Genomic DNA, 57,671 nt, shown 5'->3' with positions numbered 1-57,671 from the left:
GCGAGTCCAAGGCTATACAGGGTTTGAATTGCTTGCTAGGCTTGAAGCGGAAGGGGTTTTCGCAGAACTAGCCGACCCATTCCAAGTGCTGCTCATTCTGCCGCTGCTGAAAAAGGGTAAAATATATCCATTCGGCGAAAGCGTCCAAAGAATTATGATTGCCGTTGCTGGCTTGCCGGCGAAGAAAGAGGAGCCAGCGCTTGAGAGGATAGCGACGGACGAAGGATTATCGACGCTGACCTATCTCCCGCAAGAACTTCATGGGAGAGAAACCGAATGGAGATTGATAGATGAAACAGTCGGGCACGTGGCGGCAGCTGCCGTTATTCCTTATCCGCCGGGCATACCGTTGCTCCTAGGCGGGGAAACAGTAACAGAGCGACATGTTGCGACGCTGTTCCAATACTTGCTAATGAGAGCGAAGTTTCAAGGCGCCATTCGGGCGAAGGATAGACAAATACAAGTGATCATCGATTGACGGAGGAATACTATGTTAAATAAAGGGATATTTATTACCTTTGAAGGTCCCGAAGGTGCAGGAAAAACGACTGTCATTGCAGAAATATATAAGAGACTGGCACAGGAAGGGAAGAAAGCTATTCTCACCCGAGAACCGGGCGGCATACGCATCTCGGAGAAAATCCGCCATATCATCCTCGACAACGAGCACCAGGAGATGGATGGCAGGACAGAAGCGCTTCTATACGCGGCAGCTCGCCGCCAACATCTCGTCGAAAGAATACTGCCGGCATTAAGCGAAGGGGAAATCGTCCTTTGTGACCGGTTCGTCGACAGCTCCCTCGCCTACCAAGGTCATGCACGAGGGCTCGGCATGGATGAAGTCATGTCCATCAACGCATTTGCGATAGGAAAGACAATGCCTGATCTGACCATTTACTTCGATGTTCCTCCGGAAGAGGGATTACGAAGGATATCCAAAAACGACGAACGGGAACAAAACCGGCTGGACAATGAAACATTGCAGTTCCACGAGAAGGTAAACGAAGGCTACCAATTACTGCTCAAACAGTTCCCAAACCGCATCATCAGTACAGACGCCAGCAAACCATTATCTGAAGTAACTGAAAATGTTTGGAAAATTATAAGATCTCAACTCATTACTAAAGAGAATTCATGATATAATGTAGGAGAGTGTTTATAACAACTCTTTTTGGAATGTAACTGCTTATTGTTAAGTATACTCCGTTGATTGGAACGGAAGGTGGCGACTCCTGCCAACACCGTTACGGAGAACGGCGTTTGCGAGCACAAGCGCAGCGTTGCGAGCAGGATGCATTAATTTCTGCAAAGAACGCAGAAATTAATGCAAATCGAACCCTTCGCTGTTCGATTGGCTGAAGCCATGCCGGCGGAAAGCGTCCACCTGAAGTGGAAATCAACAATACTAATTTATTTATAAAAGAAAAAGCTAAAAGGAGAGGGTACCGTGAAATTGATTGTCGCAGTTGTACAGGACCAAGATAGCAACCGCTTATCGGCGGCTTTAACGAAAAATGATTTTCGCGCTACGAAACTAGCCAGTACTGGAGGGTTTCTGCGGTCAGGTAACACAACCTTCCTCATCGGAACGGACGACAGCCTCGTACCGAAAGCTTTGGAATTAATTCGTGAAAATTGCCGTTCGCGCGATCAGATGGTCGCTCCCGTTTCACCAATGGGCGGCAACGCCGACTCCTATATTCCCTACCCAGTAGAAGTGGAAGTGGGCGGCGCCACAGTATTCGTCTTGCCGATTGAACAATTTCATCATTTTTGATGAAATGAGGTGATGTAGAAATGAAAGTGAATGGTGAATTCCGAACCGGGCCCGATAAATTCAGAAATGATCCTTTGCGTCCGGCGCAAGGGAACGCCCGGTTCGGCCAAATGGTTCTGCAACAGGAAGAACGCTTGCACGGGGAACAGATTACAAGACTTCTTGGAGATATTTCTTCGGCAGGGGACCGTCTAGCCCGTTCACGGAACTTACGGGATATGGTCAAGTTCAAAATGCTCGTCCGCCGCTTTTTGAAGGAATCAGTTGAATCCGGAATGGGATTGAAGCAATCTCATACGTGGAATCAATTCGGCGAAGGACGGCGCCTGAACATTGTCGAGACAATTGATGAGAAACTCATTGAATTGGCAGAAGCTTTATTGAATGATGAGGAGACATCTGTAGAATTACTCGGGAAAATCGGGGAAATCAAAGGACTTCTCATTAATATATATAGATGATCCGAGTTTTTTGGAGCAAGGAGGTACAAGCATGGAAAATGGCATTAAGCGAAGGCAAAAGGCCGTCATCGATAGACTGGAAGCAACGTTTCGGAACAACCGGATCGGCCATGCCTATCTATTTGATGGGGAGGCTGGCACTGGAAAAGAAGAAGCAGCCATCCATTTCGCGAAGCTCTTGCTTTGCGAGACGCCTGAAAATGCTGTTCCATGTGAAACATGTCGCAACTGCAAACGGGTTGCTTCGGGAAACCACCCAAATGTGACAAAGATTGAACCTGATGGACAAGACATTAAAAAAGAACAGATGTCGTCGTTGATTATGAAAATGACGCGAAAAGGGTATGAGCCGGGGCGTAAACTCTATATCATTTCCCGCGCGGACCGGATGAACACCTCGGCAGCCAATACGCTGCTAAAGTTCCTGGAAGAACCTGAAGGGGAAGTGACGGCGATTCTTCTGACCGATTCCTATCAGGCGATCCTTCCGACGATTCAATCAAGATGCCAACGCGTCAGCTTTCTTCCGCCACAGCGTGAAGAGATGATTGCGAAATTGACCGATGAAGGGATTACCGCATCGATGGCAGCGACGGTTACAATGATGACAGCGGATATCGGGCAAGCGAAACTGCTTGCGGAAAATGATCAATTTGCACACATACGAAAAACAGTGTTAAAATTGATTGAAGCATCAGATCGCAATGTAAACGAAGCGCTTCTATTCATCCAATCGGATTGGTTGCCGGCAATGAAAGAGAAGGAAGACGTCGAGCGTGGCCTTGACCTGCTTCTCTATGCATACCGTGATATCGTCTCGCTGAAAGCCGGAATGCAATCGGAATTGGCGTTTCCCGATCAACAGCAGATTTTCCGGAGCCTTTCAATGAAGATGACATATAGCCGTCTATCAGCCAATATGGAAGCCATTTTGCAAGCGAAGAAAAAGCTGTATGGCAATATGAACCGTACACTTTTAATGGAACAGCTGGTGCTCAATTTGCAGGAGGGGTTAACGCTTGTATAAAGTTGTAGGAGTCCGCTTTAAAAAAGCGGGTAAAATATATTATTTCGATCCTCTCGACTATCCGCTTACTGTCGGTGATTATGTCATCGTCGAAACAGCACGGGGTATCGAGTACGGAAAAGTCGCTAGTTCTGTGAGGGAAGTCGATGAGAATGACGTCGTCTTGCCACTTAAGAAAATTATTCGCAAGGCGCTAGTGGAAGACCAGATCCAAGTAGATGAAAACCGTGCGGATGCCGAGCAGGCATTCGGAAAATGTGTCGAGAAAATTCGGGAGCATGAGCTTGAAATGAAGCTTGTCGATGTGGAATATACATTTGATCGTAATAAGATCGTCTTTTATTTCACAGCGGAAGGACGGGTCGATTTTCGGAATCTCGTAAAAGATCTCGCTGCCATTTTCCGGACGCGCATCGAATTGCGCCAAATCGGCGTCCGTGATGAGGCTAAAATGCTTGGCGGAATCGGGCCATGCGGCAGAATGCTCTGCTGTTCCACATTCCTGGGCGACTTTGAACCGGTATCCATCAAGATGGCGAAGGATCAGAACCTGTCTCTCAACCCATCCAAAATCTCCGGATTATGCGGTCGTCTCATGTGTTGCCTGAAATATGAAAACGATGAATATGAAGAAGCAAAAGCCCTTATGCCTGATATCGGCGAGCGGGTTCAGACGCCTGAAGGGCCGGGGAAAGTGGTCGGCTTGAATTTGCTCGAACGGATTTTGCAAGTGAATCTGTCGGATCAGGAGCAAGTGTTGGAATATTCATGGGAAGAAATAGAGAGTCGAAAGAATTCAGTAGCTCAATTGACGAAATGATGGGGTGAAATAGTTGAAAGAAGGGAACTTTCTCGACAGAGTGATGGAGTTTGAGCAGCAGCTCGAAGCCATGCATGAGCAATTCCGGGAACTCATTGGATTTGTCGCGAAGATGACGGAAGAGAACCACTCACTTCAACTGGAAAACCATCATCTCCGGACGCGGCTTGAAGAATTGACTGACCAAACGCAGTTGATGAATAAAAAACGACCGCCTGAGAAGCCCCATAGAGTCGATATCGGCGAAGGGGTGGACAACCTGGCCAGGATATACAATGAAGGATACCACGTCTGCAATGTCCATTTCGGAAGCAGTCGTAAAGGGGAAGATTGTTTGTTCTGCCTATCCTTCCTGAGCAAACAGAATGCTTGAGATGAGCCGATCCTATAACCATGTAGGCATCGGCTCTTTTTTATTTATTGGAGGGTGACCGAATGGAGAATTTATTGAAAGATGATGAACGACTGGACTATCTACTGGCGGAAAACCTTCGAATCATTCAAAGTCCTTCCGTCTTTTCTTTTTCACTTGATGCAGTCCTGCTTGCGAAATTTGCATATGTACCGATCCGTTCGGGGAAGATTGTCGATTTATGCGCAGGAAACGGAGCGATTCCTCTTTTCCTAAGTGCCCGGACGAATGCAGATATCGTGGCGGTGGAGTTGCAGGAAAGGCTCGCGGATATGGCGCAGAGAAGCGTTGGCTATAATAAGTTGAATGAACAGATCACAATTATGAATGATGATGTGATCGGCATTGCTAAAAAGATCGGCTTTGAAAAATATGACACGGTCACTTGCAATCCACCTTATTTCCCCGCTATCGAAGCGAGTGAGAAAAACTTGAAAGAACATGTCGCCATTGCAAGGCATGAAATCCGCCTGACCCTAGAACAAGCCGTACAGTCCGCCAGTGAGCTGCTGAAGCAAGGCGGGAAAGCGGCATTCGTCCACCGCCCGGGCAGGCTGCTGGATATTGTGACAGCAATGCGGGCGAACAGGCTGGAACCGAAGAGGATCCGTTTCGTGTACCCGAAGGAAGGCAAAGAGGCGAATACGTTGCTAATTGAAGGGATTAAGGACGGCAAGCCCGATTTGAAAATATTGCCGCCCCTTTATGTATATGGCGATGACGGGGAGTATACGGAAGAAGTGAGGCTTTTATTATATGGACAAGATGAATGAGCATCTGTTCTATGTCCTTGAATGCAATGACGGGTCCTACTATGCAGGCTATACAAATGATTTGGAAAAGCGCATCCGTACCCATAATGAAGGAAGGGGCGCGAAATATACGCGTGCCAAGCTACCGGTCCGCCTCATTTACCGGGAAGGCTATGAAACGAAGCAAGAGGCGATGCGGGCTGAGTATCAATTCAAGCAATTGACACGTCCTGCTAAGGAACGATATATGAGAAAGGGGCAACATATCGATGAAATCACAGAAGAGCGCTGAAGCCGGTGTTGCAAAGCTATTTCTCGTCGGGACGCCGATCGGCAATTTGGAGGATATGACATTCCGCGCAATCAGAATTCTGCAGGAAGCTGATATGATCGCTGCGGAAGATACGAGGAATACAATCAGGCTTTGCAATCATTTCGAGATAAAAACGCCGCTTATGAGCTACCATGAGCACAATTTAGAAAAAGGCGGCGAGAAAATCCTGTCCCTACTGGCGGAAGGGAAGACGGTCGCCTTGGTCAGTGATGCGGGGATGCCTTGCATATCCGATCCGGGGAATGATATTGCTGCGAAAGCGATTGAAGAAGGATTTGATGTCGTTCCGGTCCCTGGAGCCAACGCAGCCATCAGTGCATTGGTCGCTTCCGGACTGCAGACACAGCCATTCTCCTTCTATGGCTTCCTGGCGCGGCAGAAAAAGGAGCGCAATGAACAGTTGCAAAAGCTGAAGCAAAAGGAGGAGACTATACTCCTGTATGAAGCGCCTCATCGATTGAAGGAAACGGTCAAGGCTTTGTCGGAAGCTTTCGGCGGTTTACGCCAAGTCGTCTTGGCAAGAGAATTGACGAAGCGATATGAGGAGTTCCTCCGTGGTACGCTTGAGGAGGCCGTTTCCTGGACCGAATCGAATGAGATAAGAGGAGAATTCTGTATTGCATTGGCAGGAAATGACAACGCAGAAGAAATTACAGAGGTGTGGTGGGAGGATCTGAGCATTCCGTCCCATGTAGATATGATGATGGAAAAGGAGAACATTTCATCTAAGGAAGCAATTAAACTTGTGGCAACGGAAAGAGGAATTTCCAAAAGGGATGTCTATCAAGAGTACCATGTGAACGGGAATGTATAATAAAAATCCAGAACGGGTACTTGTTCTGGATTCAAATCATTATTAATGGAATAATGTTATTTTATCTTTTCTTCGATCTCTTTAATGAGTTGTTTAGCGCCATCAGGGCTTAAAATCAGCTTTCCGTCAATAAGCTGCAAGTTATTGTCGGACACTTCTCCTGTGATTGAACAAGTCATGTTCGGCATGTATTTCTTTAAGATGATTTTGTCGTCATCGACGTAGATTTCTAAAGCATCTTTCTGCTCAATGCCAAGTGTGCGGCGAAGTTCAATTGGAATGACGACGCGTCCAAGCTCGTCGACTTTTCTAACGATTCCAGTAGATTTCATTAAAGGAATTCCTCCTAAAAGATTTAAATTTTCGGCAAGATTCGACATATTTCTCTTGTCTATCAAGTATCATACCAAGTCTTCCATTTAACGTCAATAAAACCCGCTTAATACTATGTATAGAATAATAGATTATTTGAGGGAAAAAGGACTTTGGATGTTTGTTTTTATACTAAAGACAAGGTATTTAGTAATCCGTCAGGTTTGTATGTAGGGAGATGGGAATAGTAGTTGGATTGAGCATTAATAAGTAAATTTAAAAACATGAAATTTTGCATTTATGCGCATTTGAAGCGGTTTATAAGCATTTATTGACAGTTATGCGTCGCTAGTCAAATTTATGAGTATTTCTTACGATTTCTGCTTATTTCGAGTGGTTTATGCGTGAAATGATGATTTAGTGCGTGTCTACATAGCACTTTTGTTGAAATTTAAGTAATATGGATAGTATAGATTGAAACACAGGAGGTATTTTGGTGGCAGAACAGCAGAAGACATTTTATATCACGACCCCCATTTATTATCCAAGTGGGAAGTTTCATATTGGAACAGCTTACACGACCGTCGCATCAGATGCGATGGCCCGCTATAAAAGATTGCGCGGTTTCGATGTGCATTTCCTCACGGGAATGGATGAGCACGGGCAGAAGATCCAGGAGAAAGCGGAAGAGGAAGGTCTTCCCCCTCAGCAATATGTAGACCAAATTGCTGATATTGCCATCGATCTTTGGAAACTGATGGACATCTCGTATGATGACCTCATCAGAACGACGGAGGAGCGGCATAAAGCGGCCGTCGAGAAGATCTTTAAAAAGTTCCTTGATAACGGAGATATTTACAAAGGTGAGTACGAGGGCTGGAAGTGTGTTCCTTGTGAATCTTACTTCACGGAGGCCCAGCTTGAGGACGGCAACTGTCCAGACTGTCATCGTCCGGTGGAAAGGGTTGCGGAGGAATCATACTTCTTCAATATGCAGAAGTATGCAGGCAGGCTCTTGAAATATTATGAGGACAACCCTCATTTCATCGAACCGGAATCCCGGAAAAATGAGATGATCAATAACTTCATCAAACCGGGCCTTGAAGACTTATCTGTCTCCCGTATGTCATTTGATTGGGGCATTAAAGTGCCAGGGGATCCAAAGCATGTCATTTACGTGTGGGTCGATGCATTGACGAATTACATTACGGCGCTCGGCTATGGGTCTGATGATGAAACGCTATTCAATAAGTATTGGCCGGCTGATGTACATGTCGTCGGGAAAGATATCGTACGTTTCCACACGATCTATTGGCCAATTTTCCTCATGGCGCTTGATTTGCCGTTGCCGAAAAAAGTGTTCGCCCACGGCTTCATAATGATGAAAGACGGAAAAATGTCGAAATCAAAAGGGAACGTCGTCTACCCTGAAATGCTCGTTGAGCGATATGGCTTGGATGCGACGCGCTATTTCCTTCTTCGGGAATTGCCGTTCGGACAAGACGGAACGTTCTCCCCTGAATCATTCGTGGAGCGCACGAACTATGATTTAGCCAATGACCTTGGAAACTTATTAAATCGGACAGTTTCCATGATCAATAAATATTTCGGCGGCGTCATTCCGACTGAAGGCCTTGAAGCGACCGAGTTCGACAGTGTGTTGCGTGACTTCACGACAAATGCAATCGAAAAATACGAAACTGCGATGGAGAAGATGCAATTCAGCGTCGTCCTTTCTGAGCTTTGGACAATCATTTCACGAACGAATAAATATGTAGATGAAACGTCTCCATGGGTACTTGCAAAAGACGAGGCGGATAAAGGGAAATTGGCATCTGTCATGGTCCATCTTGCTGAATCGCTCCGACAAATTGCAGTGCTCTTGCAGCCTTTCATGACGAAGGCGCCGATTCAGATCATCGAACAGCTTGGATTGGATGAAAAGATGTTGGCATGGGAGACACTGGGAGATTTCAAGGCGATTCCTGAAGGAACGAAAGTTGTGGAAAAAGGGGTGCCGATTTTCCCGCGTCTAGACCCTGAAGTTGAAATCGTCTATATCCGTGACCAGATGGCAATTACAGCTCCTCAGGAAAAGCAGGTGGAAGAGCCAGTGAAAATCGAAGAAGAAGCAGAAGAAATCACGATCGACGACTTCATGAAAGTCGATTTACGTGTCGCAACCGTGACCGCATGTGTAAAAATACCGAAAGCGGACAAGCTGCTGAAGCTTCAACTCGACTTGGGCTATGAACAGCGTCAAGTCGTCTCTGGCATAGCCGAACATTATGAACCGGAAGCATTGATTGGCGAGAAAGTCATCGTCGTCGCCAATTTAAAACCGGTGAAACTACGCGGCGAACTGTCACAAGGAATGATATTGGCCGGAAGTTCCGATGGGGTTCTAAAACTGGCTACAGTCGATCCTACATTGGAAAATGGTGCACAAGTGAAGTGAATAAAACAAGACGGCGTTTCCTATTAGAGGCGCCGTCTTTATCTTTTAACCATTTTGTTAACATATTGTAACGAAAGTCATAATCCATTGAAATAGAATGAAATCTGTGAGGAGAGACGCATACATGTATATCGATACTCATGTTCATTTAAATGCAGACCAATATAACGAAGACGTAAAAGTAGTGATTCAACGAGCACTTGACGCGGGGGTCAATAAAATGGTCGTCGTCGGCTTCGACAGGGTGACGATCGAGAAAGCGATGGAGCTTGCCGAGCAATACCCGTTCATTTACGCTGTCATCGGCTGGCATCCTGTAGATGCGGTTGATTGTACTGACAAGGATCTGGAGTGGATTGAATCTCTGGCGGCACATCCGAAAGTTGTCGGTATCGGGGAAACCGGTCTGGATTATTACTGGGACAAATCGCCGAGGGATATTCAGCAGGAATTGTTCCGAAAGCAGATCCGGCTTGCACAAAAGGTCAATCTTCCCGTCATTATCCATAATCGCGATGCGACCGGGGATGTCGTCAGGATCCTGAAGGAAGAGGAAGCTCAATTAACGGGTGGCATCATGCATTGCTTCGGGGGTAGCATTGAAACTGCGAAAGAATGCATAGATATGAATTTCCTCATATCGCTTGGCGGCCCTGTCACCTTCAAAAATGCAAAAATGCCGAAGCAAGTCGCAGCCGAGATCTCACTGGATCATTTATTAATTGAAACGGATGCTCCATACCTTGCACCTCACCCTCACCGAGGCAAACGGAATGAGCCGGCACTCGTCCCGCTTGTGGCGGAGGAGATTGCGCGTCTGAAGGAAATTCCAATTGAAGAAGTTGCAAAACGAACGACTGAAAATGCGTTGAAGATCTTCCGTATTCCGAAGTAATGCGAAGGGTGATTGTATAGCTTCCCGACTGTATTCAGCGATTCTCAATGGAAATTGTTGAATATCTAATAGGTTGACACGAAGATAGGGAAGCTATATAATTTGCCGAGTGATAAAGGAGGAGTTTTTTCATGACAAAAAGCACCATGAAAAATCTGTTCTCGATGTCATTGAGGAGTAAACAAATAGCGATTGTTACTTTTGTGTTTGCGCTATTCGTTTCAATCATTTCACTTGTTCTTCACGAAATATCCAAGAAATCGGTCACACTGCAAGTGAACGATGAGCAAATTGAAATAAAAACATCTGCACATACAGTTGGGCAACTTCTATCCAGTGAGGATATTAAAGTTGCCGAACACGATTTAGTAACACCCTCAGTGAATACCACGATCGAGAGAGGATTATCGATCAGGTGGGAACAGGCAAAGAAAGTAGAGATTCAATCAGACAAGGAAACAGAAACGATTTGGACGACGGATCAGAAAGTCGGCGATATTTTAGCCGAGGCTGACATTAACCTTACCGAGCATGACATGGTTACGCCAGATCTGAATGAAAACCTTGGGGAAGATCTACAGATCAATGTTCAAAAGGCGTTCCAATTGACGCTTATCGATGGCGGGAATGAGAAACAAATGTGGTCAACTTCGACTACGGTCGCTGACTTTTTAAAGAGAGAAAACATTCAATTGAATGAAAACGACAAGCTGAACCTGCAAGCGGACGAATTCTTGAAGCCGGGTGCAATAGTTGAAGTCGTACGCGTAGAAAAGGTCACCGATGTAGTGGAAGAACCAACAAACTTTGCGGTCGTAACGAAAAGCGATGCCAATTTGCTGAAGGGACGCGAAAAGATCGTCCAAGAAGGCAAGAAGGGATCCGTTGAACGCAAGTTTGAAATTGTCAAAGAGAATGGCAAGGAAGTATCTCGAACGTTATTGAGTGAAAGAGTCATTCAGGAACCGCAAAAGAAAGTTGTTGCGGTCGGTTCCAAAGTAGTAGTGGCAAGCGCCAGCACTAAAAAGTCCAATGTCGCTGTATCTCGGGGCAGTTCAGCAGCACCCTCCGACGGGAAAGAGTTTTATGTAACCGCCACAGCCTATACTGCGCACTGCAACGGCTGTACAGGGACCACGGCAACGGGCATCGATCTGAGGGCCAATCCGAATCTGAAAGTGATTGCGGTGGATCCTAGCGTCATACCGCTCGGCTCGAAAGTCTGGGTTGAAGGATACGGATATGCCATCGCAGGGGATACTGGCGGTGCAATAAAAGGGAAGAAGATCGACCTTCACGTCCCGACAAAGGCGGCAGCGTACAATTTCGGCCGTCGTACCGTGAAAGTTAAAGTGATCGACTAATTCCATAGTAATCATTTTATTTCCACATCGATCCGTGGGGCTTAACAAGTCCTACGGTTTTTTTTATTATTTTATATTATTTATAATTGATACGGAATTAGCGGATTGGAGTGGAAGGCGGCGACTCCTGCGGGAACAGCACGAGCTGAAAGCCCCGCAGGAACGCAGTGACGAGGAGATTGAAGCCGTGCCCGCGGAAAGCGCCCGCCTGGAACGGAAATCCAGTAGTTAGTGATATGTAAGGGAGTCACTGTACAACGCGCGCAAGAACACGTAAAATTAAACAATCGTAACCTAACGAAAAGAGGGTCACCGTGAACATTAAGGAAATTATCGTCGTCGAAGGAAAATCCGACACGATTGCCATCAAAAGGGCAACAGGCGCTGACACAATCGAAACGAACGGGTCTGCAATCGATGAAAAGACATTGGATAAAATCCGCCGCGCCCAGGAAACACGCGGAGTCATCGTATTTACCGATCCCGACTTTCCGGGCAGAAGAATCCGATCCGTCATCGAGGAACGGATTCCAGGCGTCAAACACGCCTTTCTGCAGAAATCGAAAACAATCGCCAAAAACGGGCGAGGGCTCGGCATCGAGCATGCGAAGGATGAGGACATCCAAAAAGCTCTTGAAGCGGTCTACTCCGTCGATGTCCAGCCCGTTGAGGAGATTCCTCTACGGTTCCTGTTGGATGAAAGGCTCGTAGGTCATCCCGATGCAAAAAAACGCCGTGATCGGCTAAGCGAAATACTGCAAATTGGACAAGTGAACGGTAAAGGTTTAAAAAAGAGACTTGAAATGTTCCGGATTGGGCAACATCAATTAATGGAGGCATTAAAAGTCCTGCACGAGGAGGATGGCCATGAATAGGGATATCGCAACGCCGATAAGAACAAAGGAAATTTTGGAGAAGCACGGGTTTTCATTTAAAAAAAGCTTAGGTCAAAACTTTTTAATAGACCCGAATATTTTACGCAACATCGTATCGCACGCCGGCTTGACAGACAAGACGGGTGTCATCGAGATTGGTCCCGGCATCGGGGCATTGACGGAGCACCTCGCGAGAACTGCGAAAAAGGTCGTTGCCTTTGAAATCGACGGCCGTCTGCTTCCTGTGTTGGAAGATACGTTATCGCCGTATGATAACGTCACCATCATCAACCAGGACGTCCTAGAGGCGGATTTGAATCAAGTGATTGAGGAGCAGTTCAGCGGATTTGACGATATTGTTGTCGTAGCAAACTTACCTTATTATGTGACGACGCCAATCATCATGAAATTTTTGCTAGGAAAAGTTCCGATACGCGGCATGGTGATCATGATGCAAAAAGAAGTTGCGGATCGCATTACGGCATCCCCTAGCACGAAAGCATATGGGTCGTTATCGATTGCTGTCCAATACTACATGGATGCCGAAGTAGCGATGATTGTGCCGAAAACGGTATTCATCCCGCAGCCGAATGTCGAATCTGCAGTCTTGAATCTGACAAAAAAAGCGGGCCCCCCAGTAGAAGTGAAAGACGAAGACTTCCTGTTCAAGGTGGCGAGAGGTTCATTTGTTCAACGGAGAAAAACACTGCTGAACAACCTGCAATCCTCCTTGCCAGACGGGAAGGCGAAGAAGGAGCAGATTCTTGAAGCATTTGAGCGGATTGGCATGGATCCGGGGAGAAGAGGCGAGACGCTATCCATTGAAGAGTTCGGAGAGTTATCGAACGCCTTGTATGCAGATTTCAAAAACCTATGATAACAGGGCATTTCTTAGCTTAATCAATTGAAAAAAGCAAAAAAAGAATTGACAATGACAACGTTTTACTGATAAAATTCTTCTTTTAATTGACAGAACTTTTTAAAAGTGTTATACTAGTATCCAGTGAGGTGTAAGCGACGTGCCAAAAACATTAGCGGACATTAAGAAGTCATTGGATGCTCATTTGGGGAAACGTTTGCACTTAAGAGCAAACGGCGGCCGTAAGAAAACAATCGAACGTGCCGGAGTTCTTCGTGAGACGTATCGGGCAGTTTTTGTTGTTGAACTGGACCAGGATGAGAATGCTTTTGAAAGGGTGTCTTACAGCTACGCGGATATTTTGACTGAAGCAGTCGAAATAACAGTTCTGGATGACGGAGACGCCACCGAGTTCATCGTCAAATAGTTTTTTATAGCAATCATGTATTGTTTTTTATTTAAAAACACCTATGCATCCCTTAACGGAGACGCATAGGTGTTTTTTTATTGCCATTGCCCATACTAAAGTTGTCAGTCGAAAAGGAGGAAAACCTAATGGCGAGAAGACGGAGTATAATGTCTGAGCACTTGAAGGAAGAGATTGCGAAAGAGCTTGGCTTTTACGATGTTGTTCAGCGGGAAGGTTGGGGAGGCATCAAGTCGCGTGACGCCGGTAATATGGTGAAGCATGCCATACAGATGGCCGAACGTGGAATGGCGGAAAGAAGGAACGACAGCTAAGTTCCACCCATCTCATGAACGACTGACAAAGAAGGAGCTGCATGGTTGTCGTTACAGACGCCGTGCAGCTCTTTTCTTTCAGCTGAAATCCCTGTTTAGGGGCAAAATAATGTTTTGAGATTTTCATTCGGAAATATATCGATCAAATCCCGACAGATATCGATCATTTGCCGGCATATATCAATCAATTCAAAGGAAATATCGATCATTTCCCGGTATATATCGATCATTTCCCAAGATTTATGGTCGTTTCGGGACCTTTGACTCAACCGTTTCAACAAGAATCCGGTTGCCTCTTAGCACCCACTCTCAGCTTTTGTAATTTTTCAAGGTGCAATCCAATCGCCCTATGGTAAAATAGGGAACAATGACAAGCTTGGAATGGAGGGGGCTGGATGTTATATGAGAAAGCACCTGCAAAAATCAACCTGACACTCGATGTCTTACATAAACGCCCCGACGGTTTTCATGAAGTTGAAATGATCATGACGACAGTCGACTTGGCTGACCGTGTCTGGCTTCGCCCTTCGAATGATGGGCATATCAATATGAGAGTCTCCGAGCGGTTTGTGCCGAATGACCGGAAAAATCTGGCCTATCAAGCCGCAGACCTGCTGAGACGGAAATACGGCATCCGCGACGGGGTTGAAATAACGCTCGACAAAAAAATCCCTGTTGCCGCAGGTCTAGCTGGAGGCAGTTCTGATGCTGCTGCAACATTGCGCGGATTAAACCGGCTATGGAAATTGCAGCTGAGCGCGGATGAGTTAGCGGAAATTGGTTCAAAGATCGGTTCGGACGTCTCTTTCTGCGTTCACGGAGGGACAGCGCTTGCGAAAGGGCGTGGTGAACAGATAGAGCATTTGCCGGCACCGCCCAACTGCTGGGTCATCCTTGCAAAGCCTTCCATCTCCGTCTCTACAGCGGACATCTACCGCAATCTCGATGTCAGTTCCATTAAGCATCCCGATACGGCTGGCATGCTCGAGGCGTTGCATTCAGAGGACTACGCAAAAATGTGTGCATCCCTGGGCAATGTTTTGGAACCTGTGACAATGAAATTGCATCCACAGGTCGTCGTCCTGAAAGAAAAAATGGAGCAGTTCGGGGCAGACGCGGTATTGATGAGCGGAAGCGGACCGACCGTATTTGGGTTTGTCAGGCAAGAGGCGAGAGTATCGAGAATTTACAATGGATTAAAAGGCTTCTGCAAGGAAGTCCATGCTGTCAGAATGACAGGGGAACGTTTTCTGCTTGATTAAAGGCGTACAATTATGATAATGTCGAATAAAACATTCGGGTTTAGGGGTTGTTACTCATGAAGTGGAAAAGGAGCGGAAGACTCGTTGATATGACGCGTCACCTATTGGATAATCCTCATACACTCATACCGCTTACTTTCTTCTCCGAACGTTATCAGGCTGCAAAGTCGTCCATCAGTGAGGACTTGGCAATTATTAAAGAGACGTTTGAAGAGAATGGTACAGGCAAGTTGATGACAGTATCGGGTGCTGCAGGTGGAGTGAAATACATTCCGCAAGTCTCCGAAACGGAAGTCCGTGAAGTGATGGCCCTCATAAAGGAAAACCTTGGCCGATCGGATCGGCTGTTGCCAGGCGGCTATTTATATATGACGGATTTTTTAGGGGATCCCAAAATAATGGACCGCATTGGAAAAGTCTTTGCATCCGCATTCGGAGATACGGAGATTGATGTAATCATGACGGTCGCTACGAAAGGCATATCTATCGCCCATGCGATAGCCCGCCATTTGAATGTTCCTGTCGTCATCGTCCGGAGGGACAGCAAAGTTACAGAAGGTTCTACGGTCAGCATCAATTATGTGTCCGGTTCCACGCGCCGCATCCAGACGATGGTATTGTCAAAAAGAAGCATGAAGAGCGGGAGAAGAGTATTGATCACCGACGACTTCATGAAAGCGGGCGGAACGATGGCAGGCATGAAGAATCTTCTCGAAGAATTCGACTGCGAACTTGCAGGAATTGCTGTCCTTGTTGAAGCGGAACATACGGAGGAAGTGCTCGTTGAAGACTATCTATCCTTGGTCAAGCTTCGTGCGGTAAATGAAAAGGATCGCACAATCGAACTTGAAGAAGGAAACTATTTCATGAAGGGTGGAAAAACGAAATGGACGGAATGAATTATGTAGCAACGGAAAATGCCCCGAAAGCAATCGGACCCTACGCACAAGCAGTGAAAGTAAATGGATTGGTGTACACATCCGGACAACTTCCGATGACACCGGACGGCCTGCTCGTCGAAGGAACGATTGAAGAGCAGACGAACCAAGTTTTCGCAAACTTGAAAGCTGTATTGGAAGAGGCAGGCTCTTCCCTTGATCAAGTCATCAAGGCGACAGTGTTCATCAAAGACATGAACCAATTTGCAGCATTGAACGACGTATATGCACAACATTTCGGATCACATACACCCGCACGTTCAACAGTGGAAGTGGCAAGATTACCGAAGGACGCATCAGTAGAAATTGAAGTCATCGCCCTCGCCGGCGAGTAAATAACAGTGGCGGCCCGCTCGTAAATAAGAGCAGGCCGTCGTTTTTTTGTGCCGTAAAAAGTTTTTTAGAAAAAGTTTGAAAAAATAAAAGGGAAAAGCTTACTTTTGTTGAATATAATCGTTGAGACAAATTCTAGACATAAACAACAAAGGGAGTGGGGAAATAATGGAAGTGACGGATGTAAGGCTGAGGAAGGTTGAGACGGAAGGTCGAATGAGGGCAATCGCTTCGATTACCTTGGACGGTGAATTTGTTGTACATGATATCCGTGTCATTGAGGGGAATGATGGGTTATTTGTTGCGATGCCAAGCAAACGTACGCCGGATGGAGAATTCCGCGACGTCGCACATCCCATCAATACATCAGCAAGGATGAAAGTCCAAGATGCAGTCCTCACTGCTTATCACGTGGTCGAGGAAAAAGGAATTTTAGAAGAAGCAGGAGCGTAAGTCTATGGAATGTAAAAAGAGCGCGGAACCATGAGATCCTCTCAGGTTTTGTGCTTTTTTGATTGGAATAAAAAAGAAAAGAACAATATTAAAAGAATTACATCGCGTTGTCAAGTGGGTATAGTTGAAATTTATACTATTTTCGGCTATAGTCAATAATGAAATAATGGATGGAGGCCAGCAAATGACGAATACATATGCCATCGTCCTAGCTGCAGGGCAAGGGACGCGGATGAAATCCGATTTATATAAAGTATTGCATCCTGTCTGTGGAAAACCGATGGTCGAACACGTTGTCGACCATATCCTCGGAATCGGCGCGGATAAAATCGTAACGATTGTCGGCCACGGCGCAGAAATGGTAGAAGAAACACTCGGTGCCAAGAGTGACTATGCCCTTCAGGCAGAACAGCTCGGTACAGCACATGCAGTTCAGCAAGCGGAAGACCGGCTAGGCGAACTCGAAGGGATTACGCTCGTCGTCTGCGGAGACACACCGCTCATCAAATCGGAAACGATGAAAGCACTGATCGCGCACCACTCCGACACGAAGGCGAAAGCGACAATCCTGACAGCGCATGCTGACGACCCAACAGGCTACGGCCGTATCATTCGGGACGAAGACGGAAACGTCCTTCGGAACGTCGAACATAAGGATGCATCGCCACAAGAGCGGGAAGTAACCGAAATCAATACGGGAACTTACTGTTTTGACAACCGCGCACTGTTCGATGCTTTGAAAAAAGTGAAGAACGAAAACGCACAGGGCGAATACTATCTTCCTGACGTCATCGGCATCCTGAAGGCTGAACAGGCATTGATTTCCGCTTATGTAACCGATGATTTCAGCGAAACGATCGGTATCAACGACAGGGTCATCCTCTCGGAAGCGGAAAAAGTGATGCGCCAAAGGATTGCGGAAACCCATATGCGAAACGGTGTTACAATCATCGATCCAGCCAGCACGTACATTAGTGCAGATGCAAAAATCGGCCGGGATGCAGTTCTTCAACCAGGCACGATGATCGAAGGACAGACGATCATCGGGGAAAAGTGTATCATTGGACCGAATAGTCATATCGCCAACAGTGAGATTGGCAATCATACAACCATCCATTCGTCAGTTGTACGGGACAGCCTCATCGGGTCCGGTACGACAGTTGGCCCGTTCGCACATATCCGTCCGGATTCCAAACTCAGCGACAATGTAAAAATCGGCAATTTTGTCGAAGTTAAAAAATCAAGGCTAGGGGAAGGAAGCAAGGTTTCCCACCTAAGCTATATCGGTGATGCGGAAGTCGGCACGCATGTCAATATCGGCTGCGGAACGATCACAGTGAATTACGATGGTAAAAACAAGCACACGACAACAATCGAAGATGACGTGTTTGTCGGCTGCAACTCCAATCTGGTTGCACCTGTAAAAATTGGAAAAGGCGCTTATGTAGCGGCTGGATCGACAATTACAAAAGATGTGCCAGAAAGTTCACTTGCAATTGGGCGCGCGCGCCAGGAGAATAAAGAAGGATACGCAACAAAATTAAATCTTAACTAACCAGGGGGACCATGATGGCTAATCATTATCCTAATGATAAACTGAAGATATTCTCTTTAAATTCCAACGAATCACTTGCACAGGAAGTGGCGGACGAAATTGGACGCCCACTCGGCAAGTGCTCCGTCAAACGTTTCAGCGACGGAGAAATTCAAATCAATATCGAAGAAAGTATCCGAGGTTGCGATGTTTTTGTCATCCAATCAACCTCCTATCCAGTCAATGATAACCTGATGGAGCTCCTTATCATGATTGACGCATTGATGCGTGCATCAGCCCGTACAATCAATGTTGTCATGCCTTATTATGGATATGCACGCCAAGACCGCAAAGCACGTTCCCGTGAACCGATCACGGCGAAGCTTGTAGCCAACTTGCTTGAAAAAGCCGGTGCAGACCGCGTTATCGCCATCGATCTGCATGCGCCGCAAATCCAAGGCTTCTTTGACATTCCGATCGATCATCTCGTAGCAGAACCGATTTTGACGGAATACTTCAAAGGAAAAGGCTTGGAGGGCAGTGAACTCGTCATCGTATCTCCGGATCATGGCGGTGTTACACGTGCACGAAAAATGGCTGATCGCATGAAGGCGCCAATTGCAATTATCGACAAACGCCGTCCACGTCCAAATGTTGCCGAAGTGATGAGCATCGTAGGGAACGTAGAAGGGAAAACAGCTATCCTGATCGATGATATCATCGATACTGCCGGAACGATTACAATCGCAGCGAACGCGATTATCGAGAATGGCGCAAAGGAAGTGTACGCTTGCTGTACACATCCGGTATTATCGGGCCCTGCAATCGAGCGGATCGACAATTCGCAAATAAAAGAATTGGTCATAACGAATTCAATCGAACTGCCGGAAGGTAAAAAGTCACCGAAAATCAAGCAATTATCCATTGCTAAGCTTTTGGGTGAAGCAGTTATCCGGGTATTTGAAGAAAAATCTGTCAGCACGTTGTTTGAATAAGCAATCTAGTTAGTTTCATGTCGTCTGATTTTGGGTATTTCAAGAGATAGAATAACTTTTTTCAGGAAAGGTGACTACGCAAATGAGTACAGCAATTCAGTCGAAAACAAGAGAAACAAAAACGAGATCAGCATTAACAGCACTAAGAAATGATGGGTTCATCCCTTCAGTCGTTTATGGATATAATGTAAAAAACACGCCGATTGCCGTAAAAGAAGGCGATCTATTGAAGACATTGCGTGAAGTAGGACGCAATGGTGTCATTAATCTAGAACTCGACGGCAAGAAATTGAATGTCGTATTGAACGAATTTCAGGAAGATGCTTTAAAAGGCGAAATCCGCCATGCAGACTTCCTTTCGATTGATATGGCTGAAGAGCTTGAAGTCGATGTCACGGTACAACTTATCGGCGAATCGATTGGCGGTAAGGAAGGCGGCATTGTGCAGCAGCCGAACCACGCAGTGAAAATTAAAGTCAAACCTACGGATATTCCGGAGTCGTTTGAAGTTGATATTTCCGAATTGCAAATCGGAGAGACCCTCAGTGTAGCGGACATACGTGAGAAATCGAAATTCGAAATTCTGAATGACGATGACCATGCACTTGTTACCATCTCCGCTCCACGTTCTGAAGAAGAACTGGAAGAGCTTGAAGCTGATACTGGTGCTGCAAATGCAGAACCGGAAGTCATCGGTGGCAAAGAGGAAGAATAATAAGCAACAGTTGGAGCGCACGTGCAAAGCGTGCGCCCTTTTTATAATTAATTCAAAAGGAAGATACGCCTCATGAAAATGATAATCGGCCTCGGAAACCCGGGGAAGCAATATGAGAAAACCCGTCATAACGTCGGATTCCATGCTATCGATGAATTGGCTCGTCGATTTGACGCGCCTGCCATGCAATTAAAATTCAACGGCGCTTATACGATCATCCACCGTCCCGAAGGAAAAGTGATGCTCGTCAAACCTTTGACATACATGAATCTGTCCGGGGAATGTGTCGGTCCGCTCATGGATTACTTCGATGTGGAGCTCGATGATATCGTTGTACTGTACGATGACCTTGACCTCGTTCCGGGCAAATTACGGCTGCGGCAAAAAGGGAGTGCTGGCGGCCATAACGGCATGAAATCGTTGATTGCCCATCTTGGCACGGATTCCTTCAACAGGATCCGCATCGGAATCGGACGTCCGACTGGCGGCATGAAAGTAGCAGACTATGTTCTGTCCCCTTTCAGCAAGGAAGAACAGCCGCTAATTGAAGAAATGGTCGAAAAAAGTGCTTCTGCCTGTGTGGATTGGCTAAAGAGTCCCTTTTTAGATGTAATGAATAACTATAATGGTTCATAAGGAATAATCGCCGGCTCACTAGCCTATACTTTGTTAAAAAGGGGCCGATGAATCCGATGAAACCGAATGACGTTCGTTATTCATGCAGACATTGCAACACAGAGGTCGGCAGCATCCCGCTAGCTTCTGCCGAAGAGATCCTCCGGGAACTGAAAAAGGCGGAAGAAGGACAAGGGGAGCAGTTTCTAGAATATGATGAGAATGGTGAAATGACGGTGCGTTGCATTTGTGAGCAATGTGAACAGTCGCTGCAAATGAATCCTGATTACTATGCATTACGGAAATGGCTGCAATAGAATTTTCTGCTTTGGCGTATCGAACGCGCAAAGCTTTTTTCACTTAACTTTATTTACTGCAAAGCGAGGAAAATAATCATTGGATGCGCTCATAGATTTGTTTCTACAAGACAAAGAGATTACTAACGTAGTTGAGGAGTTAAAAACAGGACGGGACCGTCAATTGCTGGCCGGGCTGTCGGGCGGCGCAAAGGCCGTCTTTTTCAAGACTGTTCAGCAGTCGGCAGAGAAGCCGATCCTGATCATCACTCCCAACATGCTTCAAGCACAACGTACATATGAAGACCTTGTGAAGATGCTCGGCGAATCACTCGTTCATTTGTATCCGGCAGAGGAATTGATCGCTGCCGATTTTTCTGTGTCCAGTTATGAACTGCGCGCAAACCGAATAGATACGCTCGATCATATGGCGCGAATCGGCAAGGGAGTCTATATCACGCCTGTCGCGGGAATGAAGAAACTACTTCCTCCGAAAGAGAGATGGCTCGAAAACTCCTTGTCCGTCCATCTGGATGACAGCATTGATGTGGACGAATGCATCCGGAAGCTTGTGGAAATGGGCTATGGGAGACAGGAGATGGTGACCGCGCCGGGAGATTTCGCTCTGAGGGGCGGCATTTTGGACGTGTATCCATTGAATATGGAAAACCCCATCCGGATTGAGCTGTTCGACACGGATGTAGACTCCATCCGGATGTTCTCCGCGGAAGATCAGCGCTCAACCGACAAACTGACAGAAGTGACAATTCTTCCTGCTACAGAATACGTTTGGGACGCCGCGGAATTGTCTCAAATTGCCTCGAACTTGGAGGACGCCCTTCGTGCAAGCCTGAAGCGGATGAAAAATGAAGAGGCAAAAGAGTCCCTTACGATGAATATAACCCGGGACATCGGCCTGTTGCGAGACGGCATCACTCCGGAAGGGATGATGAAGCATGTATCGTTTTCAGACCGTGTCCCATCCTATCTCGGTGATTATTTTCCCGACAACGGCATTGTTCTGTTCGATGAAATTGGACGGATCCTTGAAGTGTCTTCCTCTCTTGAAAGTGAAGAGAAGGAATGGTTTCTGACGCTACTCGAGGAAGGCAAGATTGTTCATGACGCGAAACTCTCGTTTTCATTCGAAGAGATGCATAAAATGCTTAATCAGCCCAAGTCGTACTTGTCCTTGTTCGTGAGGGCTGTGCCGGGCATCGTCCTAAAGAAAACGGTCTCGTTCTCCTGCAAACCGATGCAGGAATTCCATGGGCAGATGAACTTGTTGAAAAACGAAATGGAACGTTGGCAGCAAGGGAAATATAATATCTTCATCGTTGCCGATGGGAAAGAGCGGATGGCGAAGGTGCAATCGATTCTCAGAGATTATGAGATGAATGCTGTGGTGAACGGCAAGCCGACAGACGCAGGAACGATCTCCATCATTGAAGGAGATCTATCCGCGGGATTTGAATTGCCGTTCCAACATCTTGCGGTCATTACGGACTCGGAGCTGTTCAAAGGGAAACCGAAACGGAAAGCACGTCCGCAAAAAATGACAAACGCGGAACGCATCAAAAGCTATTCGGAAATCAAACCTGGTGACCATATTGTCCACGTCCACCACGGAATCGGTAAATATTATGGCGTTGTGACACTCGAAGTGGGCGGCGTCCATAAAGACTATCTTGATATCCGTTATCGGGGAGAAGACAAACTTTTCGTCCCGGCGGATCAAATCGATTTGATTCAGAAATACGTTGCATCCGGGGAGAGGGAGCCAAAACTCCATAAACTCGGGGGCGCTGAATGGAAAAAGACGAAGAGCAAAGTGTCATCCGCCGTCAAGGATATTGCGGACGATCTGATCAAGCTCTACGCGCAGCGCGAGGCTGAAAAAGGGTTTGCATTCTCTGAAGATGATGATCTAATGCGCTCCTTCGAAAATGCATTTCCATACGACGAGACGGAAGATCAGCTGCGTTCCATCGGGGAAGTAAAACGGGATATGGAGAGAGAGCGTCCGATGGACCGGCTTCTTTGCGGTGATGTCGGATACGGGAAGACGGAAGTGGCCATCCGTGCTGCCTTCAAGGCAGTTGGCGACGGCAAGCAAGTCGCTTTCCTCGTCCCGACGACGATCCTTGCCCAACAGCATTACGAAACAATGAAGGAACGATTTTCCGGATTTCCGGTGGAAGTGTCTTTATTGAACCGCTTCCGCACACGTAAAGAGCAGACGGAAACATTGAAAGGCTTGAAGGCTGGAACAATCGATATCGTTGTCGGCACACACCGCCTCCTTTCAAAGGACGTCGCGTATAAAGATCTGGGCTTGCTCATCGTCGATGAAGAGCAGCGTTTCGGCGTGACACACAAAGAGAAACTGAAGCAGCTGAAAACGAATGTGGACGTCCTTACATTGACTGCGACGCCGATTCCAAGGACGTTGCACATGTCGATGCTCGGCGTCCGGGATTTGTCCGTCATCGAAACACCTCCAGCGAACCGTTTCCCGGTCCAGACATATGTCATGGAGCATAACTTCGGTCTTGTGAGGGAAGCGATTGAGCGGGAATTGGGACGTGGCGGCCAAGTGTTCTATCTATACAACCGCGTCGAAGACATGACCCGTAAAGTCGATGAAATCAAGCAACTCGTTCCGGAAGCGCGGGTCGCCTTCGCGCACGGGCAAATGACCGAGTCGACGCTCGAGTCCGTTATCCTAAGCTTCCTGGAAGGCGAATACGATGTCCTCGTCACGACGACGATCATTGAGACGGGCATTGATATTCCGAACGTCAACACGCTCATCGTCCATGATGCGGACCGAATGGGCTTATCTCAACTGTATCAGCTGCGCGGTCGGGTCGGCCGGTCCAACCGTGTCGCATACGGCTACTTCCTCTATCAGCGGGACAAAGTGCTGACAGAAGTGGCGGAGAACCGACTGCAGGCGATCAAGGAATTCACGGAACTCGGATCTGGTTTTAAAATCGCGATGCGGGACTTGTCGATCCGCGGCGCGGGGAACTTGTTAGGCTCCCAGCAGCACGGCTTCATCGACTCTGTCGGATTTGACCTTTATTCGCAAATGCTACAGGAAGCGATCGAGGAGAAACAGACAGGCATCGTAAAATCCGAAATTCAGGATGTCGAAATTTCCTTGCCTATCAATGCCTATTTACCGGATTCGTATATTAAAGACGGATTCCAGAAGATCCAAATGTATAAACGGGTGAAAGCCATTGAAAGCGAGGAGGATTACTCCGAGCTCGTCGATGAGATGACCGACCGGTTCGGCGACTTGCCGCTTGAAGCCGACCTGTTGCTTCGTGTCGGAAGGATAAAGGCATGGGGTCGCATGGCGGGTGTCGAATCGATTAAAAAACAACGTTCTGTCATTGAAATCCGTTTAACTGAAGAAGGAACGGCGAAGACGGATGGATCAAAAATTGTTTCCGACTCCATGGAATTTGGTCGTGCTGTCGGCTTTACGATGGAAGACGGCAGGCTTATCATAACGGTGGATGAGCGCCATACAGGCAAAAAGACGGAATTCGACGTCTTGGAAGAGATGATGAGGATTTTGCATTCGTCAATTAAGGAACCCTCACCCGCGGATTCCGTCTAAAGGAACTTTTGCATAAAATGTCCAAGCATGATGCATACTATATCCGAACGGAAAACGGTTTTAATTTTTGGAAAGTGAGGCATCATGCATGAAAGCAACAGGAATCGTGCGCAGAATTGATGATCTGGGGAGGGTGGTCATCCCGAAAGAGATCAGACGGACGCTTCGCATACGCGAAGGGGACCCGCTTGAAATCTTCACCGACAGGGATGGCGAGGTAATCCTAAAGAAATATTCCCCTATTTCCGAGCTCGGTCAATTTGCGAAAGAGTACGCAGAAACACTATACGAAACCCTCGGAACACCCGCCCTGATCAGTGACAGGGATGAAATGATCGCCGTATCCGGATTATCGAAAAAAGATTATTTGAATCGCCAATTGGCTCCGGACGTGGAAGATATTTTAAAGGGCCGCACCATCGTCACGGAAAAGCTTGAAAAGGCAGTAGAATGGGTCCCTGGACAAGTCGAGCAAGTGAAATCCTACTGCATCGCTCCAATCGTAGCGGGCGGGGACACAATTGGCGCCGTCTATTTACTATCGAAAGTCCATTTTATCGGAGAAGCCGAACAAAAAGCAGCAGAAACCGCAGCACATTTTTTGGCGAAACAAATGGAACAATGAAAAACAGCCTGCACGTACCGGAAGAATCGGTGCGTGTGGGCTGTTTTTGTTTTGATTTCAATTGTTATCCGAGTTTATTCTTACCGATGAACCTCAATAACTACAAATGAAGGTGTACTATTTCACAGGAATTTATCCCTGTCCAAAAAGATAACTCGTTCTAATCGCCACTACAATAAATGGGGAAATGGTTTTTTATTACCTTTGAAATTCCTCTGCTTAGCCTTGCTCCTTAAGCGCAATTTGCGACATGCCGAACGAAATAGATTTAAAATAATTCCGAAAAAAAACAAACCCGAGCAGTTTGAGAATCGTTTACTATATAGGGAAAGGGGTTGAAGCTGTGACAGGTACGAATGAAATAAAAGAATTGATGTTTCAATACACGGAGTATTTAATACGGCTAGCCTATTATTACGTGAAAGATCTCCAAGCAGCAGAAGACATTGTACAGGAAGTATTCATAAAGTTTTACGACAGTCAAAGCAATTATGAAGAACGAGGAGAAGTAAAAGCCTTCCTAACAAAAATGACGGCTAATAAAAGTAAAGATTTTTTGAAAAGCTGGACGTATAGAAAGATAAAGTTGCAAAACAAATTATTCCAAACAGAACCTTCGATGAAATCAGATGAACTGGTTAGAAAGGATGAAGAAACACTAATCGGAGAAGCAATTCTTAAATTGCCGTTGAAACAACGTGAAGTCCTCATTTACTTTTATTTTGACGAAATGACAATCGCTGCGATTGCGAGTCTTTTGGCCATACCTGAAAGTACAGTCAAAACCCGATTGCGACGCGGTAGAGAACTGTTGAAAAATCAGCTAATAGGAATTGAATGGGAGGTACTATTAAATGGATAAATTCATTCCTACTGAAGTGAAGGATGTAACGGAAAGTAAAAAAAGGGTTATGCGAAACGTTGTGGATGAAATCCAAAACAGGTCAAAAAGACCAAAACATAATTGGAGATATGTCGTAATTGCGGCAGTAGTAACCATGAGCGCAATGCTTTTTGTCTTAAACGAAGTATTGACTGATAATGAACCGTCAGTAGCCGACCAACCGTCTCCAGCGGAAATAGATATAGATTTATCAAAACCCATATTCTTCGAAGAACAAGGGTTATTTTATCTTGATGGAATAACGTTAGGTGACTCAGAGTCAAAAGTAATCGAAGTCTTTGGCGAGAATTTTACAATCGTGCAAGAGGATGACAGTGAAGAAGACGGCAGTGAGGCAGACGTTGTAATGAATTATGATGGTCAGGTGAAGTTCTACTTTATTAATAATAAATTAGATTCAATCGCATTCATGAATATAGATGAAGATTACGTTGACAAATTATTTAATGACTTTGATGGGTTTAAGTTTATAGATTTTGGCATTTATGATGATCGTTTTTTCTACTCTAATGATTCCAATCAAATCTTAAAGGCATCAACGCAGCCAATTGACGGAAATTTTTCTTTAACACTATCGTATGCAGAACCGCACTGGGAAGAAAAAGCGGGAAAATATCTATTTATGACGCAACAGAACATTAAAAATCAAAACCCTTCTTCAACCAACGTGAATGTAGACTTAGCCAAACCCGCATTCACTAAAGAAGAAGGTTACCTATATTTTCACGGAGTAACATTAGGCGACTCACCATCAAAGATAATTGAACGGTTAGGTGAAAACTATATAATAGGTCAAGCGGATGGAAGTGGGTCTGATTTTGTCATAAATTATGATGGATTAGCGAGTTTCAATTTTTATAATGATAAATTAGACTCCATTGTCTTAATAAAAGTAGATAAAGATTACTTTGATGAATTATTTACTCATTATGAGGGATTGAAATTTATTGAAGACAAATACAATCGTTATATCTACTCAGATGAGACGTTTCAAATGATAAAAGCAACAACACAAACTCCTAACAATGACCTTTATTTGTATATAGGTTATCCTGGTCCTGAATTCTGGGAAAATCCAGAAATGAAAGGTATTCCGAATCCTTGGGAACAATGATAATATGTTAAAAAACGGAAAATGAAAAACAGCCTGCATGCATCGGGAACAATCGAGGCGTGTGTGCTGTTTTTATATAACTTAATTTCTAGTTAAGAAAGTTTCGCTTTGTAAAATCATCAATTTTTTATTACTTTTAAAGTGTCTTGATTTATTTTTAGTTGCTTTGCATATTTTTCATGCAAATCGGCTTTATATTGATCGGGTGTATATTGATCATTTAGGACACCATCCGAATAGAGCTCCGAAATATAGTTGTTTGAAGTGAGCATTGACTCGTATTGTTTTAAAGTTGATGGGTGCGTAAAGTATTCTTCTGCTGTAACGCCTAATCGTTTTGCTAATTCCTCATTGATTTGGGTCATAATAACATCGTTTGATTCTGCTATTGTCTGCTTTGTTTGCTCCGCGTATTCAAATACCTCTTGTTCTGTTACGACAATTCCATGGGTTTTCGCCTCAAGCAGTAATAATTCATCTTCAATTAATAGATCAAGCATTTCCCTGTCAGTTAATGTGAAGGGTATATTATTCAGTTCATGTATGAACCGTTTGTTTTCTTTGAAATCGACAAATTGTTTTAACGTAATTGTAAACATGTCGGATTCCACGACTATTTTTGAGTCATCGATTGCTGCTGTTTTTTTGTCCTTTGATTCGAAGAAGTCACTAATGGAAACATAGTTGGAAAAAACGATGGGTGTAGAACATAAAATCAAAAATAGCACGGCGGCGGTCGGCAGCATCCAACGTTTAGTCCTTTTAAGCGCGACTTTATGTAAACGGTTATATGAGACTTCATGTAAATTGTCAGGGAGAGGTATTTGTTCAATGGATTTTTTTATTTCATTCATAAAAGTCTACCTCCTCAATTTGTATGCGTAATTTCTTTATAGCCCTATAGCAGACGGATTTTGCAGTTCCTAAAGGTATTTCTAAGAATTCGCTTGTTTCCTTAAATGAATAGCCTTGATAAAAATGAAGAAGTATGACGTTTTTTTCTTCAGTTGATAATTCATCGATCAAACTTTGTAAAGTAAGCTTGAGTGAAAAGTCTGCTGATGTAACTTGTAATAAAGCTAAGTGTTTTTCGTCAATATGTATCAATTTTTCAGATCGCTTTAATTTAGAAAGGCAAGTATTAATGACAATTTTAATGAGCCAAGTCTTAAAGTACGCAGGTTCTTTCAATGTATTCATTTTTTCATAAGCTTTTAAAATGGTTTCTTGGACAACATCTACAGCATCGTGTTCGTTTTTCATATATACAAACGCCATTCGGTATAAATCTGCTTCATACGGCTCGATGCATTGGATGAAAGCTGTTTTATTCCCCCGTTTGGCTTTCTTTATCAACTTTTCAATGAGAATTACCCCCTTTTGACTTTCTCTCTATACATTAGACAATTTATATTGAACTTTGGCTTATGAAATATGAAAAAAGTTTTTTGTTCAAGTGTAAAAGACAGACAAGCTTATTATGCTATATGAGTGGAGTGCAGTTTTTTCTATACACATAGAGGATAAAAAAACAGCCTTCACGTACCAGAAAAAACCGGTGCGGGTAGGCTGTTTTCATGTTCTATTCAACGGGCAATACGGACATTTCTTCGTATCGGGCAGTTCCTTTAATAGACAGCAAGTCGTCCGTTTGTAGTTTGCCATGGCGGCAAGTGGCTCTTCATTCTGCAAATACTGTTTAAAGGGCGAGCGCCTCATATGCGGCTTCCATGTTTCATCCGCCACCAAGAAATCGAGGTCACTTTGGGCAGTAGGGCACCCTTCGTTAAGAAGCATGGAATACATCCATAGCACGTAACCCCATACATTCTCCCACAAGATCAGCTTGGAAACATGCGCGCGCTTGCCCATATATTCGACGACTGGATGTCCGTACTGCTCGAGAATGAAACGAACCGCTCCGTGCCGGTCGTGGACATCCTCGAATGAATCCGCTGAGATCGAAAACTGGATCGTCCCGTTTTCGGTGAATAAAGAGACATCCTCCAACTTGCCGGTATAGAGCAGGTTGAATTTGCTGAGCATATGGAACAGTCCTGTCATAAAGAAACCGTGCCTCCTCATATAAATGGAAGCCGCCACGGCATCTGTCGGCGCGTCGGTTAATGCTTTAATTTCCGATAATAATTCAGTGCTGGCCGTTTCCGACAAGATTGCATTGACGTTCGTGAATGCATCAGGCTGCCTGTTCAGAAACACGCCAAATCGTTCCAATGATGCAATGTGCTCGTCGTTCAGCTTAGGCACCTGTATTGCTCCTAACTTCCTGCACGACGCAGCGTCCACGACCGTACGGAACACAGTGTGGCGTCCCGAAAAGGGGATCCGTCGACACTTGACATTCCATGCCGAACACCGCACGGACAAGGTCGCAAGTGATGATATTCTCAGGTCTGCCTTGCGAATAAACACCGCCGTCTTTAATAGCGACAATATTATGGGCATAACGGGAAGCTAAATTCAGATCATGGAGCACCATGACGATCGTGCGGCCCTTTTGTTCATTCAACTCGAACAAAAGGTCCAAAATTTCGATTTGGTGAGTCATGTCAAGATATGTCGTAGGCTCATCCAACAGAATGACGTCCGTGTCTTGCGCGAGCGTCATGGCAATCCATGCACGCTGGCGCTGGCCGCCCGATAATGTATCGATCGCCTGGTCACGAAGGTCGCTGATTTTCGTCGCTTCCATCGCCGCCTCGACCTTCTTCGTATCTTCTGCAGTCCAGCGGGATAGCCATGATTGGTGAGGGTAGCGACCTTGTTTAACGAGGTCATGAACCGTCAATCCTTCAGGTGAGACGGGACCTTGGGGGAGGATGCCCATCTTCTTCGCGACACTGCGGGAAGACATGGAATGAATATCTTTCCCTTCCAGCAAGACGGAGCCGTCCGAAGGCTTCAATAAACGGGCGATTGAACGGAGCAATGTGGACTTGCCGCAACCGTTGCTTCCGACGAAGACGGTGATCTCACCACGAGGAATTGCCAAGCTCAAATTCTCGAAAAGAAGATGATCTTCATAACCGATGGAAAGGTCTTTCGTATTTATAGTAGGGTGCATACTAGAATGCCTCCGTTTCAATTATCCTAAAAAGAATGAATCATTACTTAGAAGCATAACATATTCTCAACCAATTGAGAATGATAATCATTAATTTGTTGAAAACACTTTACAAATGGCAGTCCTAAAGATTACACTACTAACTGATAATGATTATCAGTATGGAGGGAAATACATGAAAAGATATATGAAAGCATTGTTAGTACTGGCTCTCAGTGTAGTTTTGGTTGCCGGTTGTTCATCGAAGAAAACGGAAGATAAAGGCGCAGGCGGCGAGACTTCTGAAAACAGTGTGACCATCGTCGGTACGAACGGTGAAGTGAAGCTTGATAAACCTGCGAAGAAAGTCGTCGTCCTCGAGTGGACGTACGCGGAAGATCTACTTGCACTCGGCATACAGCCAGCAGGTATGGCAGACATTCAGGAATATCATAACTGGGTGAATATCGATGCGGAATTGAGCGATGACGTCGTTGATGTAGGTGGACGGCAGGAACCGAACTTAGAAGCGATTGCTGCAATTGAGCCTGATTTGATTATCGGTGTTAGCTTCCGTCACGATGCGATGCTGAAAGATTTGGAGAAAATTGCTCCGACAGTCATCTTCAATCCATATCCGGAAGACGAGTCCATTGATTTGTACAAGGAAATGACGACAACCTTCAATGAGATTGCAAAGGCTGTAGACAAGACAGATGAAGCTGAGAAAGTGTTGGCACATTTAGATGAGAAGTATGTTGAAGCGAAAGCAGAAATCGAAAAAGCCAACCTGAAGACGAAGGATGTCATCTTGACGCTCGCTTACACAGGTCCTCAAGCGCCGGAAATCCGGGTTTTCACGCCGAACTCCATGGCTTCCCAAATCCTTGAGAAAATCGGTTTGAAAAACGTGCATGTACCGGATCAATTTGAAGTCTTCGGATCGAGCACATTTAATGTCGAAGGCTTAACGAAATACGAAGACGCGAATTATTTGTATACGGTACAGGAAGAAGACAATGTATACAAAAAGCAATTGAAAGATAATGCTGTTTGGAAAAACTTGAATTTCGTAAAAGAAGACCGACTATTTAACCTCGGTGAGGATACTTGGTTGTATGGAGGTCCGCTGTCAGCCGAAACATTGCTGAATAAAATCGTCGATACGATGGTCAATAAATAATGGCTAGAAAGACTTCAGGGAAAAGATCGTTGTTCGTTATGATCATCGGTCTTTTCCTGTTGGTCGTTTTATCTTTCATTCATCTGACGCAAGGCCAAGCTGACTACACAGTATCCCAGCTTGTGAAGGAGGTTTGGGTAGAGGGGCGCATCCAGGATATCGTGCTGTCTCTACGGCTTCCGCGTCTGGCAATCGGCATTTTAGCGGGCGGTGCGCTCGCTGTGGCAGGTGCCATTTTGCAGACATTGACGAATAACCCGTTGGCGTCTGCTAGCACGCTCGGCATCAATGCCGGTGCGTATTTCTTTGTCGTTGTTTCGATGATCTTCTTTCCGTCATTGCTAGGCGATTTTCCGTTTCTCGTTGCGCTTGCAGGTGCCGTGCTTTCGTCCGTGCTCGTCGTCACTCTGGCGGGGAAGCAGATGGAGCCTGTACGCGTCGCCTTGACGGGGATGATCATCTCCTTGCTGTTTGCTTCCATGACAGGCTCATTGCAACTGTTGTTTGAGAATCAGACAAACGGCCTCTTTTTATGGGGATCGGGTACGCTTGTGCAGTTGAATTGGAGCGGCGTTGCGTTTGCGGGTCCGATGATCATTATTCTGTTCATCGCCGCGTTAGGCATCGCGAAACCGATGGATATTCTATCGTTAGGTGAAGATGTTGCGTCTTCGCTTGGTCAAAACGTTCGTATCGTTAAATTAGTTGCGTGGGCTGCAGCGATTTTGCTTGCGGCGACGACGGTCAGTGTCGTCGGTCCGATCGGGTTCATAGGCTTGATGGCTCCGCATATCGTCCGGATGCTTGGTGTCCGTGGCCATTTGCAGATCTTCATGCAATCCTTCCTATGGGGCAGTGTAATGTTGATCGGGGCGGACGTGCTCGGCCGGTTGATTCAGCCGGGACAGGAAGTGCCTGTCGGAGCGATGACGGCATTGGCTGGCGGACCTTGGCTGCTTTATTTGGCTTGGAAGACGGCGAAGTCGCATACGAAAGGCGACCGCCAAATGGGCGGAACGTTGAAGCCGGTCAAACTGCCGGTTGTTATTTCGATTGTTACAATATTAATCGTTACAGTATTTGCATTGGCATTTTCCTATAACGGAATGTCATGGTCGCTCGATTGGATGAAACCGGTCGTCTGGAATTTCCGGGTGCCGCGTGTGCTTACGGCGTTCATTATCGGCGTGATGCTTGCGCTTGCCGGCGTTTTATTGCAAGGCGTTTTACGGAATCCGTTGGCGGATGCAAGCGTATTGGGTGTCACTTCGATGGGCGGCGCCGGGGCGATGCTGCTATTGGTCGCCATTCCGGCAATTCCTGTTCAGTATATGCCGCTAGGTGCGGTAGTAGGAGCCGCCGTTGCTCTTGGCATCATTATGGTGACGGCTTGGAAAAACAATTTCCAGCCGATGCTCGTTGCGTTGATGGGTATCGCGATATCGGCATTCGGGTCAGCCGCGACGCAAGTGTTTGTCGTGAAGGCGAAATTGGCGGTCGCTGCAGCACTCGTCTGGCTGTCAGGAAGTACGTACGGAAAAGGTTGGGAGGATGTGCAGCTCTCGTTATTGTTGCTTGTTCTGCTCATCGGCCCAGCCATCTATTTGACACGCAGCTTGGATGTGTTGACGTTCGGGGATGACGTGGCATCGGGTCTCGGCTTATCCGTCAAATCGACGCGCGTCTGGGCGTTGATCGTAGGCGTGGCAATCAGTACGGCAGGGGTCGCAATTGTTGGGACAATCGGCTTCGTCGGGTTGGTGTCGCCTCACATCGCCCGTAGATTAGTAGGCTTCCGCCATTTGCCGTTGCTAATTGTTTCGGGCTTGCTCGGCGGTTTGCTCCTAGTGACTGCAGATTTTGTAGGCCGCATAGTGATTGCGCCGAAAGACATCCCGAGCGGACTTATCGTTGCGCTTATCGGCACGCCGTATTTGTTGTATTTATTAAGGAAAATGAAATGACACAGCCACACGCTCATTTGCAACGGAGCGTGTGGCTGTTTTTGGAATGGGAACTATTCGCTAGGAAATGAGAACTTATTCGGAGTAAACGAGAACTAATCGCTTGGGAATGAGAACTCTTTCGGAATAAACGAGAACTTCTCATCCGTTAACGAGAACTTATTCAGCATAAATGAGAACTACTCGCCTTGGAACGAGAACTCTAGTTTAGAGAATGGACCCCATCTCGGAATAAAAGGATTTTCTAGCCTTCACGAGCGTACTCTATCAAATCACCGGAACAGGTTTTGCCGGAAATGCTATACTGGAAACAAAGTAAACATCGAAAGAGGCGCAGCTATGTCGAGAGCGGATTGGAATATGAAAACATTCATGAAAGGTGCGTCGATTTTGACGATATCGGCCATTATCGTCAAACTGCTGGCGGCGGTATACCGAATTCCGTTCCAAAACCTTGTCGGAGATAAAGGTTTTTTCATTTACCAGCAAGTGTATCCGTTCATTGGAATTTTCATCGTGTGGACATCGTACGGCTTTGCGGTGGCTGTTTCGAAGCTGCTCGCGGGCAGCGCAAGCGACGGAGAGGCGAAGGCGATCAAGCGGGTTGCCTTTCTGTATTTAGCCGGATTGTCTATATCATTTTTCGTCATTCTTATGACGTTTGCGCCGTTTTTCGCGCAGTCCATGGGAGACCCGGAACTCGTCTCACTTTTACGTGCAGGTGCTTATATTGTGCTTGTCATGCCGATGCTTGCGGTATTGAAGGGTTCATTCCAGTCAGAAGGGCAGATGACGCCAGTCGCCGTTTCGAATGTCGGTGAGCAGATGCTAAGGGTGGCGATTATCCTCGTTGGGACGTGGATTGCGGTGCAAGCGGGGGCTTCTCTTTACACGGCTGGCGAAGTGGCCATGTGGGGCGCTGTTATCGGCCAGGCGTTAGGCGTTGTCATACTTGCCCTGTTTTACAGAAATGGCTATAAAGGGCCGCGTATACAAGTGGACACGTGGCGCATCGTGAAGGAATTGACGTTTGTCAGTTTGAGCGTCAGCGCGAGTTCGCTCATCTTGCTGCTGTTTCAAATGGCGGATTCGTTTATGATTTACAATAGTTTGCTTACGAAAGGCTTTGTAGCGGATGCTGCGATGGAATTGAAAGGCGTCTATGACCGCGGACAGCCGCTCGTCCAGATGGGGATTTTAATCGCATCCACATTGGCGCTCGCGATCGTCCCGCTAATTGCGCATCATTCAGCAAAAAAGGATGGGCGAGGAGCGGAACCGTTCATACAACTGACATTCAGGACGGCTTTCTTATTCGGATGGGCTGCGGCGATCGGGCTTGCATTCGTCCTGCCATATGTGAATGAAATGCTGTTTGAAACGCGGGACGGCTCCGTAGCGCTAATCATTTTTGCGTATCAGATTTTTTGGCTGTCGCTCATCTTGCCTTTGACCGCAATTTTACAAGGTGCCGGCAAAGTGAAAATACCGACGCTGTTCCTTCTTGGCGGACTTGTCGTGAAAATAATCGCGAATCACTTGTTAGTGCCGCTCTATGATGTAACAGGTGCAGCGCTTGCAGGGAATATCGGTTTTGCGGCGATTGCGTTTGGGCTTCTTCTTTATTTCAAAACCGTGTGGCCGATGAAACTGGCCCCTTTCCGTTTTTACGGTTGGCTACTCCTTGCAACACTTGCGATGGCAGCGGTCATTTTCCCTTGGATGCTTGCAGCGGATCAGGTTTTATTCGACAACCTGTCATCTCGGATCAGTGCAACGTTGACAGCATTGACTGCAGTCTCGCTAGGGGCGGGCGTTTTCCTAGTCGTTATCATGAAATCGCGTATAATGGCGGAAAAGGAATGGTATTTGCTGCCGTTCGGAAAAAGATTGGCCCGTATACAATTGATTCTTACTAAAAATAGAAGGTGAATAGATGAATACGATTACAATTATCGGTCTTGGCGCCGGGGATCTTGACCAACTGTCCCTAGGTGTATATCGGAAGCTGAAGGGAGCGGAGTTCGTCGTTGCGAGGACGGACCAGCATCCTGCTATTGAGGAATTGCGGGCGGAAGGCATGGAAATAGAGAGTTTCGACGCGATTTATATAAAAAATGATGAGTTTGAGCAAGTGTATGAAGAAATTGTTGAGAAATTAGTGTTGATGGCAAACGAAAAGGCAGTAACGTATGTCGTGCCAGGACATCCACTCGTTGCTGAGCGCACAGTTCAATTATTGATTGAAAAAGAACGTGCTGGCATAGTGCAGCTTGAACTTGCAGGGGGTAACAGTTTCCTTGATCCGATCTTTGCAGCGCTTCGTATCGATCCAATTGAAGGGTTCCAATTGCTTGATGGAACGGACATCAAGCGCGATGACGTCATGATGACGCAGCATGTATTGATCGGCCAAGTGTATGATTCGTTCATCGCTTCTGAAGTGAAGCTTTCGCTTATGGAGAAGTATGCCTATGACCATCCGGTTACGATTGTTACAGCGGCGGGCTCTTCATTGGAAAAGCTTCGGACTGTTCCGTTGTTCGAATTGGATCGTGAAACGGAAATCGATAATTTGACGACAGTTTACGTGCCGCCTGTTAGGGAGCGCGAGGGGCGTTTAAAGGAATGGTCGACATTCCGGGAGATTATCGCCGCATTGCGTGCTCCGGACGGCTGCCCGTGGGACCGCGAGCAGACGCATGAATCGTTGAAACGATATTTGATCGAGGAAGCGCATGAATTGCTCGAAGCAATCGATCAAGAAGACGATGAAGGCGTCATCGAAGAATTGGGCGACGTGTTGCTACAAGTATTCCTTCATGCGCAAATCGGCGAAGATGACGGCTATTTTGCGATGGAAGACGTCCTGCAGTCAGTTGGCGATAAAATGATCCGCCGTCATCCGCATGTGTTCGGAGACCGGGACGTGGAGAATTCGGATGAGGTTTTAAAAAATTGGCAGGAAATCAAGAAAACCGAGAAACCGCAAGCTGAATCGCTCTTGGATGGACAGGCACGTCATAGTTCGTCGCTGCTCACTTCATTTAACTACCAAAAAGAAGCGGCGAAGGTTGGATTCGATTGGCCGGATATAACAGGCGCTTTCGATAAATTCGAGGAAGAGTGGCAGGAATTCAAGGACGAAGTGGCGAATGGAACGAAGCAGAGCCAGACAGATGAGCTCGGGGATGTCCTATTCACACTCGTCAATTTGTCGAGGTTCTTGAAACTATCTCCTGAAGAAGCGATGGCGCATGCGAATGAGAAATTCAAACGGCGCTTTTCGTTCGTCGAGCAAAGTGTGAAGACCGGCAGAGGAGAATTCTCTGCTTATACGCTCGATGAATTAGAAGGATTTTGGCAACAGGCGAAGGGGGAAGAAAAGAAATGAGATTGGATAAATTTTTAAAAGTGTCACGCTTAATTAAAAGGCGGACATTGGCGAAGCAAGTGGCGGACCAGGGCCGGATCACGATTGACGGCAAGGTGTCAAAAGCTTCGTCGGTCGTGAAACCTGGCGACGAGCTGGCTATCCGCTTTGGACAAAAGATTGTTACAGTAAAGATTGAGATGTTGAAGGAGTCGACGAAGAAGGATGATGCTGCGTCGATGTATACGATTGTGAAAGAAGAGAAGTTGGACAAGGTGGAACCAGAGTTTATTGATGATGAAGATTGAGGGCATGACAGGAATTTTCCTGTCATGTTTTTTTATATGTCCGCATAGGATGGCAGTGAACGTACAAGCAAAGGAGGAATAGTATGCAAATCCAGACCGACAACCCAACATACGCAATTCCATCGGGGGATCATGTCATCACGATGAGAAATCGTAAAAGAATGGATCTTACATCTGTAAAAACAATCGATCGGTTCGACCAAGAAGAGTTCATCGTCCGGACATCTCAAGGAGTATTAGTCATTCGCGGGGAGGAGCTGCGCATCGTCCATTTGGATGTAGACAAAGGGCTTCTTACATTAGAAGGCACAATCAGCACGATGCAATATGACGAAGAAGATGCAAGTTCGCGTGGTTTCCTCCATAAATTATTTGGATGAGTCTCTCCGTCCAGTTTCTTAGTCTTCTTGCAATGATTGGGACAGGCATTGGGGCAGGGGTTTTCATGGATTTGATCGGAACGGGCGTGGATGCGACCGGCAAGACATCGATTATCCGGAAATACGCGGTTCCTTTGGAAGTGATCGGTTGGATTTTGATCGGGTGTGCATCGTTCTACGTTCTATTCATCGTCCGGGATGGGGCATGGAGGATGTATGACCCGGTTGCCCAAATTTGCGGCATGTTGTTATACGCATCAATTTTCCACCGGCCTTTCAGGTTTTTCGGCAGAGTCTTGAATATGGTGATCATTAAGCCGGTTATGTTCATCATTAGGCTCGTAGTGAAAATCATTACCCACATATTCAAGTTGCTCGCTAAGATTGTGTCGTTTCTACTATCTCCTTTCATCTATCTATATAATAAAGTCTATAACTCTCTCTTTAAATCCGATGCGGAATGATGTATAATTACTAGACTTATCGGATTTCGTACCGTAATGAGAGGGAGTGCCAGGACATGGAGCAAAGGAAAAGGAAATCAACCACGACCATTGCATCGATTGAAACTGAATATGTCCGCTCGTTGCGTAAAAAGGAAGTATGGAGAAACAAGCAGAAAAAGCGGCTTAAGAGAAAACTGTTCATCTATGCAGTCATTGCATTTGTAGTGCTCGGCGGGTTGACCAATATGTATATTCAGCAACAGCAGACGCTGCAGGAAAAGGAACAGCAAAAAGTGGAGACGCTCGCAAAGTTGGAAGAAGTGAAGGAAGAGCAAGAACTCCTCAAGAAACAGCTTGTGAAATTGGATGATGATGATTATATTGCCAAGCTTGCAAGGAAAGAATATTTCCTATCTGACAAAAATGAAATCATCTTCTCTGTTCCTGAAAATAAGAAGAAAAAAGAAGAAAAAGATGACGGAAAAGAGTAGTCTTATTGACACTCTTTTTTTGTTGGCTATAATGAAAGTAAGGATCTTGCACTCGCAGGACTCGCCATATGGTAAAAAGGCATCTGAAAAGGGCCGTTTAAATCTTAAGGAGGAGCATTTTTTTTATGTCAATTGAAGTAGGCAGCAAGTTACAGGGGAAAGTTACAGGGATCACAAACTTCGGTGCGTTCGTCGAACTGCCGAACGGTTCAACTGGTCTGGTCCATATTAGTGAAGTAGCGGACAATTATGTGAAGGATATCAATGACCACCTAAAAGTAGGCGATATGGTTGAAGTGAAAGTGATGAATGTCGGCACTGACGGAAAAATCGGGTTATCGATCAGAAAAGCGAAACCGGAAGCTGAACGTCCTCAACGCCCTCAACGTCCTCGTCACAGCGGTGGCCGTCCTAGCCATAATGAGCGTCCAGAGAATTTTGAGCAAAAGATGGCGAAATTCATGAAAGACAGTGAAGAACGCCTTTCAACTTTGAAAAGAGCAACAGAATCTAAACGCGGTGGCCGTGGCGCAAGAAGAGGGTAACTTGCTGGCTGTTTCAATTAGTGGAAATGAATCTCTTATGAGCGATCTGACATCTAGTTATGATGTCAGATCGTTTTTTTTGTGCAGTTACCGACAAACACTCATAAGCTTGCTAGAATTACACATAAATCTGCTCAGAGACGCATAAGTTCATCCAGATGCGCATAAATCCACCGAAATGCGCATAAATGATTTTATACACGCATAAAAGCTTCCAAATGCTCGTAAATAATTTTTTACAAGGATTGATTGAAATTTCACGGAATTTGTTTGGTATGATTCGCATCATAAGAAACAAATCGAGTGGATTCGATAAGAAGGTAAGTTTGTTCATGAGTTATGCGTGATTAGAAGAGTTTATGCGCATTTGTAGACATTTATGAGTATTTCCGGGAGTATATGCGTTTCTGGGGGCGTTTATGCGTGAGTTTTTCGTTTTATGCGTGATTCCAGTGATTTATGCGTATTTTGATATGAAAAAGGCGTCCAGTCTTAAGACTGGACGCTTTTCTTATTGTCTTGCTCCAACGACCAGGCCTTCGGGTCATAAGAAAACCCAGCTTAAGTGGCAAAAAGCGCCACTACGCTGGGTTTTCTTATGCCTGTCAGGCCTAAGCGGTCGTTTCCGCTTTTCTTTTATAGCGGCGGAGGGGGTCGAACCCACGACCTTTCGGGTATGAACCGAACGCTCTAGCCAGCTGAGCTACGCCGCCATGTTGTTCAATTGATTTCGAACGACAATAATCATAATACAACGGTCGACGGAGTCTGTCAACCTCTCGTTGGAAAACAGAAAATTCCTACGGAACTCGTCGAAAGATTTGTGGGACCCCTTGTCAGGAACAGACAAATTCTTTGGCTTGACCTATGTATACTCAGGGACAAGTAGACATAGGGGGAATGTTGAGATGAAGATGATAGGCAATCTTGAAAGACCGGTAGGCCAACAGATTCGTCAAGTGATGAGCACGGTGGGCAAGCGGAAGATGTATGTATTGATGGCGGCGTTCTTTTTACTGAGCACGTTTTTCTTGTCGCAAGCCGTTCTGTTCAACGCAGCCGTCCCTTTTTTCCTGCCAATTTGGGCATTGGCACAGATGCGATTCAGGAATCATCTTGTTTATGTATTCATCGGTGGAATTGCGGGTGGGGCATTTTTAGGACTGGGACAAGCGGTGATCCATTTACTGCAATTGCTGTTGTTCAATGTGGTGAGTAAGCACCCTCTTATGAGGAAGTCCATTCCTATGACGGTTGCAGGGACGATCATAGTTGTCCAAGTTTTATGGCAGTTTGTCATGCATAGCGGGCATACGCCTGTCGATGTGCAATTGTCGATCGGCTTCGAAGCTGTGTTGGCACTGTTCATGACATTTTTTCTGTTTGTTGCATTTCCTCATCGTGAGCGCATCTTTTATGGCCAGTGGTCGCCGGAACGTCTCGGGGCTGTTTGCATTGTCGGCATCATGGCGACGACGGGGATGGGCAATCTCATGGTCGGGCCGATTTCAATTTCAGGATTGCTGCTTCATTTGACCATTTTATTGGCAGCGTTAGCCGGAGGGCTGCCGTTTTCGACGACGATTGCGATGATGATCGCGGCAATTGCAGGAGTTGCGGAATTGTCGTTTACCGGGATGATGGCCGTATACGGCATGACGGGCTTTTTCGCGGGTGCTTGTAAACGTCTCGGGAAATTGGGTATTGCAACAGGCGGCTTTGCTGTATCTGTCTTCTTTCTTCTATACGATTTTACATTGCCGCTTGATACATCCCATTTCATGACGATCGGCCTGGCGACGCTTCTGTTTTTCTTTGTCCCGGCAAAGAAAGTGGAGCCGATCGGGCGGATGATCACGCCGACAGGTCAACAGGATATTTCCGTGAAACGGCAGCAATGGCTGACCGACCGTCTTGATGAGCAATTATCGGATTTTCAACAGTTTGCTGAATTTATGTCCAATCTCGTCAATGATCGGTTCGCTTCGGATGACGTGAATGCAGCGCAGAATATCCCATCAATATGCCAGTCCTGTTTTAGATATTCGAAATGCTGGGAGGGGAATGAAGAAGGAATGGCCCGTCTCCTTTATGAGTGGGAAGGGACGTATTCGGCGACGAAGAAAGCGGCACGCCATCGTGTCGAAGAGAGGATCAAATATAAGTGCATCCGTTCTTCGGGTTTAATTTCCGAGTTGGAGGAGTCGGCTTCCAATCATCTCTTGATGGGGCAGCTTCAGCACGGGCGGAAAATGCTTGCCTTACAATTGAGAGATATGAGCACTCATTTAGAGAAGATCATGAATGATATAAAGGGGGAGTTGTCGGTTAACCATCTTGCGGAGGAGGAATTGGGGAAGCACTTGCAGTCGCAAGGAATCGAATATTATCAGATCGATATATTATCCGAGGAGAAGGGAGCTTACCGGATCGTAATTTCAATTCCCGAAAGACGTGCGGATTTCGAGACGGATATGACGGTGGCGGAACGTCTACTATTACCACTTTTGGAGGAAGTCTACCGAGAGCCGTTTAAAGTGGAGAAGACTGTCGCGTTGCAAGACCCATTCCCTCATATCCAACTGATGTTTTCCTCGTCTGTCCGTTTTACATTGGAATATGGAATTGTAGCAACGGCAGGGGGAGGGACGTTCCATGCAGGAGACGCCTATGAAGTGTTTCCAATTCATGATGGACTCACCGCTGTTCTACTGTCGGACGGCATGGGTCATGATATAAATGCGTACCGGGAAAGCCGGAAAGTGATTCGTCTCATGCGGGAATGTCTGGACCGGAAGATGGATCCGGAAACGGCGATGCATACATTGCATTATATGATGTCGCTGAATGGGCTTGATGATATGTATGCGACGCTCGATCTGGCTTTGGTTGATCTGCAGGATGGACGGCTTTGGTCTTGGAAGGCGGGTTCTATGAGCACATACATTAAACGGGGCCAAGATTTCCTCCGGTTGGATAGCAAATCGGTTCCTGTCGGGTTCCTGCCGTCATTTTCAGTGGAAGCTACAAATGAGGAATTGAAGTCAGGAGATATTATCGTCATGCTGACGGACGGTGTATTCAACGGATCCGTTACAATTGAAAAACAGGAAGATGCGATCTATGGAATATTGGAAAAGTATGAGCATCTTTCTTGCGAGCCTATGGCTGACCGTATCATGTACGAAATGGAAAGGAAGTTTGGAATTGTGGCGGACGACCGGACTGTGTTGGTGATGAAGGTTGAACATGTTTTACCGAAGTGGACGACAATAAAGCCCGTAAATCGATTTATTTCCCGGGAAAAAGTTTTGGGGTAGAATAAGGGGTAGGTGAATAGACAATAATGTGGAGGTCGAAAAATGCAGGCTTTCGAAAGGAAAATCCTTGAATTCATTCATAAAGAGAAATTGCTGTCCTCGGGTCGCAGGGTATTAGTCGCATGCTCAGGCGGGGTGGATTCAGTCGCACTTTTGCTCTTTATGGCAACAATCCGCGAAAAATTGCGGATTGAAGTAGCTGCCGCCCATGTCGATCACATGCTGCGCGGACAGGAGTCAGCGGATGATGGCAAGCTTGTGAAGAGACTCTGCGATAAGCATGGAATTCCTTTCTTTGGCGGGGATGTCCCTGTACCTTCCATCTTGAACGAGGAAGGTGGAAATATGCAGGACGTCTGCCGTATTGGAAGATATGCCTTTTTTACTGAAGTGATGCAGGCTGAACATTATGACGTACTGGCGACCGCACATCACGCCGAAGACCAATTGGAGACGGTGCTCATGCAATTGTCCAAGGGGAGCACCCCTCTCGGCATCCCGTTGAGACGGAAAATTGATGGGGGCGCCGTCATCAGGCCATTTCTCCCTGCAATGAAAGAAGAACTGCTTGCCTATGTCAAGGAGCGTGGGGCACAATACAGGGAGGATCCGAGCAATGACAGCGACGCTTATTTGCGGAATCGGCTCCGCCGCCATGTCGCGCCGGTTATCATGTCGGAAAACCCTTCCGCGGCATTGAATGCCGTCAAAATGACGGTGGGACTGCAGGAGGATGTCATGCTCTTGGATAGCCTTGCAAAGGAGCATTTTACGTCCATTATTAGGTTCACTGAAGAGGGGCTTCCGACCTTCTCCCTGGATCTTTTCAGCAGCATGCACACTGCTTTACAAAAGCGCTTCATTCCACTACTATTGAATTATCTATACTTCGGGGAAATCAAACCTGTAGAATACAACACAGCACTTTTGAATCAATTGCATCACCATCTGTCCGAAAGTGCAGGAAATGTCACGATCGATCTTCCGAAAGGATACCGGTTCGTGAGGGAATACGGCATTGTTACGATTGTGGAAAAAATGTCGATTCCGGATACATCCCTTCGCATGCTGACAAAGGGCGAATGGACGATCTGGGGGGAAATGCTGTTATATTGGGGCGAGGCGGATGTAATGGAAGAAGCGGACGCATTGGAATCGATGTATTTCGATTTACCTGATGCTGATTTGCCGCTTTACGTAAGGGGCAGAAAAGACGGTGATCGCCTATTGCTTCCAGGCATGACCCGGCCGAAGCGCTTGTCCAGATTGTTCATTGACGAAAAGATCGGTGCCGAACAACGAAGGAAGATACCGGTCGTCACAACTGCGAACGAGGAAATATGCGCCATTCCTGGCGTACGATATGGCATCCAGTTCAGGGAACGGAAAACAGAACAGGAAAAGTACATATTTAAAATGAAAAAACGTGAAAATTTTAACGGAAAAGAGAGGGAACTCGATGTTGCAAAAAGATATTGAAGAAATACTCATCACAGAAGAACAGATCCAGGAGAAAGTTGCGGAACTTGGTGCCGTGCTGACAGAGGACTACCATGATAAATTTCCGCTTGCAATCGGGGTCCTTAAGGGAGCATTGCCGTTCATGAGCGACTTGATCAAACGGATCGATGCGTATATTGAATTGGATTTCATGGATGTATCCAGTTACGGGAATGCGACAGTCTCATCAGGAGAAGTGAAAATCGTCAAAGACTTGAATGCAAGTGTTGAGGGACGCGACGTCTTGATCATCGAAGACATAATTGACAGTGGTAAAACATTGAATTATTTGGTCGAACTTTTCAAATACCGGAAAGCGAAATCCATAAAGATCGTAACGCTGCTAGACAAACCGACAGGCCGAAAAGTGGACTTGAAAGCGGACTATGTAGGATTCCTTGTGCCTGACGCATTTGTTGTCGGTTATGGACTTGATTACGCAGAAAAATATAGGAATTTGCCTTATATCGGTGTATTGAAAAAGGAAATCTACTCTTTCTGAAAGCTTTTCAACAAACCTTTACAAGGGGCGGTGGAAAGCTTTTTCCATACGAGGGCCGAAGTTGGCATACTAGTATCTTAGAGTGTGGACCCGTAAGCATATGCGGTGAAAAAGCAATTACGTTTTCTGTGCCCTAAAGAGGCATTTCCTTTGTAGGTTGAATCTGTTATATGATAAGATTTACAATAGTTTTCTGTTGAAAGAAATGAGGAGGCTTGGGATGAATCGTATACTTCGATACTTTCTATTATACGGATTGATTTTCCTTGCAATTATGGGGATTTTCAGTTCACTAAATAATCCAAATCCGAAAACTAAAGAGATTCGGTATGATCAATTTCTCACAGAACTACAAAAAGGCGAAATTGAAACGATGTCGTTTCAACCCGTCCGTGGTGTTCTGACCGTTGAAGGCACTATGAAGGGCTATGAAGAGGGAGAGAAGTTTACGACAAATGTCCTGATGGATGATTCCGTCGTCATGGATGAAATACGTGAATTACGTACAGTCGGGACAAAAAACAACCCTGAGATCCAAATACTGCAAGCACCTGAAACAAGTGCATGGGTAGCCTTCTTTACTGGATTAGTTCCTTTCATTATTATCATCATCCTATTCTTCTTCCTATTGAACCAAGCGCAAGGCGGCGGTGGCGGCCGCGTCATGAATTTTGGAAAAAGTAAAGCAAAACTCCATTCCGATGATCGCAAAAAGGTCAGATTCACAGACGTTGCGGGTGCGGATGAAGAAAAAGCCGAACTTGAAGAAGTTGTGGATTTCTTGAAAGATTCTCGTAAATTTGCTGAACTCGGAGCGCGTATTCCAAAAGGAATCCTTTTGGTCGGACCTCCTGGAACAGGTAAAACACTTTTGGCACGTGCGGTTGCCGGTGAAGCCGGTGTTCCGTTCTTCTCGATCTCCGGTTCGGATTTCGTTGAAATGTTTGTCGGGGTCGGGGCATCCCGTGTCCGCGACTTGTTTGAAAACGCAAAAAAGAATGCGCCGTGTATCATCTTCATCGATGAAATCGACGCAGTCGGACGTCAACGGGGCGCAGGTCTCGGAGGCGGGCATGACGAACGTGAACAGACGCTTAACCAGCTATTAGTTGAAATGGATGGATTCGATGGAAACGAAGGAATCATCATCGTTGCCGCGACAAACCGTCCGGATATCCTTGACCCAGCACTTCTTCGTCCAGGACGTTTCGACCGTCAAATTACTGTCGGCCGCCCGGATGTCAAAGGCCGTGAAGCGGTTCTGAAAGTGCATGCGCGCAACAAGCCGCTTGACGAATCAGTCAATATGAAGACTTTGGCGCAACGCACGCCAGGATTCTCGGGTGCTGACTTGGAGAACTTGTTGAATGAAGCTGCATTAGTCGCGGCTAGACGCGGCAAGGCGAAAATCGATATGTCGGATATCGATGAAGCGACGGACCGTGTCATTGCGGGACCAGCTAAAACGAGCAGGGTCATTTCTGAGAAAGAAAGAAATATTGTCGCATTCCATGAAGCAGGTCACGTCGTTGTTGGCCTTATGTTGGATGATGCGGAAATCGTCCATAAAGTGACGATTGTCCCTCGCGGCCAGGCCGGCGGATATGCGGTCATGTTGCCGAAAGAGGACCGTTACTTCATGACGAAGCCTGAACTTCTCGACAAAATTGCCGGACTCCTCGGAGGACGTGTAGCGGAAGAAATCGTCCTTGGGGAAGTATCTACAGGTGCCCATAACGACTTCCAACGCGCTACGGGTATTGCGCGTTCCATGGTGACTGAATATGGTATGAGCAAAAAGCTCGGACCGATGCAATTCGGCCAGGCGCAAGGTGGCAATGTATTCCTTGGAAGAGACTTCAATTCTGAACAGAATTATTCCGAATCGATCGCGTATGAAATCGACCAGGAAATGCAGCGCATCATTAAGGAACAATATGAGCGCACAACTAATATCCTGACGGAGAACCGAAACTTGCTCGATTTGATCGCAACTACACTTCTTGAAGTGGAAACGTTGGATGCGGAGCAGATCAATCACTTGAAAGATCATGGCACATTGCCTGAGCGTTCATATGAAAAAAATGGAAATGAATCACCAGCGAAAAAAGATGATGCAGAAGCTGAAAAAGACGCTGTACATCCGGATTCGACAGGCGCTCCTGCAGATCCTTCCATCGGAGATCTGCCGAAGGAGAATGGTGGGGATCAGCCACTTCCTCCGATCGATGAGCATAGAAGAGATTAACCAAATGGTCCAACTTAAAAGGTAACATTCCAGTCGACTGCTTTTTAAGGCAGTCGGCTGTTTTTATTTACATCTAATGTGTTATGATGTTTTGGAAAATGACGAATGTTAGCGAGGAAATGAAAATGATTCTAGTATTGGATACAGGAAATACGAATATCGTTCTTGGCGTTTATGATAAAGGAGAATTGAAGCACCATTGGCGCATGGAAACGTACAGGCAAAGAACAGAAGACGAATATGCCATGTCCGTGAAAGCGCTATTTACCCATGCAGGTCTAAGTTTTGAGGATATCAATGGCATCATCATTTCCTCTGTCGTTCCGCCGGTCATGTTCCCGCTTGAACAGATGTGCAGGAAGTATTTCAATTTGCGTCCGCTCGTCGTCGGTCCTGGCGTCAAAACAGGGTTGAATATTAAATACGAAAACCCACGTGAAGTGGGTGCGGACCGTATCGTCAACGCGGTTGCGGCCATACATGATTATGGTTCTCCGCTCATTATCGTTGATTTCGGAACCGCGACGACATTTTGTTATGTGAACGAAAAGGGCGAGTATATGGGAGGGTCGATTGCACCTGGCGTCGGCATTTCCATGGAAGCATTATTCGATCGGGCATCAAAATTGCCCCGTGTGGAATTGACGCGGCCGGACCATATTATCGGCAAGAACACTGTATCCGCGATGCAAGCAGGCATTGTTTATGGGTATGTGGGACTTGTTGAAGGTATCGTCGGCAGGATGAAAGCGCACAGTAAGGTGGAACCGACCGTCATTGCTACGGGTGGGCTTGCCGAATTGATTGCCAGTGAAACGAAAGTGATTGACATCGTAGACAATTTCCTTACATTAAAAGGACTTCACTTGATTTACGAAAGAAATGTTTGAAGGGAGCAGTTATGAATGACGGATTATTTAATAAAAGCATTAGCTTATGAGGGAACGATACGCGCCTATGCGGTGAATTCGACAAATGCGGTGGCGGAGGGACAGAAGAAGCATCATGTATGGCCGACAGCTACGGCTGCTTTAGGCAGGACGATGACAGCGGCGCTCATGATGGGCGCTATGATGAAAGGCGACGACAAACTGACGGTGAAAATCGAAGGGAATGGCCCCGCCGGACCGATTGTCGTCGATGCTGATGCCAATGGAGATGTAAAAGGATATATCACCCATCCGCACACCCATTTTGAATTGAACGAACAAGGGAAACTTGACGTTCGACGCGCTGTGGGCACGGAAGGGATGTTGACGGTTGTTAAAGACCTTGGTTTACGCGACTTTTTCACGGGACAAGTTCCAATTGTTTCGGGTGAAATCGCGGAAGACTTCACTCAATATTTCGTCGTATCAGAGCAGGTGCCTTCGGCGGTTGCATTAGGTGTCCTTGTTAATCCGGATAATACGGTAAAGGCTGCAGGAGGCTTCATTATCCAAGTGATGCCGGGTGCGACGGAAGAGACGATCAGCGCGCTTGAGAAAAAACTTGCAAACGTTGAACCGATTTCAAGGATGATCGACCGTGGATTGACGCCTGAAGAAGTACTTGGAGAAGTGTTAGGGAAAGACAATGTGGAGATCCTCGATCGCATGGACGTCGCATTCCGATGCAATTGCTCGAAAGAACGTTTTGGCAACGCGATTATCGGACTTGGAGAGCAGGAAATCCGTGAAATGATTGATGAGGATGGCCAGGCAGAAGCTCAATGCCATTTCTGTTTAGAGAAGTATCTATTCACAAAAGAAGAGCTTGAAGGATTTATCGATGAAATACGGTCAAGGTCATAACGTCCAGGAGACGGTCCGGCCAAGAAGGAAATTGAAAACAAAACCGCTTCTTTTCCTGATTGGCATCCTTTTCACCAGTAACGTCCTTTGGTTCATCGGATGGCTCATACCTGATAAATCGAAGCAACCCGATGAAGAGGTTGCTTCGGTCGCGGGTGAGTCGATTACGAGGGGGCAGTGGATGACTGCCATGGAAAAGGAAGTCGGGCGGGAAGTGCTTCTCGATCTCGTTAACAATAAAGTGATGGAGACGGCGGCAAAGAAATACGGGATCGAAGTGACTGACAAAGAAATTGAACTCGAACTCGCATTAATCACTTCGGTAGATGGCCGATCACACTCGGGTCTGGATATTGAGCAAACGAGGCAGAAAATCCGTTCCCACCTTATTCTGGAGAAGGTTTTGTCTAATGACGTCGTAATTGACGATAAAACGGTGAAGTCTTTTTATGATAAAAATGAATCCCTCTACAATATTTTAACTGCTTATCGGACTTCTGTTATCATTGTTCCGACCAAGGAAGAGGCGGAGCAGGCATTGGATGAGTTGGCAAAGGGGTCAAGCTTCAGTGCCATGGCAAAAGAGGTATCGACAGATCTTGCATCGGCAAGCCTCGGCGGTGACATCGGCTATATAAATGCTGAGACGGAGACGATCGATCCAGCAATCTACAAAGCGGCTTCAAAACAGAAAGAAGGCAAGACCGGGGACGCTATCAAGCTGCAGGACGGTACATACGCTATTATCCTAGTGAATGAAGTGGTGGAAGGCAGGACGTTCTCCTTTGAAGAAGTGAAAGAGCATATTAAACGCGAGCTCGCCATTGAACAGCTTCCGCAATCGGTCAATCCTGAAGCGTTCTGGAAAGAGTTTGATGCAAAATGGTTTTACGGAAAATGAAATGAAAGCTGTTTGGACCTCACAATAAGTGAGTGGTTCTGAACAGCTTTTTCAGCCTTTTTTAGATTGTTCAATTGGAAAAAGGGGAAGAGTGTAGGAGGCATAATTGATTGACACTGGTCACAATTCGGGTGTACTATTAATACTATAAAACATATCAAATAAGTAGGGATTAGGAGTGGGTAGAATGAATAGAATCGGGAACACGATTGCGGATCTTGTTGGGAAAACGCCGCTCGTCAAGTTGAACCGTATGGCGAATCCGGACAGCGCTGATATTTATTTAAAACTGGAATACTTCAATCCGGGCTCGAGTGTCAAAGACAGGATAGCGCTTGCAATGATCGAAGCTGCTGAACAATCCGGGGATCTGAAGGAAGACAGTACAATTATAGAACCGACGAGCGGAAATACGGGCATCGGTCTAGCAATGATTGCTGCAGCGAAAGGGTATAAGGCGGTCCTCGTCATGCCGGACACGATGAGCTTGGAGCGCCGGAACCTGTTGCGTGCGTATGGAGCGGACCTTGTCCTGACGCCTGGGGCGGAAGGGATGAAAGGGGCAATCGGAAAAGCGGAAGAGCTTGCCGAGAAGAATGGCTGGTTCATGCCTCAGCAATTTAATAACGAAGCGAATCCGGAAGTGCACCGTCTGACGACAGGGCCGGAAATTGCAGATGCGCTCGACCGTGTCGACGCATTCATTTCAGGCATCGGCACGGGAGGCACCATCACCGGAGTGGGCGGCGTATTGAAAGAACGCTTCCCGGACGTAAAGATCATCGCTGTGGAACCGACCGATTCACCGGTTCTTTCAGGTGGTAAACCAGGACCGCATAAAATCCAGGGAATCGGCGCGGGCTTCGTTCCGAAAGTGCTTGATACCGACATTTACGATGAGATCATCCAAGTGACGAATGACGAAGCATATGATACGGCTAGAAGAGCGGCGCGGGAAGAGGGAATCCTGGGCGGTGTCTCCTCCGGTGCAGCGATCTTTGCAGCAATCCAAGTTGCTGAAAAGCTCGGGAAAGGCAAGAACGTCGTTGCTATCCTTCCGTCGAACGGTGAAAGATACTTGAGCACACCGCTTTATCATTTTGAAGAAGAATAAAAGAGATTCGTTGAAGAGAGCTCATGAGGCTCTCTTTTTTTCATTGCTAAAGGTAGCCTAAACAATACATAACACGTTAAGATAACTATATTAAATGGAGCTGGGGGAAAATGAAATGGATAGATTGCATCCTGATTATAAGAAGACTGAAATGACGAAGGAGCAATTTTTTTATGCCTATAAAGAACTTGCGAAAACAGCGGCACAGCATATTCTGCTGGAGAGTGGGCGAGCAGGTAAGTTATGCATCGCGGGCATCAATCCCCTTGTGACGCTGACCAGCAAGCAGCCTCAATCATTGGAGCTTGAATGGCGTGACGGGAAGAAGGAAGTGCGGGAAGGTGAACCGCTTGATCTGTTATCCGAGTTCGTCGAATCAATGCAAATGGGCAATATCCCTGAACTGCCGGACTTCCAAGGAGGGGCCATCGGTTTCGTCAGCTATGATTATGCGCGTACATACGAGCCGATTCCTGATATGACTGTGGATGACCTCGATACGCCGGACATCTTCTTCTATTTGTTTGATCGCTGGGCCGTCCTTGATCTCAAAACGGAAACCGCCTATTTCATGACGCTGCCCGGACGAGGCTTGGATGCCTCAGAAGTGGAAAGGGAATGGATGGAGGCAGCGGAAGTCGGCATCGCGAAGCGTTTCATCGCGCCGGCTAGTCGTACAATTGATTATACTAGACCTGAAAATGTGGAAGTGTCGGTAACCGGACCTCAATTCGAGCAGATGGTGCGTGATGTCCAACGGTATATAGCGGAAGGGGCCGTCAATCAAGTCAACTTGACCGTCCGTCAATCAAAGAAGCTTTCGGCAGATCCGCTTTCGATGTACGAAGCGCTGCGATCTTTCAATCCATCGCCATATATGGCGATGATCGGAGCAAAGGAGTTCGCTGTCGTTTCCGGCTCTCCGGAATTATTGCTGAAGAAACGTGGAACGGACTTGAGCACGCGTCCGATCGGGGGAACGAGACCTAGAGGGGCGACGGAAATCGAGGACGAAGCGTTCGAGAAGGAATTGCTCTCAGATGAAAAGGAGAAAGGCGAGCATGTTATGCTTGTCGAACAGGAGCTTGAGGATTTTGGACAAGTCTGCATCCCGGGAACGGTGGAGACGGATGAATTCATGGTCATTGAGCGGTATTCGCACGTTATGCATCTCGTTTCAAATGTTAAAGGAACAGCAGCTCCCGAACTATCGAACGCCGCTATCATCAGAGGAGTCTTCCCTGGAGGATCGATCACCGGCTCGCCAAAGCTGCGCACGATGGAAATCATCGAGGAGTTGGAGCCGACGCGGAGAGGCTTATATACAGGGTCGATCGGTTGGATCGGCTTTAACGGAGACATGGATTTGAATATTGTCATCCGGACAGCGTATATAAAAGATAGAGTCGCGCATATCCAAGCGGGTGCAGGACTTGTTGCGGACTCCAATCCGAGGGCGGAATACGAGGAGTCGCTCAATAAGGCAAGGGCGCTCTGGCAGGCGAAGGAAATTGCGGAAGCGGTTGAATGAAAGGAGGATCACCTCCATGCTATGCTGGATGAACGGTGAATTTGAACAGGCAGAACAATTGCGGATTTCCCCATTCGATCACGGGTTTCTATATGGAGCAGGTTTTTTTGAGACGTTCCGTACATATGAAGGGCATGTGTTTTTATTCAAAGAGCATATGGAACGCCTTCGGAAAGCATTGCGTGAATATCGGATTGCAATGCCTTATTCGGACGAGGAGATTTTGGAGGCGATCCGAGGGCTGCACGTCCGTTCGGGCGAACAAGACGGGTATTTCCGTCTGAATGTGTCCGCGGGTGTGCACGATATCGGTTTGGCCCCTTCCGAATACAAGTCGCCGAACGTCATCCTGTTCAGGAAAGACCTTGTGGTGGTGCCGCGGGGAACGGAAAAGAAGGCTGTATGGCTTGAAACGGAAAGAAATCTCCCTGAAAGCAGGGTCCGCCATAAGTCACATAACTTCCTGAACAATGTGCGCGGACGATTAGAACTCCCTTCATTGAAGGAGTTGGAAGGGATCTTCCTCACGGCACATGGCCATGTGGCTGAAGGTGTGACATCTAATGTGTTTTGGGTGAAGGGCGGAGCATTATATACGCCGTCAACAGAGACAGGGATTCTGCCCGGTCTCACGCGCGGATTTTTATTGAAGCTCGGGGCGGAAGTTGGCATGGATATACATATCGGGCTATTTGCGCAAAATGACGTGGAGCAGGCGGATGAAGTGTTCGTTTCGAACTCAATTCAAGAGCTCGTTCCACTTTCTGCTGTAGGCGAGCAGTCGATGCCTGGGGCTACAGGAGCTTATTATCAAAAACTACATCGATTATACGCGCGGGCGATCGAGCGAATGAAGGAAGGGTAAACGATGGAATTATCAAAAGCGAAAGACATATACCGTTTAGGAAATACCGAATTTGATTTCAAAAAGGAGACGGCTGTCATGGGCATCTTGAATGTCACGCCGGATTCTTTCTCGGATGGAGGCAAATACGGGCAAATCGATGCGGCTTTGAAGCGAGCGGAAGAAATGCTTCGGGATGGAGCGAAAATCATTGATATCGGAGGCGAATCGACCCGACCAGGCCATGCACCGGTCTCGCTCGAATTGGAACTGGAGAGGACGGTTCCGGTAATCGAGGCGTTGGTCCGGGAATTGGACTGTGTCATTTCAATTGATACGTATAAGGCAGATGTAGCGGAAGCCGCTTTGAAAGCGGGCGCTAAAATCGTAAATGATGTATGGGGCGCGAAACGCGAGCCGAGGATTGCAAAAGTGGCTGCGGCTCACGGAGCGCCGATCATCCTCATGCATAATCGGGAAAAAGCGGATTACGAAGGTTCGTTCATGGATGAAATGATTGCGGACTTGGAGGAAAGTACTGCAATCGCGCGCAAGGCGGGAGTGCCGGAAAGCAATATTTGGCTCGATCCGGGCATCGGATTTGCGAAGGATACTAGGCAGAACGTATTGGCAATGCAAGGGCTTCGCCGTATTTCGAGTATGGGGTATCCGCTCTTGCTTGCGACATCACGTAAACGAATGATCGGCAATATACTCGATCTGCCGGTCGACGAACGGATGGAAGGGACGGGCGCGACGGTTTGCTATGGCATCGAGCATGGATGTCATTTGGTTAGAGTGCATGACGTGAAGGAAATGTCCCGCATGGTAAGGATGATGGATGTGTTAGCGGGTAAGGCGGAAGTGCGAGTCGACTAATCGGGAATTGGAGGGTGCAAAGGTGGATTATATTCATTTGAATGAACTGGAGTTTTACGGTTATCACGGCGCATTGAAGGAAGAGACGGTGCTAGGGCAGCGTTTCCGGGCAAATGTATCGCTGGCGGTCGATTTGGCTGAAGCGGGTACAACGGATGACTTGATGAAGACGGTCAATTACGCAGAGGTATTTGAAGTGTGCCGCTCTGTCATCGAAGGGGAGCCGAAGAAGCTGATCGAATCGGTCGCTGAAGAGATTTCCCGACTCATTCTAGCGAGGTTCGCCGCGCAAGTCCGTGGCGTCCGGATCGTCTTGATAAAACCTGATCCGCCGATCCGCGGACATTATGCATCAGTATCCGTGGAAATTACGAGAGGGCAATTTTCATGAATACTGCATACCTCTCGATAGGATCCAATATTGGTGATAGGCTGCATCATCTGAAGGAGGCTGTCCGTGCACTTCATTCCCACGAAGAGATTGAAGTGATGAAAGTGTCTTCCATTTATGAGACGGTGCCTGTCGGTTTTACGGAGCAGGCGGACTTCCTGAACATGGCCGTTTCTGTTGCGACTTCATTGGATCCATTTCAATTATTGGCGGCATGTCAACAGATTGAGAGCGGCCTCGGCCGTGTGCGTGAAATCAGATGGGGCCCCCGGACTGTGGACCTTGACATTTTGCTGTACAATAACGACAATATTGAGGCGGAGAATCTAATTGTGCCGCATCCGAGAATGGGTGAACGGGCATTTGTTCTCGTTCCTTTATTGGAAATTGCACCTTCAATCGGACATCCTGTGACGGAAACCCCGTTTGCAGTGGAAGCTCTTGAAGATGATGGCGTTTTGCTTTGGAAGAAAGTTAAGGGCATCGGGCAGTTGCTATGATTCGGAAGATGTCCGGCTCTTTCCATAGATAGTAGGAAAGCCAATTGGAGAAAGGAGAAGGAGGAGTGAGTGATATAATAGAGCGACCGTTTAAAATCGGAGATATTACGATGGATAACCGGGTCGTGCTCGCCCCTATGGCAGGCATTTGCAACTCGGCATTCCGATTGACTGTGAAGGAATTCGGAGCGGGCCTTGTCTATGCTGAAATGATCAGCGATAAGGGGATTGTCTCTAAGAATAGCAAAACGATGAACATGCTTTATATAGATGAACGTGAAAATCCGCTCTCCCTGCAAATCTTCGGTGGGGAGAAGGAAACTCTTGTTGAAGCGGCGCGATATGTCGACAAGCATACGAATGCAGATATAATTGATATCAATATGGGCTGCCCTGTTAATAAAATCATCAAATGTGAAGCTGGAGCGAAATGGCTTCTTGATCCGGACAAGATCTATGAAATGGTATCTGCGGTCGTCGATGAAGTCGACAAGCCTGTCAGCGTCAAAATGAGGATCGGTTGGGATGATGCACATATCCTTGGCGTCGAAAACGCTCAAGCAGTCGAACGTGCAGGCGGCGCTGCGGTTGCCGTCCATGGACGTACCCGGTTGCAGATGTATGAAGGAAAAGCCAACTGGGACATCATCCGGCAGATGAAAGAGGCGGTCTCCATCCCGGTCATCGGCAACGGAGACATTGAAACTCCGCAAGACGCCAAGAGGATGCTGGAGGAAACAGGCGTAGACGGTGTTATGATCGGACGGGCGGCTCTCGGAAACCCTTGGATGATTTACCGGACAGTTCGTTATCTTGAAACGGGCGAACTGATGGATGAACCGAATGCCCGGGAGAAGATTGATGTATGCCTACTGCATTTCGAGCGGCTGATGGCGCTGAAGGGTGAACATGTTGCGGTAAGGGAAATGCGAAAACACGCTGCTTGGTATATGAAGGGCATTCGTGGCAATGCTAAGATTCGAAATGACATCAACGCTATGGAAACTGCCGGCGGATTGACCAGCCTGCTAAATCAGTTCGCGGAAGAGATGACGGAAAGAGAGCAGTCTGCAGTCGGTATCGGATAATGCAGCAGCGATGCGGGCCGCCAATCTAGTGGCGGCTTTTTTTACATAAAGAGTTTGTGTACAATAGGAGCATGCCATCCGGCGTGAGGGATAACTTATGAAGGAGTGAAGGAAATGTCCCATTTGGATGAATTGAACGATCAGCTACTGGTGAGACGCCAGAAGATGGATGAATTGCGCGAGGGCGGTTTAGATCCGTTCGGCGCAAGATACGAGCGAACACACCTATCCAACGAAATCCGCGAAGCCTACGAGGGTCTTTCAAAAGAGGAATTGGATGAAACAGTGCATGAAGTGCAAATTGCTGGGCGCATCATGACGAAGCGCGGTAAAGGAAAGGCCGGGTTTGCCCATATCCAGGACCTAGGCGGCCAGATTCAGATCTACGTCCGTCAAGATGCAATCGGCGAAGAAGCTTATGACGTATTCAGCCACGCGGATCTAGGGGATATTGTCGGAATCAAAGGTAACGTCTTCAAAACGAAAGTCGGCGAACTTTCCATTAAAGCGACGGAATTCACGTTTCTGACGAAAGCTCTCCGTCCTTTGCCGGATAAATTCCACGGATTGAAGGACATCGAGCAACGGTATCGTCAACGATATCTTGACTTGATCATGTCAGAGGATAGCAGAGAGACATTCATCATGAGAAGCCGCATCATTCAATCGATGCGCCGCTATCTGGATGCACAAGGCTTTCTTGAAGTTGAGACACCGATGCTGCATTCGATTGCCGGAGGAGCAACTGCCCGTCCATTCATTACACACCATAACGCCTTAGACATGACACTGTACATGCGCATAGCGATCGAGCTTCATTTGAAACGTCTTATTGTCGGCGGTCTCGAAAAGGTGTATGAAATCGGACGCGTTTTCCGTAATGAAGGGATTTCCACAAGGCATAACCCTGAATTCACGATGATTGAATTATATGAAGCATACGCGGATTATAGAGACATTATGGAACTGACGGAAAACATGGTCGCTACCATTGCACAAGATGTCCTCGGTACGACGCAAGTGAAATACGGAGAAGATATCATCGACCTAGCGCCAGGCTGGAAGCGTCTGCATATGGTGGATGCGATTAAAGAATACACAGGCGTAGACTTCTGGAAACAGATGACGAAGGAAGAAGCGCATGCCCTTGCAAAGGAACATGGCGTGGAAGTGGCAGGCATGATGGATGTAGGACATGTATTGAATGAATTCTTCGAGCAGAAAGTTGAAGAGCAACTTGTTCAACCGACATTCATATACGGACATCCGGTAGAAATTTCGCCACTTGCGAAGAAGAATCCGGAAGACGAACGTTTCACCGACCGCTTTGAATTATTCATCGTGCGGCGTGAACACGCAAATGCATTTACTGAGTTGAACGATCCGATTGATCAGCGCGCCCGTTTTGAAGCGCAAATGGTTGAAAAGGAGCAAGGCAATGATGAAGCGCACGAAATGGATGAAGACTTCATAGAAGCACTTGAATATGGACTTCCTCCAACAGGCGGTCTTGGAATAGGCATTGACCGTCTCGTCATGCTGTTGACCAACGCCCAATCAATTCGTGATATTCTCCTCTTCCCACAAATGAGACATAAAGAGTGACTAGATAGAGAAGCGCCGCGCAATCATGGTAAAAACATTGATTGCGCGGCATTTCTTTTCTCTTTGAATTAAAAAGGAAACTTTTTCGAAATAAGTATTGCAATCAAAAACACAGGGTGGTATAGTAATAAACGTTGCGTTTCCGCTAAGTGAATAACTGCTTTGAAAACAGCTTAAAACTTTTTCGAAAAAGTTGTTGACATCGGAATTGCAAACATGGTATTATATAAGAGTTGCTTCTGACGGAGTGACGCACAATGAACCTTGAAAACTGAACAGCAAAACGTCAACAAATAAAGTTCTGGAGCCGACCTCGTCGGTGAAAAGAACAAACGAATCTTCGGATTCAAATTGACATCTTAATTGATGCCAGCAAGAAACT

General features: G+C 46.6%; 59 protein-coding genes and 1 tRNA gene (1 of these 60 running past the window's edge). 54 read left to right on the top strand and 6 right to left on the bottom strand.

What is annotated here, in order from left to right; translation table 11 throughout:
• From M3193_RS16295 to rsmI, 10 genes are all read left to right on the top strand, one after another.
• On the top strand, positions 1-478 hold the end of the coding sequence (locus M3193_RS16295; protein ID WP_251629931.1) for an aminotransferase class I/II-fold pyridoxal phosphate-dependent enzyme. 944 nt of this gene lie to the left of the window's left edge; only the last 478 of its 1,422 coding nucleotides appear in the window; its start codon lies beyond the left edge, outside the window; it ends in the stop codon at positions 476-478.
• 12 nt (positions 479-490) lie between these two features.
• On the top strand, positions 491-1,138 hold the full coding sequence (gene tmk, locus M3193_RS16290; RefSeq protein WP_251629929.1) for a dTMP kinase: 648 nt from the start codon (positions 491-493) through the stop codon (positions 1,136-1,138).
• 309 nt (positions 1,139-1,447) lie between these two features.
• A complete protein-coding gene (locus tag M3193_RS16285; protein WP_060206001.1) occupies positions 1,448-1,777 on the top strand; it encodes a cyclic-di-AMP receptor in 330 nt (109 codons plus the stop codon).
• Between the two features lie 20 nt (positions 1,778-1,797).
• Entirely contained in the window at positions 1,798-2,238 is a 441-nt protein-coding gene (locus M3193_RS16280; protein ID WP_251629924.1) for a YaaR family protein, read from the top strand.
• Positions 2,239-2,269: 31 nt separating this feature from the next.
• A complete protein-coding gene (gene holB / locus M3193_RS16275) occupies positions 2,270-3,265 on the top strand; it encodes a DNA polymerase III subunit delta' (RefSeq protein WP_251629922.1) in 996 nt (331 codons plus the stop codon).
• Entirely contained in the window at positions 3,258-4,085 is an 828-nt protein-coding gene (locus M3193_RS16270) for a PSP1 domain-containing protein (protein ID WP_251629919.1), read from the top strand. Before holB ends, M3193_RS16270 begins: the two co-directional genes overlap by 8 nt.
• Before the next feature lie 13 nt (positions 4,086-4,098).
• Entirely contained in the window at positions 4,099-4,458 is a 360-nt protein-coding gene (gene yabA / locus M3193_RS16265; protein ID WP_285852049.1) for a DNA replication initiation control protein YabA, read from the top strand.
• Between the two features lie 62 nt (positions 4,459-4,520).
• Positions 4,521-5,270, top strand: coding sequence for a tRNA1(Val) (adenine(37)-N6)-methyltransferase (locus M3193_RS16260; RefSeq protein ID WP_251629916.1), 750 nt, complete (start codon positions 4,521-4,523; stop codon positions 5,268-5,270).
• Positions 5,254-5,541, top strand: a complete 288-nt coding sequence (locus tag M3193_RS16255) for a GIY-YIG nuclease family protein (RefSeq protein ID WP_251629908.1) — start codon at positions 5,254-5,256, stop codon at positions 5,539-5,541. Before M3193_RS16260 ends, M3193_RS16255 begins: the two co-directional genes overlap by 17 nt.
• Positions 5,519-6,397 carry a 16S rRNA (cytidine(1402)-2'-O)-methyltransferase gene (gene rsmI, locus M3193_RS16250; RefSeq protein WP_251629906.1) on the top strand — a complete coding sequence of 293 codons (879 nt, stop codon included), beginning with the start codon at positions 5,519-5,521 and terminating at the stop codon, positions 6,395-6,397. Before M3193_RS16255 ends, rsmI begins: the two co-directional genes overlap by 23 nt.
• 56 nt (positions 6,398-6,453) lie before the next feature.
• Here the strand turns inward: rsmI and M3193_RS16245 are convergent, their stop codons facing one another.
• The gene (locus M3193_RS16245; RefSeq protein WP_251629903.1) at positions 6,454-6,729 is read right to left on the bottom strand and encodes an AbrB/MazE/SpoVT family DNA-binding domain-containing protein; all 276 of its coding nucleotides are present in this window, start codon (positions 6,727-6,729) and stop codon (positions 6,454-6,456) included.
• Positions 6,730-7,205: 476 nt separating this feature from the next.
• On the opposite strand from M3193_RS16245, the gene metG reads away from it, so the two are divergent.
• The 20 genes from metG to M3193_RS16145 all read left to right on the top strand — a co-directional run bounded on the left by metG (position 7,206) and on the right by M3193_RS16145 (position 27,319).
• Positions 7,206-9,167, top strand: a complete 1,962-nt coding sequence (metG, locus tag M3193_RS16240) for a methionine--tRNA ligase (RefSeq protein WP_251629902.1) — start codon at positions 7,206-7,208, stop codon at positions 9,165-9,167.
• Between the two features lie 124 nt (positions 9,168-9,291).
• A complete protein-coding gene (locus M3193_RS16235; protein ID WP_251629899.1) occupies positions 9,292-10,062 on the top strand; it encodes a TatD family hydrolase in 771 nt (256 codons plus the stop codon).
• A 131-nt stretch (positions 10,063-10,193) separates the two neighbouring features.
• Positions 10,194-11,426, top strand: a complete 1,233-nt coding sequence (locus tag M3193_RS16230; RefSeq protein WP_251629897.1) for a G5 and 3D domain-containing protein — start codon at positions 10,194-10,196, stop codon at positions 11,424-11,426.
• A gap of 314 nt (positions 11,427-11,740) precedes the next feature.
• On the top strand, positions 11,741-12,301 hold the full coding sequence (gene rnmV / locus M3193_RS16225; protein ID WP_251629895.1) for a ribonuclease M5: 561 nt from the start codon (positions 11,741-11,743) through the stop codon (positions 12,299-12,301).
• Positions 12,294-13,178: a 16S rRNA (adenine(1518)-N(6)/adenine(1519)-N(6))-dimethyltransferase RsmA gene (gene rsmA, locus M3193_RS16220; protein ID WP_251629893.1), complete on the top strand. Its 885-nt coding sequence runs from the start codon at positions 12,294-12,296 to the stop codon at positions 13,176-13,178. The genes rnmV and rsmA overlap by 8 nt, the downstream gene beginning before the upstream one ends.
• 142 nt (positions 13,179-13,320) lie before the next feature.
• The gene (gene veg, locus M3193_RS16215) at positions 13,321-13,587 is read left to right on the top strand and encodes a biofilm formation stimulator Veg (protein ID WP_251629891.1); all 267 of its coding nucleotides are present in this window, start codon (positions 13,321-13,323) and stop codon (positions 13,585-13,587) included.
• Positions 13,588-13,715: 128 nt separating this feature from the next.
• A complete protein-coding gene (locus M3193_RS16210) occupies positions 13,716-13,901 on the top strand; it encodes a small, acid-soluble spore protein, alpha/beta type (protein WP_060205970.1) in 186 nt (61 codons plus the stop codon).
• Between the two features lie 395 nt (positions 13,902-14,296).
• Positions 14,297-15,163, top strand: coding sequence for a 4-(cytidine 5'-diphospho)-2-C-methyl-D-erythritol kinase (gene ispE / locus M3193_RS16205; protein ID WP_251629888.1), 867 nt, complete (start codon positions 14,297-14,299; stop codon positions 15,161-15,163).
• A gap of 56 nt (positions 15,164-15,219) precedes the next feature.
• Positions 15,220-16,062 carry a pur operon repressor gene (gene purR / locus M3193_RS16200; RefSeq protein ID WP_251629886.1) on the top strand — a complete coding sequence of 281 codons (843 nt, stop codon included), beginning with the start codon at positions 15,220-15,222 and terminating at the stop codon, positions 16,060-16,062.
• Positions 16,059-16,436, top strand: a complete 378-nt coding sequence (locus M3193_RS16195; RefSeq protein WP_251629951.1) for a RidA family protein — start codon at positions 16,059-16,061, stop codon at positions 16,434-16,436. The genes purR and M3193_RS16195 overlap by 4 nt, the downstream gene beginning before the upstream one ends.
• Positions 16,437-16,602: 166 nt before the next feature.
• Positions 16,603-16,887 carry a septation regulator SpoVG gene (gene spoVG, locus M3193_RS16190; protein WP_251629884.1) on the top strand — a complete coding sequence of 95 codons (285 nt, stop codon included), beginning with the start codon at positions 16,603-16,605 and terminating at the stop codon, positions 16,885-16,887.
• 184 nt (positions 16,888-17,071) lie between these two features.
• Positions 17,072-18,442 carry a bifunctional UDP-N-acetylglucosamine diphosphorylase/glucosamine-1-phosphate N-acetyltransferase GlmU gene (glmU, locus tag M3193_RS16185; RefSeq protein ID WP_251629872.1) on the top strand — a complete coding sequence of 457 codons (1,371 nt, stop codon included), beginning with the start codon at positions 17,072-17,074 and terminating at the stop codon, positions 18,440-18,442.
• A gap of 14 nt (positions 18,443-18,456) precedes the next feature.
• A complete protein-coding gene (locus tag M3193_RS16180; RefSeq protein WP_251629870.1) occupies positions 18,457-19,416 on the top strand; it encodes a ribose-phosphate diphosphokinase in 960 nt (319 codons plus the stop codon).
• A gap of 82 nt (positions 19,417-19,498) precedes the next feature.
• The gene (locus M3193_RS16175; RefSeq protein ID WP_251629868.1) at positions 19,499-20,131 is read left to right on the top strand and encodes a 50S ribosomal protein L25/general stress protein Ctc; all 633 of its coding nucleotides are present in this window, start codon (positions 19,499-19,501) and stop codon (positions 20,129-20,131) included.
• 72 nt (positions 20,132-20,203) lie between these two features.
• On the top strand, positions 20,204-20,767 hold the full coding sequence (gene pth, locus M3193_RS16170) for an aminoacyl-tRNA hydrolase (RefSeq protein WP_251629866.1): 564 nt from the start codon (positions 20,204-20,206) through the stop codon (positions 20,765-20,767).
• Between the two features lie 47 nt (positions 20,768-20,814).
• Positions 20,815-21,063, top strand: a complete 249-nt coding sequence (locus M3193_RS16165; protein ID WP_251629864.1) for an anti-sigma-F factor Fin — start codon at positions 20,815-20,817, stop codon at positions 21,061-21,063.
• Between the two features lie 79 nt (positions 21,064-21,142).
• Positions 21,143-24,676 (top strand): transcription-repair coupling factor, encoded by a 3,534-nt coding sequence (gene mfd, locus M3193_RS16160; RefSeq protein ID WP_251629862.1) that lies wholly within the window; start codon positions 21,143-21,145, stop codon positions 24,674-24,676.
• Between the two features lie 88 nt (positions 24,677-24,764).
• Positions 24,765-25,301 carry a stage V sporulation protein T gene (spoVT, locus tag M3193_RS16155; RefSeq protein WP_060205952.1) on the top strand — a complete coding sequence of 179 codons (537 nt, stop codon included), beginning with the start codon at positions 24,765-24,767 and terminating at the stop codon, positions 25,299-25,301.
• A 343-nt stretch (positions 25,302-25,644) separates the two neighbouring features.
• Positions 25,645-26,163, top strand: a complete 519-nt coding sequence (locus tag M3193_RS16150; RefSeq protein ID WP_251629860.1) for a sigma-70 family RNA polymerase sigma factor — start codon at positions 25,645-25,647, stop codon at positions 26,161-26,163.
• On the top strand, positions 26,156-27,319 hold the full coding sequence (locus tag M3193_RS16145; RefSeq protein WP_251629858.1) for a hypothetical protein: 1,164 nt from the start codon (positions 26,156-26,158) through the stop codon (positions 27,317-27,319). The genes M3193_RS16150 and M3193_RS16145 overlap by 8 nt, the downstream gene beginning before the upstream one ends.
• A 119-nt stretch (positions 27,320-27,438) precedes the next feature.
• On the opposite strand, the gene M3193_RS16140 is transcribed toward M3193_RS16145, so the two are convergent.
• From M3193_RS16140 to M3193_RS16125, 4 genes are all read right to left on the bottom strand, one after another.
• Positions 27,439-28,173, bottom strand: coding sequence for a hypothetical protein (locus M3193_RS16140; RefSeq protein ID WP_251629856.1), 735 nt, complete (start codon positions 28,171-28,173; stop codon positions 27,439-27,441).
• Positions 28,166-28,675 carry a sigma-70 family RNA polymerase sigma factor gene (locus tag M3193_RS16135; protein WP_285852047.1) on the bottom strand — a complete coding sequence of 170 codons (510 nt, stop codon included), beginning with the start codon at positions 28,673-28,675 and terminating at the stop codon, positions 28,166-28,168. Before M3193_RS16135 ends, M3193_RS16140 begins: the two co-directional genes overlap by 8 nt.
• Before the next feature lie 219 nt (positions 28,676-28,894).
• Positions 28,895-29,587 (bottom strand): hypothetical protein, encoded by a 693-nt coding sequence (locus tag M3193_RS16130; protein WP_251629851.1) that lies wholly within the window; start codon positions 29,585-29,587, stop codon positions 28,895-28,897.
• On the bottom strand, positions 29,580-30,404 hold the full coding sequence (locus M3193_RS16125) for an ABC transporter ATP-binding protein (RefSeq protein ID WP_251629849.1): 825 nt from the start codon (positions 30,402-30,404) through the stop codon (positions 29,580-29,582). The genes M3193_RS16130 and M3193_RS16125 overlap by 8 nt, the downstream gene beginning before the upstream one ends.
• A 175-nt stretch (positions 30,405-30,579) precedes the next feature.
• On the opposite strand from M3193_RS16125, the gene M3193_RS16120 reads away from it, so the two are divergent.
• From M3193_RS16120 to M3193_RS16080, 9 genes are all read left to right on the top strand, one after another.
• Positions 30,580-31,566 carry an ABC transporter substrate-binding protein gene (locus M3193_RS16120; RefSeq protein WP_251629848.1) on the top strand — a complete coding sequence of 329 codons (987 nt, stop codon included), beginning with the start codon at positions 30,580-30,582 and terminating at the stop codon, positions 31,564-31,566.
• A gap of 38 nt (positions 31,567-31,604) precedes the next feature.
• Positions 31,605-33,530, top strand: coding sequence for an iron ABC transporter permease (locus M3193_RS16115; RefSeq protein ID WP_251629950.1), 1,926 nt, complete (start codon positions 31,605-31,607; stop codon positions 33,528-33,530).
• A gap of 339 nt (positions 33,531-33,869) precedes the next feature.
• The gene (locus tag M3193_RS16110; RefSeq protein ID WP_251629846.1) at positions 33,870-35,462 is read left to right on the top strand and encodes a putative polysaccharide biosynthesis protein; all 1,593 of its coding nucleotides are present in this window, start codon (positions 33,870-33,872) and stop codon (positions 35,460-35,462) included.
• Between the two features lie 4 nt (positions 35,463-35,466).
• Positions 35,467-36,924 carry a nucleoside triphosphate pyrophosphohydrolase gene (gene mazG, locus M3193_RS16105; protein WP_251629844.1) on the top strand — a complete coding sequence of 486 codons (1,458 nt, stop codon included), beginning with the start codon at positions 35,467-35,469 and terminating at the stop codon, positions 36,922-36,924.
• Entirely contained in the window at positions 36,921-37,211 is a 291-nt protein-coding gene (locus M3193_RS16100; protein WP_251629842.1) for an RNA-binding S4 domain-containing protein, read from the top strand. The genes mazG and M3193_RS16100 overlap by 4 nt, the downstream gene beginning before the upstream one ends.
• 83 nt (positions 37,212-37,294) lie before the next feature.
• Entirely contained in the window at positions 37,295-37,591 is a 297-nt protein-coding gene (gene yabP, locus M3193_RS16095; protein WP_251629840.1) for a sporulation protein YabP, read from the top strand.
• Positions 37,588-38,055: a spore cortex biosynthesis protein YabQ gene (gene yabQ, locus M3193_RS16090; protein ID WP_353056427.1), complete on the top strand. Its 468-nt coding sequence runs from the start codon at positions 37,588-37,590 to the stop codon at positions 38,053-38,055. The genes yabP and yabQ overlap by 4 nt, the downstream gene beginning before the upstream one ends.
• Before the next feature lie 56 nt (positions 38,056-38,111).
• Positions 38,112-38,528 (top strand): FtsB family cell division protein, encoded by a 417-nt coding sequence (locus tag M3193_RS16085; RefSeq protein WP_251629835.1) that lies wholly within the window; start codon positions 38,112-38,114, stop codon positions 38,526-38,528.
• Positions 38,529-38,653: 125 nt separating this feature from the next.
• A complete protein-coding gene (locus M3193_RS16080; RefSeq protein ID WP_060204384.1) occupies positions 38,654-39,073 on the top strand; it encodes a S1 domain-containing RNA-binding protein in 420 nt (139 codons plus the stop codon).
• A 639-nt stretch (positions 39,074-39,712) separates the two neighbouring features.
• Here the strand turns inward: M3193_RS16080 and M3193_RS16075 are convergent.
• A tRNA-Met gene (locus tag M3193_RS16075) sits at positions 39,713-39,786 on the bottom strand.
• Positions 39,787-39,981: 195 nt separating this feature from the next.
• Here M3193_RS16075 and M3193_RS16070 point away from each other — a divergent pair.
• The 15 genes from M3193_RS16070 to lysS all read left to right on the top strand — a co-directional run bounded on the left by M3193_RS16070 (position 39,982) and on the right by lysS (position 57,289).
• A complete protein-coding gene (locus M3193_RS16070) occupies positions 39,982-42,393 on the top strand; it encodes a SpoIIE family protein phosphatase (RefSeq protein ID WP_251629833.1) in 2,412 nt (803 codons plus the stop codon).
• A 42-nt stretch (positions 42,394-42,435) separates the two neighbouring features.
• Positions 42,436-43,872 carry a tRNA lysidine(34) synthetase TilS gene (gene tilS, locus M3193_RS16065; RefSeq protein ID WP_251629831.1) on the top strand — a complete coding sequence of 479 codons (1,437 nt, stop codon included), beginning with the start codon at positions 42,436-42,438 and terminating at the stop codon, positions 43,870-43,872.
• Entirely contained in the window at positions 43,853-44,395 is a 543-nt protein-coding gene (hpt, locus tag M3193_RS16060) for a hypoxanthine phosphoribosyltransferase (protein ID WP_251629829.1), read from the top strand. The genes tilS and hpt overlap by 20 nt, the downstream gene beginning before the upstream one ends.
• 220 nt (positions 44,396-44,615) lie before the next feature.
• Complete coding sequence (gene ftsH, locus M3193_RS16055; RefSeq protein WP_251629827.1) at positions 44,616-46,643, top strand: ATP-dependent zinc metalloprotease FtsH; 2,028 nt, start codon at positions 44,616-44,618, stop codon at positions 46,641-46,643.
• A 125-nt stretch (positions 46,644-46,768) separates the two neighbouring features.
• A complete protein-coding gene (locus M3193_RS16050) occupies positions 46,769-47,533 on the top strand; it encodes a type III pantothenate kinase (protein WP_251629947.1) in 765 nt (254 codons plus the stop codon).
• A gap of 15 nt (positions 47,534-47,548) precedes the next feature.
• A complete protein-coding gene (gene hslO / locus M3193_RS16045; protein WP_251629825.1) occupies positions 47,549-48,436 on the top strand; it encodes an Hsp33 family molecular chaperone HslO in 888 nt (295 codons plus the stop codon).
• Complete coding sequence (locus M3193_RS16040; protein ID WP_251629823.1) at positions 48,414-49,337, top strand: peptidyl-prolyl cis-trans isomerase; 924 nt, start codon at positions 48,414-48,416, stop codon at positions 49,335-49,337. Before hslO ends, M3193_RS16040 begins: the two co-directional genes overlap by 23 nt.
• A 187-nt stretch (positions 49,338-49,524) precedes the next feature.
• Entirely contained in the window at positions 49,525-50,451 is a 927-nt protein-coding gene (cysK, locus tag M3193_RS16035; protein WP_251629821.1) for a cysteine synthase A, read from the top strand.
• Between the two features lie 115 nt (positions 50,452-50,566).
• Positions 50,567-51,982, top strand: a complete 1,416-nt coding sequence (locus M3193_RS16030; RefSeq protein ID WP_251629819.1) for an anthranilate synthase component I family protein — start codon at positions 50,567-50,569, stop codon at positions 51,980-51,982.
• 16 nt (positions 51,983-51,998) lie between these two features.
• Positions 51,999-52,847, top strand: a complete 849-nt coding sequence (pabC, locus tag M3193_RS16025; protein ID WP_251629817.1) for an aminodeoxychorismate lyase — start codon at positions 51,999-52,001, stop codon at positions 52,845-52,847.
• A 3-nt stretch (positions 52,848-52,850) separates the two neighbouring features.
• Positions 52,851-53,705: a dihydropteroate synthase gene (gene folP, locus M3193_RS16020; RefSeq protein WP_251629815.1), complete on the top strand. Its 855-nt coding sequence runs from the start codon at positions 52,851-52,853 to the stop codon at positions 53,703-53,705.
• 22 nt (positions 53,706-53,727) lie between these two features.
• The gene (folB, locus tag M3193_RS16015; protein WP_251629813.1) at positions 53,728-54,096 is read left to right on the top strand and encodes a dihydroneopterin aldolase; all 369 of its coding nucleotides are present in this window, start codon (positions 53,728-53,730) and stop codon (positions 54,094-54,096) included.
• Positions 54,093-54,596, top strand: coding sequence for a 2-amino-4-hydroxy-6-hydroxymethyldihydropteridine diphosphokinase (gene folK, locus M3193_RS16010; RefSeq protein WP_251629811.1), 504 nt, complete (start codon positions 54,093-54,095; stop codon positions 54,594-54,596). The genes folB and folK overlap by 4 nt, the downstream gene beginning before the upstream one ends.
• Positions 54,597-54,661: 65 nt before the next feature.
• Positions 54,662-55,684, top strand: coding sequence for a tRNA dihydrouridine synthase DusB (dusB, locus tag M3193_RS16005; RefSeq protein ID WP_353056426.1), 1,023 nt, complete (start codon positions 54,662-54,664; stop codon positions 55,682-55,684).
• 114 nt (positions 55,685-55,798) lie between these two features.
• Entirely contained in the window at positions 55,799-57,289 is a 1,491-nt protein-coding gene (gene lysS / locus M3193_RS16000) for a lysine--tRNA ligase (RefSeq protein ID WP_251629809.1), read from the top strand.
• Positions 57,290-57,671: the final 382 nt, after the last annotated feature.

This window comes from Sporosarcina luteola (assembly GCF_023715585.1).
GTDB lineage: Bacteria > Bacillota > Bacilli > Bacillales_A > Planococcaceae > Sporosarcina > Sporosarcina luteola_D.
The sequence above is the reverse complement of the archived record's forward strand: the minus strand, read 5'-3'. Positions and strand labels throughout refer to the sequence as shown.

Coding starts and splice junctions, on each gene's coding strand:
- tmk (WP_251629929.1), top strand. CDS start 491: ATGTTAAATAAAGGGATATTTATTACCTTTGAAGGTCCCGAAGGTGCA.
- M3193_RS16280 (WP_251629924.1), top strand. CDS start 1,798: ATGAAAGTGAATGGTGAATTCCGAACCGGGCCCGATAAATTCAGAAAT.
- holB (WP_251629922.1), top strand. CDS start 2,270: ATGGAAAATGGCATTAAGCGAAGGCAAAAGGCCGTCATCGATAGACTG.
- M3193_RS16260 (WP_251629916.1), top strand. CDS start 4,521: ATGGAGAATTTATTGAAAGATGATGAACGACTGGACTATCTACTGGCG.
- M3193_RS16255 (WP_251629908.1), top strand. CDS start 5,254: ATGGACAAGATGAATGAGCATCTGTTCTATGTCCTTGAATGCAATGAC.
- rsmI (WP_251629906.1), top strand. CDS start 5,519: ATGAAATCACAGAAGAGCGCTGAAGCCGGTGTTGCAAAGCTATTTCTC.
- M3193_RS16245 (WP_251629903.1), bottom strand. CDS start 6,729: ATGAAATCTACTGGAATCGTTAGAAAAGTCGACGAGCTTGGACGCGTC.
- M3193_RS16235 (WP_251629899.1), top strand. CDS start 9,292: ATGTATATCGATACTCATGTTCATTTAAATGCAGACCAATATAACGAA.
- M3193_RS16230 (WP_251629897.1), top strand. CDS start 10,194: ATGACAAAAAGCACCATGAAAAATCTGTTCTCGATGTCATTGAGGAGT.
- rsmA (WP_251629893.1), top strand. CDS start 12,294: ATGAATAGGGATATCGCAACGCCGATAAGAACAAAGGAAATTTTGGAG.
- M3193_RS16210 (WP_060205970.1), top strand. CDS start 13,716: ATGGCGAGAAGACGGAGTATAATGTCTGAGCACTTGAAGGAAGAGATT.
- ispE (WP_251629888.1), top strand. CDS start 14,297: ATGTTATATGAGAAAGCACCTGCAAAAATCAACCTGACACTCGATGTC.
- purR (WP_251629886.1), top strand. CDS start 15,220: ATGAAGTGGAAAAGGAGCGGAAGACTCGTTGATATGACGCGTCACCTA.
- M3193_RS16195 (WP_251629951.1), top strand. CDS start 16,059: ATGAATTATGTAGCAACGGAAAATGCCCCGAAAGCAATCGGACCCTAC.
- spoVG (WP_251629884.1), top strand. CDS start 16,603: ATGGAAGTGACGGATGTAAGGCTGAGGAAGGTTGAGACGGAAGGTCGA.
- glmU (WP_251629872.1), top strand. CDS start 17,072: ATGACGAATACATATGCCATCGTCCTAGCTGCAGGGCAAGGGACGCGG.
- M3193_RS16180 (WP_251629870.1), top strand. CDS start 18,457: ATGGCTAATCATTATCCTAATGATAAACTGAAGATATTCTCTTTAAAT.
- M3193_RS16175 (WP_251629868.1), top strand. CDS start 19,499: ATGAGTACAGCAATTCAGTCGAAAACAAGAGAAACAAAAACGAGATCA.
- pth (WP_251629866.1), top strand. CDS start 20,204: ATGAAAATGATAATCGGCCTCGGAAACCCGGGGAAGCAATATGAGAAA.
- M3193_RS16165 (WP_251629864.1), top strand. CDS start 20,815: ATGAATCCGATGAAACCGAATGACGTTCGTTATTCATGCAGACATTGC.
- spoVT (WP_060205952.1), top strand. CDS start 24,765: ATGAAAGCAACAGGAATCGTGCGCAGAATTGATGATCTGGGGAGGGTG.
- M3193_RS16145 (WP_251629858.1), top strand. CDS start 26,156: ATGGATAAATTCATTCCTACTGAAGTGAAGGATGTAACGGAAAGTAAA.
- M3193_RS16140 (WP_251629856.1), bottom strand. CDS start 28,173: ATGAATGAAATAAAAAAATCCATTGAACAAATACCTCTCCCTGACAAT.
- M3193_RS16125 (WP_251629849.1), bottom strand. CDS start 30,404: ATGCACCCTACTATAAATACGAAAGACCTTTCCATCGGTTATGAAGAT.
- M3193_RS16120 (WP_251629848.1), top strand. CDS start 30,580: ATGAAAAGATATATGAAAGCATTGTTAGTACTGGCTCTCAGTGTAGTT.
- M3193_RS16115 (WP_251629950.1), top strand. CDS start 31,605: ATGATCATCGGTCTTTTCCTGTTGGTCGTTTTATCTTTCATTCATCTG.
- M3193_RS16110 (WP_251629846.1), top strand. CDS start 33,870: ATGTCGAGAGCGGATTGGAATATGAAAACATTCATGAAAGGTGCGTCG.
- mazG (WP_251629844.1), top strand. CDS start 35,467: ATGAATACGATTACAATTATCGGTCTTGGCGCCGGGGATCTTGACCAA.
- M3193_RS16100 (WP_251629842.1), top strand. CDS start 36,921: ATGAGATTGGATAAATTTTTAAAAGTGTCACGCTTAATTAAAAGGCGG.
- yabP (WP_251629840.1), top strand. CDS start 37,295: ATGCAAATCCAGACCGACAACCCAACATACGCAATTCCATCGGGGGAT.
- yabQ (WP_353056427.1), top strand. CDS start 37,588: ATGAGTCTCTCCGTCCAGTTTCTTAGTCTTCTTGCAATGATTGGGACA.
- M3193_RS16085 (WP_251629835.1), top strand. CDS start 38,112: ATGGAGCAAAGGAAAAGGAAATCAACCACGACCATTGCATCGATTGAA.
- M3193_RS16080 (WP_060204384.1), top strand. CDS start 38,654: ATGTCAATTGAAGTAGGCAGCAAGTTACAGGGGAAAGTTACAGGGATC.
- M3193_RS16070 (WP_251629833.1), top strand. CDS start 39,982: ATGAAGATGATAGGCAATCTTGAAAGACCGGTAGGCCAACAGATTCGT.
- tilS (WP_251629831.1), top strand. CDS start 42,436: ATGCAGGCTTTCGAAAGGAAAATCCTTGAATTCATTCATAAAGAGAAA.
- hpt (WP_251629829.1), top strand. CDS start 43,853: ATGTTGCAAAAAGATATTGAAGAAATACTCATCACAGAAGAACAGATC.
- ftsH (WP_251629827.1), top strand. CDS start 44,616: ATGAATCGTATACTTCGATACTTTCTATTATACGGATTGATTTTCCTT.
- M3193_RS16050 (WP_251629947.1), top strand. CDS start 46,769: ATGATTCTAGTATTGGATACAGGAAATACGAATATCGTTCTTGGCGTT.
- hslO (WP_251629825.1), top strand. CDS start 47,549: ATGACGGATTATTTAATAAAAGCATTAGCTTATGAGGGAACGATACGC.
- M3193_RS16040 (WP_251629823.1), top strand. CDS start 48,414: ATGAAATACGGTCAAGGTCATAACGTCCAGGAGACGGTCCGGCCAAGA.
- cysK (WP_251629821.1), top strand. CDS start 49,525: ATGAATAGAATCGGGAACACGATTGCGGATCTTGTTGGGAAAACGCCG.
- M3193_RS16030 (WP_251629819.1), top strand. CDS start 50,567: ATGGATAGATTGCATCCTGATTATAAGAAGACTGAAATGACGAAGGAG.
- pabC (WP_251629817.1), top strand. CDS start 51,999: ATGCTATGCTGGATGAACGGTGAATTTGAACAGGCAGAACAATTGCGG.
- folP (WP_251629815.1), top strand. CDS start 52,851: ATGGAATTATCAAAAGCGAAAGACATATACCGTTTAGGAAATACCGAA.
- folK (WP_251629811.1), top strand. CDS start 54,093: ATGAATACTGCATACCTCTCGATAGGATCCAATATTGGTGATAGGCTG.
- lysS (WP_251629809.1), top strand. CDS start 55,799: ATGTCCCATTTGGATGAATTGAACGATCAGCTACTGGTGAGACGCCAG.